Raw genomic sequence first — 54,567 nt, forward strand, 5'->3', positions numbered from 1 at the left:
CCGCTTCAGCGCCGCGTCGAGCAGCAGGCCGTAGGCCGGCAGGAAGAACAGCATGCAGATCAGTACCTTGAAGCTGTAATCCACCAGCGCAATTTCGACCCAGTGGCTGGCCATAAACGGATCGGTACTGCGATAAAAGGCGATGAAAAAGAAGGCCAGCGTGTCGCTGATGTTGCCGAGGAACATCGCCGCTGCCGGTGCCATCCACCACTGCGGCCGCTGGCGCAGACGGTTAAATACGTGCACGTCGAGGATCTGGCCAAGCACGTAAGCCATAAAGCTGGCGCAGGCGATCCGCGCTACCACGATATTTACCTGCTGCATCGCCGCCCAGCCCTGCCAGGCGCCGTCGTAAAACAGTGAGGAGACCGTATAGGAGATAAACAGCGCCGGGGCCATCACCGCCAGAATAATACGGCGCGCCAGCGGGGCACCAAAAATCCGCACGGTTAAGTCGGTGGCGAGGAAAATAAACGGAAAGCTGAACGCCCCCCAGGTGGTATGAAAACCAAACAGGGTGATGGGCAGTTGCACCAGGTAGTTGCTGGAGGTGATCACCAGCAGATGAAACAGCGACAGCCAGAGCAGTGCCCGGGTCCGCTGACGCGGAGTAAAAGTAAGCATATTGAGCCTTTTTGCTGAATGGGGTGAGGGAACCCAGTAAGACGAATGTTGCCGTGCGAAAGCAGCGGCGGCGGCATATTACCAATTACCGCCGCCATTGCAATGGTGAATCTCTGCGCAATCGATTCCCCGGTCATTCGCTTGCGCCCGCTCTGCACCGCGGTAAAATAAGCGCCCGCTAACCCATGCTCGCCGGGAGAATCATGAGCGACCTGTTTACTTCCCCAACCCATACGCTGGATGCCCTTGGCCTGCGCTGCCCGGAGCCGGTGATGATGATAAGAAAAACCGTCCGTCAGATGCAGGAGGGAGAAACCCTGCTGGTGATTGCCGACGATCCGGCAACCACCCGCGATATTCCCGGCTTCTGCCGCTTTATGGAGCATACGCTGCTGGCGCAGCAGACGGACGCGCTGCCCTACCGCTTTTTACTGCGTAAAGGGCGCTAGCGCTGCCGCAACAGCCGCAGAGCGTTGGCCGTCACCAGCACCGTGGCGCCGGAATCGGCCAGCACTGCCAGCCACAGGCCGGTAAAGCCCGTCAGGGTGGTGACCAAAAACAGCGTTTTCAGGCCCAGTGCGATGGCCACATTCTGTCCGATCACCGCACGGGTACCGCGCGCCAGGCGCAGTAAACTGACCAGGCTGCCGAGATGATTGCGGGTCAGCGCGGCGTCGGCACTCTCCAGCGCCACGTCGCTGCCGCTGCCCATGGCAATGCCAATGCGGGCGGCTTTCATCGCCGGCGCATCATTGATACCGTCACCCACCATTGCCACCGGGGCCTGCTGATTCAGTGCGGTTATTGCCGCGACCTTATCCGCCGGCAGCAGGCCGGCCCGATAGTCTATTCCCAGTTCGCTGGCGATGGCCGCCGCCGCACGCGGATGATCGCCGGTGAGCATCACGCTGTGCAGGCCCTGCTTGCGCAGCGCAACCAGCACTTCACGCGCCTCGGGCCGCAGGGTATCGCGCAGCGCGTACAGCGCCAGCGGTCGCTCTGCGGCGCACTGAACGATCACTGTGCTGCCGCTGGCTTCGGCGCGAACGATGTCCTGCCGCTGCGCCGCGCTCAGCGAACCGACCGCCAGCGCCGACGGCGCGCTCAGGCGGATCTGTTCTCCGGCGATTTCGCCGCTGATGCCGCGTCCGGCAACGGTACGCACCCCCCGCGCGGTGGCGGGGGCTACGCCCCGATCGCCGGCGTAGCGGACGATAGCCTGCGCCAGCGGGTGGTGACTGCCCTGCTCAAGGGCGCTGGCCTGCGCTAACAGCGTCTCCTCCGGCATGGCCGAACACCAGCGCGTAAGCTGTATCACCTGCGGCGAACCGGCGGTCAGCGTGCCGGTTTTATCGAAGGCCAGCGTACGAATACGCGCCAAATCCTCTAGCGCGGCACCTCCCTTAATCAGCGCCCCGTGCCGTGCCGCCGCCGCCAGTCCGCAGGCAATGGCGGCGGGGGTGGAAATCACCAGCGCGCAGGGGCAGCCAATCAGCAGCAGGGTCAACGCCTTGTAGATCCACGGCTGCCAGTCGGCAGCGGTGAGCAGCGGCGGCAGCAGCGCCACTGCCAGCGCGAGCAGCATAATCGCCGGCGTATACAGGCGGCTGAAGCGGTCAATCAGGCGGGCGATGGGCGCGCGCGTTGCTTCAGCCTCTTCGATCAACTGCAAAATGCGATCGATTGCGCTGTCGCCGGGTTCGGAGAGCACGTCCAGCGTCACTCGCCGGTCAAGGCACAGGCTGCCGGCGGCCAGGCGCTCGCCCGGCTGGCGATCGACCGGCAGGGATTCGCCGGTGAGGGCGCTTTCGTCAAAGCTGGCGGGCTCGTCGCGCAGGCGTGCGTCGGCGGGCAGACGATCCCCGGCGGAGATTTCGATCAGGTCGCCGGGGCGTAATGCCGCCACCGCCACCGTCTCGCGGCGGCCCGCGCGCAGCCGCACGGCGTGCTCCGGTTTCAGGGCCATCAGCGCAGTGATCCCCTGGCGGGCACGCGCGGCGGCAAACCCCTCCAGCCGCTCGCCGAGCAGAAACAGCAGCAGGACGACCGCGGCCTCATCGGTGGCACCGATCGCCAGCGCACCGAGAGCGGCGACGCTCATCAGCGTGTCGATAGCGAACGGATTGCCGTGGCGAATGGCCTGCCAGCTGGCGCGTAACACAGGCATCAGGGCGATAGTGGTAGTGATAGTGAATGCTAACTTACTGTAGGCCGGATCGGTCAGTTTAAGCAGACTACTGATGGCCACCAGCAGGGCAATAAGCAGTAAAAAACGCCAGCGCCGCCCGGCGCCGGCGGGGGAAGCCGGCGGGGAGCTGCCGCCGGCGATCAGGTCGAATCCGGCGGCGGAAACCGCCCGTGAGACCTCCTCCGTGACGTCGCGATCGGCGCTGATGCACAGTTTTTGCGAGGCAAACAGCACCTGAGCACGGTGTACGCCAGGGAGCGGTTCCACGGCCTGCTCAATACGGCGCGCACAGCCGGCGCAGTCCATCCCACGCACGCCGTAGCGGCGTGAAAATGCGGCGGTGTCCCCGGGGTCGGCGGTGGGGCGATGGGACCCGCGGGGCGGCAGCAGTACGGCAGACGAGGCGGTGGTCAGCGGCAAGAGTCGCTGAATCTGCGGTTGGATAGCGCGGCGATCGGTATGTGCGGCGGCCGACTGGACGCCGCAGGATGAGAACCATGACATAGAGACTCCTGAATCACTTTGGGGCCATTGCCCAAGATGCAGAGCTTACACTCTGGAGTCGACTCCAGAGTCAAGCCTCTGTTGTCATGTCAGCGTCTTGTCGATTCAGTAAAACAGCGTGCGTACGACCATAAAGTGGCCGATAAAGTACCCGGCGGCGATGATTGCGCGGTCGGCGGTGAAGCGTCGGCGAAAGTGCGAAATCAGCCAGAGAATGTGCGCGACAAGCAGCAGCGTCGTGCCCACCATCAGGGCGAAGCTAAAATCGTTCGGCAGGGTCAGGTAGCGTTCAAACGCCAGCCAGGCCATGACCACCAGCATCACGACAAAGGCGGCCACCGCCCATTTCAGCGTCTCCAGACGCGTCCAGATGATGGCCAGTACCAGCCCCGCGACGATGGCCAGTGCAATCGCCACCGGCCAGTGCGGCGCGAAGGGAGCCCCGCCGACGAAGTAGGCGGTATACAACAGACTGGAGAGAAAAAATGCGCCAATCGCCCAAAGCGTGCGCGTCGGTGACAGCAGCAGCAGCGCGTCACCCAGCAGCGTCGCCACCAGACCGGCGACAACCAGCCAGCCCATCAGGCTAAACATCGGCGCCTGCCAGGCCAGCCCGAGCAGCAGCAGCAGGGTCAGCGGTTTAAACAGCCAGCGTTGCCACTGGGGGCCACGATACGCGGCATCAACATACAGCCAGCCGGAAAACACGACGGCCAGAAAAGACCACAACATAATGCACTCCCTGATTAACGGATTTCTTCAATGAGTGGGCGCGCCGGCGCGGTAGCGTGCTCCGCCCAAAACGAAAAAGTCAGTGAGGGGACCGCACGATTGCGCGCCGCCGCCGCGGCGTGGAACTCTGGCAAGTGTAGGTGAAGGCGCGTTGGAGTGACAATCAGCCTGTTCCGGCTCCGCGTGAGGGACGGCGGCAAGCGGTCCCTCACGCACCCGATGGCGGTCGGCGTTAAGCGCCTCAGGCTTGCAGCAAAAACGCCATAAAGTTAGCCGGTGGAGGGGCAGTAATGAATGTGAGTATTCACTTACTTTCTTTTGATCGGCGGCTGCTTTTTCTGCCACGCCAGCAGCTCAAATACGCCAAACAGGAAGATTTTGGTCTGATCCGCGCCGCTCAGCGTCGGCCCCTCTTTCGGCTGAGTGGCTTTAAGCAGGGTCAGCTGTAATCCGTGCATCACCACCATAAAAAACAGCGCAACGTGCAGGAAATATTTCAGCGGCGCCGGCCACGGATGGATCACATTAACAACCAAAAACCCCCAGACGCAGAGCATCAGCAGACGACCGAGATTAAGCAACATGAGCAGACTCCTGTTCGGATTGGGGATGGCGCAAATAGAGGCGACAGGCGACCTGCCCGGCAATTTTTTCCCGGTGCAATCGCCAATGGGCGGGCACCGGCGGAAGGCCGTTTTCGACCTCGCTTTCAACATAAATCAGGGCGTCTTCGCTCAGCCAGCCGCGCTGTTCCAGCCGCGCCAGCGTTTCGCCTAGCAGCCCCTGGCGGAAAGGGGGATCGACAAACACCACGTCGTACGGCTCACCGGCCTGGGCGAGGAAGGTCAGTGCGTCGGTTTGCAGCACGCGGGCCCCGCGGGCGCGCAGGGTCTCCAGATTACGTGACAGCTGCTGGGCCACCGGCCGCGCCAGTTCAAGCAGGGTCGTTGGGCCGGCGTAGCGCGACAGCGCTTCCAGACCCAGCGCACCGCTGCCGGCAAAACAGTCAAGGCAGCGGGCATCCTGTATCCAGGGGGCCAGCCAGTTAAACAGCGTCTCACGCACGCGGTCGGTGGTCGGACGCAGGCCGGCGCTGTCGGGCACCGGCAGTTTGCGGCCGCGCCACTGGCCGCCAATGATGCGGATCTCGCCGCTGCCGCCGCTGCGGTTTTTTTTCGTCATGATGCTCACAACTCGTCATAATTTGTTGCGTAGTTTAACGGGCGAAAGCGGCGCTGGAAACGGTAAAAAAGGGTGCTGTGATGCGCAACAGAGAAAGTGTTAGACTAATGTGCTTAATAATCGACGTGATTTTTCTTTAGGAACCGATTCGGTTCTCCCCGCGAGGAGTGGTGTTACGCAATGGCAAAAGATAAAAAACGGGGCTTTTTTTCCTGGCTTGGCTTTGGCAAAGGGGATCAGCCAGAAAAGCAGGAAGTGAGCAAGGAAACGATAGCGCCGCCGGAAGAGGCGCAGGATGCCCCAGACGATGCCGCCACGCCCGCCGGACACCCCTCGCCTGCCGGGGAGCCCGCCGTTGCCCGCGACGCCGGGCAGACTGACGCCGCGCTGCCGCATCAGCCGGAGACGCAAGCCGACGCTGCGCCGGTGGCGCCGTCGGTACCCGAATTGAATCTGCCGCCAGAGCCAGAGCCAGAGCCAGAGCCCGCTCCGGCGCCAACCCCGCAGCCGGAGCCCGTGCCAGAGTCCAGGCCGGCGCGCGCCCCTGAACCGACGCCAGAGCCCGTTCCGGCGCCAACGCCGCAGCCGGTCCCCGTGCCAGAGTCCAGGCCGGCGCGCGCGCCTGAACCGACGCCAGAGCCCGTTCCGGCGCCAATGCCGCAGCCGGTCCCCAAGCCAGAGCCCGTTCCGGCGCCAACCCTGCAGCCGGAGCCCGTGCCAGAGTCCAGGCCGGCGCGCCCCCCTGAACCGACGCCAGAGCCCGTTCCGGCGCCAATGCCGCAGCCGGTCCCCAAGCCAGAGCCCGTTCCGGCGCCAACCCTGCAGCCGGAGCCCGTGACAGAGTCCAGGCCGGCGCGCGCCCCTGAACCGACGCCAGAGCCCGTTCCAGCGGCAACGCCGCAACCGGAGCCCGTGCCAGAGCGAGAATCCGGGCAGGGACCGGCCCACGCTGCCGAAGCGGTAGCGCCGGCGCCGGTCACGCTGGCGGATCCCGCTCCGGAGCAGGAGGAGGTGGAAGCGGCGAGCGCCGATGACGCGCCGCCGGCGCGGGAGCAAACGCGCCCGACCAAAGAGGGGTTTTTCGCCCGTCTGAAGCGCAGCCTGGTGAAAACCCGGCAAAACCTCGGGTCCGGGTTTATCGGCCTGTTCCGCGGCAAGAAAATTGACGACGATCTGTTTGATGAGCTGGAAGAGCAGCTGCTGATCGCCGACGTTGGTGTAGAGACCACCCGTCGTATCATCACGCACCTGACCCAGCAGGCAAACCGCAAGCAGTTGCGCGATGCGGAAGCCCTGTATGGCCTGTTGAAAGCGGAGATGTCCGCCATTCTCGCGAAGGTGGATGCGCCGCTGGACGTGACCGCAAAAACGCCATTTGTGATTTTGATGGTGGGCGTCAACGGCGTGGGGAAAACGACCACCATCGGCAAACTGGCGCGGCAGTATCAGTCCGAAGGCAAGAGCGTGATGCTCGCTGCCGGCGACACCTTCCGCGCCGCGGCGGTTGAACAGCTGCAGGTATGGGGGCAGCGTAATCATATTCCGGTCGTCGCTCAGCACACCGGTGCGGACTCGGCCTCTGTGATTTACGATGCCCTGCAGGCTGCTCAGGCGCGCGGCGTTGACGTACTGATCGCCGATACCGCCGGACGTCTGCAGAATAAAGCGCATCTGATGGAAGAGCTGAAGAAAATCGTTCGCGTGATGAAGAAGATTGATGAGCATGCGCCGCATGAGGTGATGCTGACGCTGGATGCCAGCACCGGACAAAATGCCATCAGCCAGGCCAAACTGTTTAACGAAGCGGTCGGCCTGAGCGGCATTGCGCTGACCAAGCTGGACGGTACGGCGAAAGGCGGGGTGATCTTCTCGATTGCTGACCAGTTTGGCATTCCTATCCGCTACATCGGCGTGGGCGAAGGAATTGAGGATTTACGTCCGTTTAAAGCAGACGATTTCATTGAGGCACTTTTTGCCCGAGAGGATTAAAACAGGATGATTCGCTTTGAAGCAGTCAGTAAGGCCTATCTGGGCGGGCGTCAGGCGCTACAGGGGGTCGACTTTCATCTGCGCCCGGGAGAAATGGCGTTCCTGACCGGCCACTCCGGTGCCGGTAAAAGTACCCTGCTCAAGCTGATTTGCGGCATTGAGCGCCCCAGCGCCGGTAAAATTTCGTTTGGCGGGCACGATATCAGCCGGCTCAAAAACCGTGAGGTGCCGTTTCTGCGGCGCCAGATCGGGATGATTTTTCAGGATCACCACCTGCTGATGGATCGTTCGGTCTATGACAACGTGGCGATTCCGCTGATCATCTCCGGCGCCAGCGGTGAGGATATTCGCCGCCGGGTCTCGGCGGCGCTGGATAAAGTCGGTCTGCTGGACAAAGCGAAAAGCTTTCCCATCCAGCTGTCCGGCGGTGAGCAGCAGCGCGTGGGTATCGCCCGCGCAGTGGTCAATAAACCCGCGGTGCTGCTGGCGGATGAGCCAACGGGTAACCTGGATGATGCGCTGTCGCGCGATATTCTGCGGCTGTTTGAAGAATTCAACCGCGTCGGCGTCACCGTACTGATGGCGACTCACGACATGGCGCTGGTCACCAGTCGTCACTATCGCACCCTGACGCTGGCGCAGGGGCGGATGCACGGAGGGCAGCATGGCGAATAAGCGCAATCCGCGTCCGGCGGCAAAACAGAGCGTGCCGTCAAAGCGCAAGGCCCTGAAGGGCGGCTGGCAGGAACAGTGGCGCTATGCCTGGCGTGGCACCCTGTCCGATATGTGGCGGCAGCCGCTGGCTACCCTGCTGACGGTCATGGTGATCGCCATTTCCCTGACGCTGCCCAGCGTCTGCTACATGGTGTGGAAAAACGTCAGTCAGGCGGCCGATCAGTGGTATCCGGCGCCGCAGCTGACGGTGTATCTTTCCAAAACGCTGGATGACGGCGCGGCTGAAAATGCCGTGGCGCAGCTTAAGCAGCAGGACGGGGTGGATAAGGTCAATTACCTGTCGCGGGAAGAGGCGATGGGGGAGTTCCGTAACTGGTCAGGCTTTGGCGGCGCGCTGGATATGCTGGAGCAGAATCCGCTACCGGCGGTGGCGATCATCACGCCGAAGCTGAACTTTCAGAGCGCCGACACGCTGCAGAGCCTGCGCGATCGCGTGGCGAAGGTGCCGGGAGTCGACGAAGTGCGCATGGACGACAGCTGGTTTGCCCGGCTGGCGGCGCTAACCGGGCTGGTGGGGCAGGTGGCGGCAATGATTGGCGTGCTGATGGTGGTCGCCGTGTTCCTGGTGATTGGCAACAGCGTGCGGCTGAGCATCTTTGCCCGACGTGACACCATTAACGTCCAGAAGCTGATTGGTGCCACTGACGGCTTTATTCTGCGCCCGTTCCTGTACGGCGGGGCGCTGCTGGGTTTCGCCGGGGCGCTGTTGTCGCTGATCCTCTCTGAGGTGCTGGTGATGCGGCTGGAGTCGGTGGTGGCGCAGGTGGCTTCGGTATTTGGTACCACGTTCGCGCTGCACGGCCTCGGCTGGGACGAGTCCCTGCTGCTGCTGCTGCTGGCGGCAATGATTGGCTGGGTGGCGGCGTGGCTGGCGACCTCGCAACATTTACGTCGTTTTACGCCCCAGTAACCCCCGTACACGTTTTTTGTTATACTCTTCCTCTGCTGTCGGGTAACGCGCAGCAGGGGAAGTGCTCCCCGATCGACGTTCCCCCGGGTCACGCTTGTGCGCAAATTATTCACATAAAAAATGAACCTGTGGATAACTTTGCAGTCGAAGTAGCACGCATTGCTTCAATTATTCCGTGAATTCACGTAGTCTGGTTGGTTATGCGAAGGCGTCGTACAAGCAATAACGGCAAATTTGAGAGGAATTGAATGACTAACGAAATGCATGCTTTAGCTGTCGCTCCGGTTGGTAATCTGGATGCCTACATCCGTGCCGCCAACGCCCGCCCGGTTCTGTCGGCGGAAGAGGAGAAAGCACTGGCTGAACGGCTGCATTACCAGGGCGATCTGGATGCAGCAAAAACGCTGATCCTGTCTCACCTGCGCTTTGTTATTCACGTAGCGCGTAACTATTCCGGTTACGGGCTGCCGCAGGCGGATCTGATTCAGGAAGGCAACATTGGCCTGATGAAGGCGGTACGCCGCTTCAACCCGGAAGTCGGCGTGCGTCTGGTCTCGTTTGCCGTGCACTGGATCAAAGCGGAAATTCACGAATACGTGCTGCGCAACTGGCGTATCGTGAAGGTGGCGACCACCAAAGCGCAGCGTAAGCTGTTCTTTAATCTGCGTAAATCTAAGCAGCGTCTCGGCTGGTTCAATCAGGACGAGGTCGAGATGGTTGCGCGCGAGCTGGGCGTCACCAGCAAAGACGTGCGCGAGATGGAGTCACGCATGGCCGCCCAGGACATGACCTTCGATATGAATCCGGATGATGAAGCCGGTGAAGGTAAACCGATGGCGCCGGTGCTCTACCTGCAGGATAAAACGTCTGACTTTGCCGACGGCATTGAAGAGGATAACTGGGAGCATCACGCTGCGGACAAGCTCGGCGATGCCATGAAGTCGCTGGACGAGCGCAGCCAGCACATCATTCGTGCCCGCTGGTTGGATGATGACAACAAGACCACGCTGCAGGAGCTGGCCGATCAGTATGGCGTCTCCGCCGAACGCGTGCGCCAGCTGGAAAAGAACGCGATGAAAAAGCTGCGGGTGGCGATCGAAGCCTGATCCCCAGCCAGCGTCGTTCAGACCGCCACCCTGCGTGGCGGTTTTTTTTTGCTCTCCGGTCCTGCTTCGCCCGTTACTGCATACGCTGAAAATGCGCAATCCGGCGCGGATTCAGGGACAACAGTAATCCGAAAATTCCGCCGTCAGCTTGCTGCGCTATTTTCCGGTTAACCTCTTTTATCATCTTTAACACAGATGATTGTACGCTTGCTTACTCACATTATCGCTGCCCGGGCCGGTGGCTGAGGGCCCGGCGGCGGTGACGGTTCGAATACCGGTACCCCCACCATCACCACCAGCCGCTCGGGCCGCTGAGGCGCGTTAAGTCCGCATCACCAGACCGCACAGGGGAATACGCCGTTGCGCCACCTTCTTCTGTTGTCTGTGATGCGGCGATTGCTGGCCTGTACTCCAGGCGATGGGAGGGGCGTTAAAACTGGCGCTGCGGGTCCCGACGACGTGACGCTCAGCAGCGCGCAGATCGCGACCCTGCCCTGTGCCAGCATCTATCAGCGCCTTGATAATGGGCGGGGCATGTTTGGGGCGTCGGGTGGCCTTGTTGAATAAATCGAACTCTTGCTGAGTTGCAGGATCCGAGCACGCATCCCCTGACAACACAGGCAGACCCGTGGTCAGGCAGACGTTCAGAATCATCCTCCCGCGCACCTGTAGCACAGTCCTCATCAACCCAAACGGGTACGGTGCTGACATGAGTAAGCCAGTATACATTCTGCTATCGCTACGTAACGGGTTCAGGGCTGCGCCCCGAAACCCGCTAAGGTCAACCCCGCCGCGCAGGCCGTTTTTGGTGCTGCCATCCGCATGGCGGTACTGCAAAAACACATCCTGTCCCGTCAGTATTTATTTCGTGTGCACGGAGTTTTTTTATTCGACGTGAAAGGCAGGATTCGCGATCTGCTGGTAAATGGCACCGCGGATGCAGCGATGCAGGATAGGGCGAACGCCGCAAACTGACGTCATTTTCTGACGCGCTGCGCTTGTCCAACGCTTCGCGGCTACGCAATAAATTGGCCACCGGGTTACCGTTTTTCGCTGACGGAAATTCCGGGTTCGGAAACCGTACTCCGGGAGAAACAGGGCTTACGCGGTGACTTTTGCCTCAAACTGAGCGTCATGCACTCCGGTGCATAGTCATTGATGGCCTCAGAACTCATCTGCGTCGTTTTGCGGTTTTTTCGGGTGCAAGGTGGGGGGAGGGGGCATCGTCTTCGCGCTCAGAGCGTCCTGAGCGCGTTTCAGCGGGGCTGATAAGACCGGGTGTTATGGTGTAAATACAGCGAGAGTGCTATTTTACCGTATCGATAACGGACGCTAATAAATCGCCAAAAGTGGCGTGTGTCTCAATGACGTAATCAGTTGATGCTTTATCGCGGATCTGAAAACAGTCATCTTTGGGGCTGTACACGAACACGGACATGCCATCTTCACCAATCACCAGTTTGTTGGTGAGGTTTGGATCTACGTAGATATCGTTGTCGCGTGTATAAATGTTCCGAATGTAGATATTTGACCATGCTGGCTCGCCATTCTCCGTCTGCGTCATTCCGTACAGAGTGAGTCCATTGTATTCAAGCCCATCCATGATTTTGAGCATATTGACGTAATCCTGGCGTTTTAATACCAGGCGCTGAATATCCGCGAAAACGCCGCGTTTCGTTTTATCCCATTCTGTTGGCGCAGGCTTGCGCATTAAGTCTGCCATGGTGTCAGGTACTACAGGGCTGGCTATCGGATAGTTATCGGAAACCATCAGTGTCTTGAGGATGCCAATCATCTGATTTGTGTCGTTCATAGCGTGTTTACTTCCCTACTGGGTAAATTACGCCGTTCGGCGAAGGCCATAAAACTTTAGTGCTGGCGTTGTATGGGAGGTCTTTGGTGATTATCGCCTGTGTCTTTGATAGCGCGGAGTGATATGGCGAGTTTTGGATCAATATCAGATTATCCATGGCGTTTGTGCCACTGTCATCGAGGGGGATCTTGTGGTGAACCTGCCAGCCGGGCGGCACCTTACCATCAGCCAGACGCGGCAGGTTATTGGAATCAAACGTTGATAGTGCGTCTGGATGATCGGAAAGTGATTTGAGGAAGTTCGGGCGAACAGAACGGCTAAACTCTCCACGGAGTGCGGCATATCCAGCTCGGTCACAACGAACATAGTTCAGCTCCGATACATTCACATCGTCAAGCAGAACGTGCGCATTCTTGTATTTGCCCAGATAGCTTGTCAATTCCTCTGCCGCCATCGGGTTACGTGTAACCAGCAGTGAAGCTGCTGCTACCAGCATCCCGGATGTGGTTTCGTTAAGAACCCCGTCGTACCCCTTAATAGCATCACCGCCCAACTGCTCGGCAGTCTGCCGAAATCCTTCGATATTGCCATTGTAGATACCGCCAGCCGCCAGCAGTCTGCCTGCCGCTTTGCTGTTGATGGTTTTTGCCACCTGGGCATGTTGCACTGGCTCACCTGATGGGCGGAATTTCTCTGTGGCTACGGGTTTCCTGCCGTTCTGGTTATTGATAGCAAGCCTGTAAGCCCGCTGAAAATCACTGACCACCCAGCAAAACGGATCCACGCCGTCAAAAATCCGTTCGCCAGCGGCTTACGGTATCGTCCCAGTGTTCATCGCTATCCAGCCCTCCATCAGGTTGATTTCAAGGTCATCATAAACAGGATAGTACCCTGAGCGGATATAGGGCTTATCCTTCGGGTGTGGCAGCAGATTGGGGGCTTCATTGACCGGGCGTTATGTTTAATTGGTCTAAGTGAGGACGGACTTTTGCCAAATGGTTTTTAGGCTCAGAACCATCTCTAACAGGCCTTGATCATCAAGGTCCTCATCATCGATCAAGCTGGGGTCTGAGCAGTAAGCATCCACCGCAGAGAACACAGAGTCAAAGTAGCGCTGTGTGTCTTTATTCGGGGATTTTGAGTCGTCAGAGTCTCTGTGTTTTCGCCATGATATTGTGTATTGGTTCTCAAATTCTTGTGCGGTTATCGCGCCAGAAACAAATGAGTCAATCAGAGCCAAAAGAGATAGTTCGTTTGTATTAAAAGACATTGCCGCCACCTATTAAATCGGACATTTGAGTTTCAGACAGTTTCCATCCAGAAATGAAGTTACCATCTATCTTGGTCATTACATCAATATTAGTTTCAGGATTGTAGTAGTGATACACGTCCTGATTCCATCGGTACTTTCCTGTGATTTGCTGTGTTAGCGGATCATCAATGTGATCTTTTAGTGCTTGCTCGAAGGCATTTAGACCTTCTGGGTTTGAATTTCCTGGGACGTTGAAATCTACAGCGTGCTTGAATTTTTTCTGTAGTTGTTTGGTTTCGAAATGAACAAATTCAGAAGGCGATGATTTCGGTATTTTTGATAAGACTGAAAGTTCATCTATTTCACCGACAGAACCTAATCTGCCTAAGGTAAGTCCTGCCGCGACAGATACCCCTGCGATGAGCAATCCCTTGTTGTCCATGATTTGATCATAACCCGCTGGCGCATCGCCGCCGAGCTGCTGTGCGGTTTCATGAAATCCTTCGATATTGCCATTGTAGATACCGCCAGCCGCCAGCCGCCAGCAGTCTGCCTGCCGCTTTGCTGTTGATGGTTTTTGCCACCTGGGCATGTTGCACTGGCTCACCTGATGGGCGGAATTTCTCTGTGGCTGCGGGTTTCCTGCCGTTCTGGTTATTGATAGCAAGCCTGTAAGCCCGCTGAAAATCACTGACCACCCAGCAAAACGGATCCACGCCGTCAAAAATCCGTTCGCCAGCGGCTTACGGTATCGTCCCAGTGTTCATCGCTATCCAGCCCGATTATCCAGCCCTCCATCAGGTTGATTTCAAGGTCATCATAAACAGGATCGTACCCTGAGCGGATATAGGGCTTATCCTTCGGGTGTGGCAGCAGATTGGGGGCTTCATTGACCGGAGGTGAGGTGTAATTCCGGTAGTCCAGGTCATAAGTGAATGCGGCTTTTTCCAGTGCTACATCGGGGGTCAGTATGTGCTGGAATTCATCGGGAGGCAGCTCCCGCTCGAGTTCCCACAGCGTGTAGAGTCTGAGCATCAAACATCCTTTTTTTCATATCCTTCCTGTGGATTCTCGCGCGTATTTGTATACAAAGCAAACACACAGGCAATACTTGCTAATGCCCCCGTGGTGGGTACACCAGAAAACGGCAGCGGGACGACCAGCGTCTTTTGCCCGGATGGAGGGGCCGTTGCGCTATCCGGCCGGTACCAGCGTCTGTTAGCGGGCCAGGCCGGTTAATGCCAGTTTCAAAGCCGCCACCGGGACGGAATCGCGCATCGGATGATGAATTCCATCAGGCTAAAGGTTTTTGGTGAAGCGAATGGAACGTCAAAAAACACGGTAAAGAGCGTCGTCGTATCTGGCGCAAGCTGCCTCTTGCGGTTGATGGCAAAAACGCACGAGATCATCTGCGCAGGCCTGTCGCTGAGCCGCGTCACGGACGCCGTAGCTTTCCCGGTCTTATCCGGCATACCCACAGTAAAGTCAGGCCAGCCGCGGCGGAGGGGGCTGATGACATCCGGCGATGTCACGATGAGCGGCAGCATCAGAAAATCAGGGCCGCGTGCCTCCGCGAAAAGGCGTGGATTACCGGCCCGGAGAGTACGCCACCTGCGACCGTGCGGTGGCGAATCAGCGTTTGAGCGTGAGGCCTGCCCGGTGACAATGGCCAACGGAGGATAACCGCCGCTCGATAGCGGAAGCGGCGATGTACCGGGTAAAACCGTTGGTTGGTGGTTCACTGAGCTGCGGGATGACGATGGACAGGTTGCAGAAGCGTTGGCCCTGGTGCGTGCGCCGAATACCATGACGAAGGCAGGTATGCCAGACAGCGTGCGCATCGCCTGAAAACCCGGACAACGACAGAGACGCTCACGCTGAGTCCCGCTTGTTCAACAAAGCCACCCTTCTTGTTAAAAAAATGCATCGAATGATTTATGAGGGAAACGCTTTGGCAAGGAGCAGATGCTTTCGCCGTAGGAAAGGGCACCATCACTGGCATTACCAGACAATCCGTTAACACAACCCCGCGCCGGCGGAGATTTTTTTTGCCCGCGGGAAGGTGCCATATTGTGATCTGTATCACGCTGCAGCATAGTGTGATTGCCAGCAGCGCCTGGCATCACACGATGAGAAGAAGAGGAACGGATTATGACCGGCGTGCATATCGCAAGAGGACTGCAGTGGATTCTCAATGCAGGATTATTAATACTGGCCATCATTCTGGTGATGTTTCTCGGTAAAGAGACCCTGCACCTGGCGAACGTGATGCTCAACGGTGGGGAACCGGCGTCGTCCTACCTGCTGATTGAAGGCATTGTTATCTACTTTTTGTATTTTGAATTTATTGCGCTGATCGTGAAGTATTTTCAGTCCGGCTATCACTTTCCGCTGCGCTACTTTGTGTACATCGGGATCACCGCGATCATTCGGCTAATTATCGTCGATCATAAAGATCCGTTTGATACCCTGTGCTACTCCGGGGCGATCCTTATCCTGGTAATCACCCTGTGGCTGGCTAACAGCCAGCGGCTGAAGCGTGAGTAAAAAAAGCGGCCCGATGGGCCGCAAGCAACAGGAAAGCAGATAACAACAGCGGGTACACAGACACAGGCAAACCGATTTCGCTTATCCTTTCACTCCGCCGGCCGTCAGGCCGCTGACCAGCCAGCGCTGCGCCGGCAGAAATACCAGCGTCATTGGCAGGGCCGACAGCATCGCGACGGCGGCGAAGTCGCCCCACAGGTAATTTTGCAGATTGAGATACTGCTGTATTCCCACCGGCAGGGTATAGCTGTTGACGTCGCGCAGCAGCAGTGAAGCTACCGGCACTTCGGTTACCGCGACAATGAACGACAGAATAAAGACCACCGCCAGAACCGGCACCGGCACCGGCAGCAGGATCAGACGAAACGCCTGCCACAGCGTGGCGCCGGCCTCCAGCGAACCGTCAATGGTTTCAAAGTAGCCCTTAAGGGTCCAGACGTGCCGGGCGATGCCGCCGGGGTAGGCAAACACCAGCCCGGCGTGGGTATTCAGGCCAAGAAAAGGGACATACTGCCCCAGGCGATCAAACAGGGCATACTGCGCGACCAGCGACAGCACTGCCGGAAACATCTGGAAATCAGCATCCCCTTCAGCAGGCTGGCCTTACCGCGAAAGCGCAGGCGGGCAAAGGCGGAGGCGCAGGTTGTGGAGAGGGCGACGATACCCAGCGCGGTGATGGCCGCGACCTTTACCGAGTTCCACAGCCACAGCAGCACCGGGAACGGCGGCGGCGTGGCGCTGGCGTTTTCCTGCCCCACCGCAATGCCCGGCGGCAGCTTCCAGCGATCCCAGGAGAGGTTCTCCGGCAGCAGGCTGCCGATAGCGTAGTTGCCGGGGCGCAGCGAAATGGCGGTCACCATCAGCAGCGGGTACATAATCAGTGCGACAAAAGCCAGCAGTAGCTGGCTCAGCCGCCGCTGCCAGCGCTGCGATCTCGGTTTATCCCCGCCATATCGGCTCCTGCATCAAATTTCATCCGCGTGGCCTTCAGGTTCAGCACCGCCAGTCGACCCACCAGCAGGAAGATCAGCGTGGCGATCGCCGCCGGTTGTGGTCGGAAGCCGTCCCGACGGCGGCACCCGAGACGCCAGCGGCCGGCAGCGAGGCGATGCTCAGCGATACCGAACAGTTTTAACCGCGGCATCGGGCAGGCGGTTAAGCAGGGTGACATCGATAAAGCCCTGAAGCTGGTAAATGAGGCCGGGCGTCCGGGCTCAGCCTCCGCGCGCGATACCTGTATCCGCAGTGTGAAAGGCAAGGGATAACCCCGCACTGTCGATCTGCTCACGGGATGGGGCGTCGCCTTGACGCCCCCTTTTTCCCGCCTTTTCTGCCCCGCTGCGTGTTCTTGCCGGGGCTCTGCGCTACACTGTCGCTCCCTGAGAAGATTGCTGGAGAAACCGCATGTCGGATACGCGGCTGGCGCAACTGTATGCGCTGGCGTGGCTACCGGACTCCGCCCCGGCGCTCACGCCCCCGGTGCGAGACTGGTTGCTGGAGGAGGACTCCATGACCCAACGTTTTGAACGCTACTGCCGCGCCGTCACCGTGACGTCGCTGGCGGAAGGCTTTGTCAGTCCGGCGGCAGTGACGGCAGAAGCGGCGCTGCTGCCGCCGAGCGACCGCTACTGGTTACGGGAGATTCTGCTGTGCGGCGACGGTGAGCCCTGGCTGGTGGGGCGCACCGTGGTACCGGAATCGACCCTCAACGGCCCGGAAGCGATGCTGCAGCACCTGGGCAGCCGGCCGCTGGGACGTTATCTGTTTGCCTCTTCCTCCCTGACGCGGGATTTTATTGAACCGGGGCGCAGCGGATCGCTGTGGGGGCGGCGTTCGCGTTTGCGCCTGTCCGGTAAGCCGCTGCTGCTGACCGAGCTGTTTTTACCCCCTTCGCCGCTGTACGGCACTAAGGATGAATAACGTGGATTCGATCGCGCCCATGAGCAAATTCCAGGCCTGCTGCCGCCTGATGCGTATTGATAAACCGATTGGCACACTGCTGCTGCTGTGGCCCACTTACTGGGCGCTGTGGCTGGCCGCCGATGGCGTCCCGCCGCTGCAGCCGCTGTTAATATTTACCCTCGGGGTGTTTGTAATGCGCGCGGCCGGCTGTGTGATCAATGACTATGCCGATCGTAAGGTCGATGGCCACGTGAAGCGTACCCGGCTGCGGCCGTTGCCGAGCGGAGCAATCAGCCGCCGCGAGGCGAAAATGCTGTTTGCCGCGCTGGTGCTGGTGGCATTTGGCCTGGTGTTGACCCTGAACGGGCTGACGATTGCGCTGTCGTTTGTTGGCCTGGCGCTGGCCTGGAGTTATCCGTTTATGAAGCGCTACACCCACCTGCCGCAGGTGGTGCTGGGCGCGGCTTTCGGTTGGGCAATTCCGATGGGCTGGGCGGCGGTAAGCGGCGCGCTGCCGCTCAGCTGCTGGCTGCTGTTTCTGGCCAATATTTGCTGGACGGTAGCGTACGACACGCAGTATGCCATGGTGGATCGCGATGATGACCTGAAGATCGGCGTAAAATCGACGGCGATTCTGTTTGGTCGCTACGACAAGGCCATCATTGGCTTACTGCAGCTGGCGACGCTGCTGCTGCTGGTGGCGGTGGGGCGGATACATCAGCTGGGCGGCGTTTTCTACGCGGGGCTGCTGCTGGCGGGGGGGCTGTTTATTTATCAACAGTGGCTGATTGCCGGACGGGACCGCGACGCCTGCTTCCGCGCCTTTATGAATAACAACGCGGCCGGGCTGATTCTGTTTGCCGGCGTAGCCCTGTCGCTGCTGCAGTAGCCGGCGTGGATAACGGGGCCGGCAATGCCGGCCCCGTGGGCTTATAACACCACGGCATTCTCAATCGTCAGGCGCACTTCCTGGGTTATCAAATCGGCCAGCAGCTGATACACCTTCATCGTCTGCTCCACCGACGCATCGCCGCTGTCGCTGATATAACCTTCATCACGCAGCGTCAGCACCAGCGTGGAGAATACGGCCTTATCAAAGAACTCCGGCGCATTAATACCGTGCAGTACCGACAGGCGCTGGGCCAGCGTGCGACTCTCTTTCTCCAGCGTTCCGCGGTTAATCGCCGGGTTGGCGCTGAGGATCGCAAAGGTAATGGCGTAGCGCTGCAGGGTTTCACGCACGCCGGCCGCCAGCAGCTGCAGGGTACGAAAGCGTGATGGCACGGTGCTGATCTGCTGCGCATCGCTGACCAGCAGTCCCTGACGGGTCAGCTCGTCGATCAGCGCGTCCAGCACCGCCGGCAGTTCCGCCAGCGTCCAGCGCAGGAACAGCTCGCTTTGCAGCATCGGATAAAGCACGCTTATCTGACGCAGCAGCTCGGCGCGCGGCAGGGTGCGGTGCTGTTGCACCATCGCGGCAATCAGCGACGGCAGCAGCAGCATATGGTGAATATTGTTGCGGTAGTAGGTCATCAGCACCGCCTGCTCGCGCGGCAGAATGATTATCTCACCAATATTGTCCTGCTCGGTTTCGAACTTATTCATACTCAGCGCGTGCTGCAACAGCGCGTCGGCCGATTGCTCCGGAACGGTGGCATCGGGGGAGTAGGGCACGTTGCGCAGCAGCTGCTGATAGCACTCCAGCTGTTCGGTCAGCTGCTCGCGGGTGAGCGAGCGCTGGCGCGACGCCAGCAGCGCGGTGACGCACAGGTTCATCGCGTTGGCCGCGCCGGCGTTGTTAATGCGCACCATCAGCCGCTGGGCAATGTCATTCACCGTTGGGGTCAGCCACGCCGGACGCGAGGCCTCCAGCGGATCGATAGCATCGCGCCAGTCCGGCACGTGCTGGCTCAGGTAGTTGTTCAGCGACAGCGGCTCGCCAAAGTTAACGTAGCCCTGACCCAAATGACGCAGCTTGCTCAGACCGCGCACCATCTGCAGGAAGCTCTCTTTTTCCTTGGTCGCGCCGCGCAGCTCTTTGGCGTAAGTTCCCACTTCCATCACGTGCTCGTAGCCGATATAGATCGGCACGAGGGTGATCGGGCGGTTAACCCCGCGCAGCATAGCCTGCAGGGTCATCGACAGCGTGCCGGTTTTCGGATCAAGCAGGCGACCGGTGCGCGAACGCCCCCCTTCGACGAAGTACTCCACCGAATAGCCACGCACAAACAGTTCGCTCAGGTACTCGCGAAAGACCGTGGAATAGAGCTTATTCCCCTTAAAGGTGCGGCGAATAAAGAACGCGCCCAGCCGGCGAAAAATGGGTCCGGCGGGCCAGAAGTTTAAGTTGATCCCGGCGGCGATGTGCGGCGGCACCAGCCCCTGGTGATAGAGCACATAGGAGAGCAGCAGATAGTCCATGTGGCTGCGGTGGCAGGGAACATAGACAATTTCATGTCCGTCCTGCGCCAGCTGGCGCACGCGTTCGCCGCCGCTGACGTTAATGCCCTTATACAGCTTACTCCAGGTCCAGCCCATCACCCGATCGGTCAGGCGAATGGCCTCATAGGAGAAGTCGGCCGCCACTTCTTCCATCATCTCGATAGCGTTCTGCTGCGCTTTCTCATGAGAGATTTTCTTGCTGCGCGCTTCATCTTCTACCGCTTTGGCGATGGCGCGCGACTGCAGCAGGCGGGTAAACAGGTCCTGCCGCGCCGGCAGGCGCGGGCCGACTGCCGCCAGCCGCTGGCGGGCGAAGTGCATGCTGGCGACGCGAGCCAGCTTTTGCGCGATGGTTTTATCCGTGCCGTGTTCGGTGGCCATGCGGCGCAGCGAGACGGTTTGCGAAAAACGCACAAAGCTGTCGCGGCCGAGCCACAGCACCGCAAAAAATTTCTCGATGCCGTTCAGCAGACGCAGCTGCGGCGTCCCCTCTTCACCCTGTACTTCGCGTCCCGGCGCGCGGCCAAACATCACCGCCACCGGCACCATTTGCACATCCAGCTGCGGATTACTGCGGTGCAGATCCAGGTAGTCGTGGAACAGCTTCACGGACTCCAGCTTCGGTACGTAGTATGGGAAAACGCGCGGGCCATCGTGAATAAACACGTAGCGCGGCAGCATCGCGCCGTCGATCTCCAGCGGCACCAGCGGGTCCGGCAGATCGTGCTGTAAACACTGCGCGCGCAGCGCCAGCAGATCCGCTTTGGAATCGTAAGGCAGCACGTACATGATCGGGCGCGAGGAGTCGAGTCCCAGTTCGGAAATCGGTTCACCGGGAATGGATTTACTCCGCACTAAAAATTTCAGTGGGATGTTCAGTAATTTGTAATAAAATTTACGCCAACCTGACATAGACAGTATAAAGCCTCTTGTTAGCAAAGCGCCGCCAGCATAACAGAAAGTGCTGCGGATTTCTGTGGTGTCGCATGAAAGCGGCCACCGTGCATTGACGTCATTCACATCAAAGGGTTCCCTGATTATGGCAAATAACGCCACCGGCCTGACGCGCATTGTGAAAGCAGCGGGCTATTCGTGGAAAGGCGTGCGCGCCGCCTGGCGGCACGAAGCCGCCTTTCGTCAGGAGCTGATCGCCGTCGCGATTGCCATTCTGGTGGCCTGCTGGCTCGATATTGATACCCTCAGCCGGGTGCTGATGATTGGTTCGGTGGTGCTGGTGGTGGTGGTTGAGCTGCTGAACAGCGCAGTAGAAGCCGTGGTCGATCGCTTTGGCGGCGAGTGGCACGAACTCTCCGGGCGCGCCAAGGATATGGGCTCGGCGGCGGTGCTGATCACCCTGTTGCTGGCGGTGTACGTATGGGTAGCGCTGCTCTGGCCGTGGTAAATCGCGGGCAAACTGCTAATTTTTGGTCAATTTACGGTTTTCATCGCACAAATACCTGTATATACTCACAGGCATCTGTATAAACACCCAGGGGGCGGGATGAAAGCGTTAACGAGCAGGCAGCAACAGGTCTACGATCTGATTCGCGACCACATCACATCGACCGGTATGCCGCCAACGCGTGCCGAAATTGCCCAGCAGCTGGGCTTTCGTTCGCCTAACGCTGCGGAAGAACACCTGAAAGCACTGGCGCGCAAAGGGGTTATCGAGATCGTCTCCGGCGCTTCGCGCGGCATTCGTCTGATGATGGAAGAAGCCAACGACGGCGGGCTGCCGCTGATTGGGCGCGTGGCTGCCGGTGAACCGCTGCTGGCAGAACAACACATTGAAGGCCACTATCAGGTCGATGCTTCGCTGTTTAAACCCAGCGCCGACTTTCTGCTGCGCGTCAGCGGCATGTCGATGAAAGACATTGGCATCATGGATGGCGACCTGCTGGCAGTACACAAAACGCAGGACGTACGCAACGGTCAGGTGGTGGTGGCGCGCATCGATGATGAGGTGACCGTCAAGCGCCTGAAGCGTCAGGGCGACGTCGTCGAGCTGCTGCCGGAAAACGGCGAATTCTCCCCGATCGTGGTGGATCTCAACAGCCAGACGCTGACCATTGAAGGGCTGGCCGTGGGTGTTATCCGCAACGGCAACTGGCTGTAACCCCGCACCGTCCGCGGACGGCGTGGGGCGCCCCTCGCGCCGGCCCGATCGCGCGGGAGCCTCCGGCCCGGCGCGGGCGGCGGATGTGCGACCGACCCGCCGGACACCTCTTCGCCGATGGCGGCATCACCTGAGCTGGATACTGGAATGCGACGGCTAAACGCAACCGATATGTCCCTCTGGCGGCTGGCGCTGCCAATGATCCTGTCCAACATTACCGTTCCGCTGCTCGGCGTCGTGGATACGGCGGTGATTGGCCATCTCGACAGCCCGGTTTACCTTGGCGGCGTGGCGATTGGTACCACGGCGACCTCCTTTCTGTTTATGCTGCTGCTGTTTTTGCGTATGAGCACCACCGGGTTAACCGCCCAGGCATTTGGCGCCGGGGATCAGCCGGGGCTGGGACGGGCGTTTATCCAGCCGATGCTTCTGGCGCTGCTGGCCGGCGTGGTGATGGTACTGCTGCGCCAGCCATTAACCGAGCTGGCGCTGCAGATTACCGGCGGCAGCGAGGCGGTACAGGCCCAGGCGCGGCAGTTTATGCATCTCCGCTGGCTCGGCGCACCGGCCACGCTGATGAATCTGGTGCTGCTGGGCTGGCTGCTGGGCGTGCAGTACGCCAGGGCGCCGGTGATCCTGCTGGTGGTCGGTAACCTGGTGAATATCGTGCTGGATATCTGGCTGGTGATGGGCGTGGGGATGGGCGTGCGCGGTGCGGCACTGGCCACCATCAGCGCCGAGTACGTCACCCTCGCGTTGGGGCTCATCATGGTCTGGCGCGTCTGCCGGCGGCGCGGATTGTCGCTGGCGGTGATGCTCAGCGGCTGGCGCGGCGATCTGTCGCGCTTGCTGCGCCTGAATCGCGATATCCTGCTGCGCTCGCTGCTGCTGCAGCTTTGCTTCGCCTCACTCACCGTTCTGGGAGCGCGCCTTGGCAGCGAGGTCGTGGCCGCGAATGCCATTTTGCTGATGTTCATGACCTTCACTGCTTACGCGCTGGATGGATTTGCCTATGCGGTAGAAGCCTGCTCCGGCGAGGCGGTCGGCGCGCGCGACGCGCGGCGGTTGCGGGCGGTATGGCGGGCGGCGTGCCGCCAGGCGGGCGCCGTGGCGCTGGCCTTTTCACTGCTTTGGCTGATTGCCGGTACGCAGATCATTGCCATGCTGACCTCGCTGCCGGCGCTGCGCGAGCTGGCCGGCCACTATCTGATCTGGCAGGTGATCATCCCGCTGGCCGGCGTCTGGTGCTACTTGCTGGACGGCATGTTTATCGGCGCCACGCGCGGTGCCGATATGCGTAACAGTATGGCGGTGGCGGCGCTGGGCTTTTTCCTGACCTTGCTGACGCTGCCGCTGCTGGGAAATCACGCGCTGTGGCTGGCGGTCACGGTCTTTTTGCTGCTGCGCGGGATGGCGCTGGGCTGGATTTGGCACCGCCACCAGCAGCGCGGCAGCTGGTTCTCCGCCGCCTGAGGTTATACAGAATCGTCTTAGAATTCACTATTTTGGATTAACATTCTGTTCATGCCGGGAAAACTCAGGATTACCCGCTACAATTTAGGGTGAGTTCAGTAAATGAGGGCGGCAACAGGCTGCCTGACTCATCCCATCAATGGAACAGGAGTCCGGACATGAATAGCGATAAACTGGAAGGCAACTGGAAGCAATTCAAAGGGACTGTCAAAGAGAAATGGGGCAAGCTGACCGATGACGATGTCACGGTGATTGAAGGGAAGCGCGATCAGCTGGTCGGTAAAATTCAGGAACGCTACGGCTACGCTAAAGATGAAGCCGAGCGCGAGGTGAAACACTGGGAAGAGAGTAACAAAGACTTCCGCTGGTAACCCGCGCTAACCGATGGCACAGGGATGTGCGCACGGCCTCTCCACACCACGACCTTTCCCCAGAATCTATATGCGGCATGCTGCCCGCCACGCCGGTCACCTTCGTCTTTGATGCGCTTCCCTGCACCGTTTCGTCAGGACAGCGATCAGCGCCCCCGCTTTTTACCGGATGACAGCTGATGGTCGTGCGCGCAGTGCTCCCGGTCATCACAGGCCTCAACCTTTTCACAGCCACTGCACAGGCCGTGGGCTTCAATCACGCTGTGACGCAGGCTAAAGCGGCTGTTGCGCGCGACCCGCTGTAAGATCTCCTCAGCGCCATCCGCCTGCTGCTCCGTTACGCCGCCGCAGCGATCGCAAATCAGCATCACCGACGTGTGCATTGGCTCCTGGAAATGGTGGCAGACGACATAGCTGTTAGTGGACTCGACGCGGTGAATAAAGCCCTGCTCCAGCAGAAAATCGAGCGCGCGATAGATCGTTGGCGGCTTAGCCTGCGGCTCGCTGACGCGAAGCAAATCCAGCAGGTCATAGGCGCTGATGGCGCCGGGTTGCAGCGTCATCAGGCGCAGCACTTCCAGCCGCTGCGGCGTTAAACGCACGCTGCGCTGCTGGCAAATCGCTTCCGCCTGGCTGAGCAGGGATTCAGAGGTAGGGGTTGGCATCACGCATCGCTTCCGGTTGGCTGAATACACAGGTTGTAATGTTATCACACCTTGTACCAAAACGCCGTTTGCGGTTTTTTTCGCCGCAACCGACGCTTTAGTGCCCGTCGCGCGCGTTTTTTATCACTTTCCCCACCGTCAAACCTGGCCAAATTGATAAGAGTACCTTTTGTTTTTGCTTCGAAATCGTTAATAGAGTGTGTTATCTGTTGCACTCTTTGTCAGTGCTGGCTATGGTTTGCAGGGGAGCGCATTCTGCTCTCGCATATTGACGAGTCAGGAAGACTGAACAATCGCCGGGTCATACGCGAACTTAAAATAACAATTCATTGATTACCCTCATTAATTTGTCTTAATTCACAGCAATGAGTGACCGCCTGGATGTTAACAATAGCGGTCAAATTGTCGCAGTTCTCTGTGAAAACACTTTAACGATGGGCGTTGGCATATGACAGTCAAAATCAAGCAGAAGGCGGGCGCGTGGTTGGCCCCGACGTTACTGATCCTGCCGGTAAGCGCGTTGGCGGCGGGCAGCTACGTTGAGGCGCGGAACGACGCCATGGGCGGTACCGGCGTGGCCTCATCGCACTACGGTGCCGCGGCGCTGGCAAACCCAGCCTTAATGACCCGCGCCGAACCGGAAGATCGTATCAGCATGATACTGCCGGCGGCAGGGATTCGGATCAGCGACCAAGATCACCTCACCGACCGCGTCGACGATATCAGTAACAGCGTGGACGGCTATCGCGGTCTGGCCAACGGCTTCACCTTTGCTGACTATCCTAAACTGCAGGCCGCCGCCGGGGATCTGGCGCAGCAGCTGCGCAACCTTCGCGGCAACACCGCCCGCGGCAGCGCCGGCGCTTCGCTGGTGATAACCGTCCCCACTGAACAGCTGGATGTTGCCTTTGTAAGCCGCGCGTCGGGCACCGCGAGCCTCGCGACCACCATCTCCCAGGGAGACATTGATTATCTGCAGGGCGTTGCGGACGGTACGGTGTTTCCGTTTCCGGGAGACCAAAATCGCCTGACTTCGCAGGGCCGGGTCCGTGCGGCGCTGGTGACCGATTACGGCGTCGCGATGGCGAAAGAGGTGGCAATCGCCGGCCACCCGATATCCTTTGGCCTGACCCCCAAGCTGCAAAAAACCTGGCTTTGGAACTACAACGTGTCGGTCTACAACTATGATAAGTCTGACGTCACCGATGGCCGCAACCGCACCAGCGATACTGGCTTTAACCTTGATGCCGGCGCGGCGACCGACGTGGGTGAACACTGGACGCTGGGGCTAAGCGCACAGAATCTGGTGCCGCGCGATATCGATACCAAAGAGGTAGGCGGGGTGAAAGATACCTGGCGGATGCGTCCGCTGGTCACCAGCGGTGTGGCCTGGCATACCGATCGTCTGACGACGGCGCTGGATGTCGATCTGACGCCGACGAAAGGGTTTCGCTCGCTGAGCGACAGCCAGTATGCCGGTGCCGGGATCGAGTACCGGCTGGCGGAGTGGCTGCAGCTGCGGGCCGGCTACCGCGCGGATATGAAAGGGACGGACGCGAACGTTGCGACCGCGGGGGTGGGCTTCTCTCCCTTCCAGCGCGTGCATCTCGACCTGACCGGCCTCGCCGGTGAAGATCGCACCTGGGGTGCGGTTGCCCAGCTGGGATTCACGTTCTGATCTCCTGCTGGATTCAGCCTGCGCCGCGGTGGCGCAGGCGCTGATCCACTTTGCACAGCAGCGCAGAGGTCTCACTGAAGCGATCGTGCAATTGCCCAACCAGCGGCGAATTCAAACGCTGCAGCGCCGGGGCGATATTCTCCTGCCAGGCTTGCAAAATTTCCGTGAAGTGTTCGGTGGCAATCGCCACGTAATAGGCGCTTTCTTCATCGCAATGCGGCGGAGCGTCGCCGGCGCAGTAGCGCGGAAAATAGCCTGATAGCACCTGAAAACACTCCTCCTGCCAGAGCCGTACGGTGGGGCGCAGCCCGGGGCGCAGGCGCTGCGGATTCAGACTGAATAACCAGCCATTAAGCTTGCGCAGCGGGATACAGAGGCTGCGTCGTTGGCGTTCCCCCCCGCCCGGCGCCAGCGCCGCGAGCGCGACGGTGCCGAACTTGTCCCGCTGGCGCATCAGCTTTTGTCGCTGGGGAGGCCACGTCATACCGAGGGAGTCGACAATCTGTCGCATCGGGACATAGACGTCTCCGCGGTGTGGGATCACGGTGAGGGTATGCTGACGGAAAACAATCTTAATGGCTGCAGCGTCCGGCGTCATGAGCCGTTTCTCCTGTAAGCAAAGCGAGCGAACATCCCCGCGCTACGCCCGCGGGCGAGCGTATCGGCAGCACCGATACGACTTAAAATACTGTATATTTAAACAGCATAAGTATTTCTACTGTTTGACAAGTTTTTCCGCTCATAATCAGGCCAGACGCTTATTGCTAACCGTTTGTCTTAGCAATACTTTTGCCATGATAAAAAACTGATCTTCGTCATTTTCATCAATGGTCCACTCCTTATAAAGCGGATTGTCTGAGAGCACCAGCAGCGCATTTTTGCGCATCTGTAGCCGCTTCACGTGCAGGGTTTTGCCAAACACGAACACATAGATACCGTCGCCGTCGAAACGGTTGACGTTCATGTCCAGAAAAATATGGTCGCCCGGATCCAGCGTGCCGGCCATGGAGTCACCGCGCACGGTGATCACCTTGACGGTGTCGCAGGGGCGCTGGCCAAACAGCGCTCGCGCCTGTTCAGGGGCATATTCAATCGCCCGCAGCGTGTCGACGACGTCGGAGACCATCAGACAGCCCGGTCCGGCGCTGGCCTGCACGTCCAGCAGCTCTACGCGATAGGCCGCGGGGCGCCGATTTTCGCCTGACGGCAGGCGCGGTGCCGCTCGCTCCTCCTCACCGTAGCCCAGCAGCCAGTCTCCTGGGGCCTCCACCAGCGCGGCCAGCGCCTGCAGTTTGGCCCGGCGCGGCATGGCTTCACCGTTAAACCATTTGCTCACGGCCTTTGGCGTGACGCCCAGCGCCGCGGCCAGCGTCGCCTGACGACCGTGCGGTTCAATGCCGGCTCTGTCGCAGGCCAGCGTCAGTCGGCGGATGAATATGTTACGTGCCTGATCTTCTGCAACCATGTTGTCAATCCTGGTGGGGTTGTAAGAACGGAAAGTTCTGGTGTAACCTGAACTAAAAGTACACCATTACTGTACTTAAAGTTCAATTATAGCCGGAGTCAGTCAAGATGAACAGCGTTGAGTTAGTGATCGATTTTATTGCCCGCCACCCGGGGGCCAGCGCCAAAAGCATTATGCACGGTACCGGGCTGGGACCTTATGCGCTGCGGCACGTGCTGGCCGGGCTGGCCGCGCGGGATCTGATTCGCCAGACGCGGTCAACATCCCGGCCGCTGTGCTGGTGGCCCTGCCACACCGCAGCGGAGCGGGAAGGGGAACACGCCGCCTGGTATCAGCTGCGCGAAAAGGCGCAGGCGCTGGAGCGTAAAGGATTTTGGCACCGCGCGGCCGGCGTATGGCTGCAGGCGCTGGATGCCACCGCTGAGGAGACGCTGCGCCATCGCGCCGCGCGCCATCGTAGCCGCTGTCTGCAGCGGGCCGCACGCCGCGGTGAGCCGTATGACGGCATCGCCATTGCCGCGGTCGAAGGCATCGATACCTGGGGGCTGTAATCGTATGACGCAGGAGAGAGGGGAGCCGTTACCGGTTCAGCTGGTACTTGAGCGGTGGGGAGACTGGTCGCGTGCAAGGCTCACCATGGCGCGCCCGCGGATGAGGGCCGCGGGAGCCGCGGACGGGTGCAGCGATAGCGATGGATACCGTATTGAGCGCTGTATTGATCAGCTCCGGCACTATCGTGCGCAAGAAGCTGCCTTATTGCAGCAGCATTACATTGAAGGCATCCCTAAACGCGCGCTGGCGCGAAAAATAAAATTATCCGAAGGGATGGTGAGAATGAAGCTGCAAACCGCGGAGGGGTTTATCGCCGGGTGTTTGGCCGCGCAAGAAACACCGCTGGAGATGGCGGGATTATTCCCGATTGAATAGCGTCAGCGTTTTTGGGGCGGTCATGCGTTACGCGTTTTCCAGGTTACTGTCATCAAACGGGTTCCGCAATCAGCCACACACCCGGTAATAGGATGAATGCCATGGATGCGTACCTGCCGTTGACGAAAAGAGGTGAGCAATCATGGCCTTCGAAACGATCGATAATGAAACCCTGCTGGCCGCAGGCGGCGCGATTTCTGTCGCCATTAATGGCTGGATGGCACTCAATCGTTATTGGAACGCTATGCGGGCAAGGAATGCGAATGATAGTCAGCACGTGGATATGCTGGAACGTCAGCAGCACTACATTGCCCGCCTGGAAAGTACCAATCAGCAGCTGCGTGAAGACATTGCCCTCCGCGACGGGGCGTTACGCGATGACTGGAAAACCCTGAGCGCACTGCAGGCCAGACTGCGTCTGATTGACAATGCGCACACCTGTTGGGACACACACCATGAAGGGAGTCGGCAGCAGATCGCCGATCTGACCGCCGCGCACCGGCGACTGGTAGAGGAGGTTGCCCAGCTGCGCGACGCGCTGGCGGCAGGGCGAAATTTCACAGCACCTTTGGAGGGGCACGATGACACTCAGTAACAAGCAGCAGCAATTTAGCCTGATGGTGGCGAGGCTGATTCTCCATGCCGATCGGCAGGGTTATGGCCTGACGCTGGGGGAAGCCTGGCGACCGCCCGAGCAGGCGCTGCGCAACCAGCGCGCCGGCAACGGCATTGCGAACAGTTTGCATACGCTAAGGCTGGCCATCGATTTGAATTTGTTTATCGCCGGAGAGTATCAGTCGCGCTCCGAGGCCTGGGCGCCGCTTGGTGCGTACTGGGAATCGCTGGGCGGAAGCTGGGGCGGACGATTTAAGCCGCGGGCAGACGGTAATCATTTCAGTCTTGAGCATCAGGGGATCCGTTAAGGCAACTGCCGGGATAGTCGACACTGCGCAGCAGCCCTGCGCGATCGTGTATTTGAGCCGTTAACACTGACCAAGGAGTGATGATGTTTTCTTATCTCTGTAACTTTGAACATACCATCAAAAATAAACTGAACCAGTCACTGTCTGATTGCCAAACGGCATCACAGCTGGCGCCTTTTATTAATGACTGCATCTTCGAGCGGTATCCGGTGACCCTCGCTCCGCGTGAGGCCAGCGTGATTATTGGGCTGGCTTTCGGTAACCGGGAAAACCGTTCAGGCAATCCGAACGAGCTGGCGGAGCCGGGACCGATGAACGAAGCGCTGGCCCACTGCTGCGCCACCGTTTATCGTCAGAAAAAAATGCCGCTGTATTTGCAGTGGGAAATCGCGCGCTTTTTTCAGGCGGGGGGCTTTCCGGATATTCCGCTGCGCGATGTGTATTCCATTGAGCCAGACTGGGATGCGCAACATAACCTCGTGTATCTCAGTACCGATGGCGTGGTAAAAGCCATTATCGACGATCACTTTGACGGCGAGGCCAGCGCCGTCGGTAAGGCCGTGGTCATTGGCCACCGTGACCACGTTAAGCGCTGTGTAAAAACCTGCCGGGCGCGCGGAATTGCCGCGTATGCCTCGCGCGGTATCACGCTGCCGGTGTGGTACGACCCGCACTCCTGGCAGGCGTGGACGCGTCGGCGTGATCTTTACGTGCTGCAGGATATGGCCGCGCAAATGATGGCTCAGGCGCAAAGCAACGTTGAACAGGCTGCTGCATCGCAGTAATACCGGCGGCAGACGAAGGCGGGCGGGCGCTGCGGCACCCGCCCGCTGAACAAGCGCAGGAGGAACCATGAAGAAGAGTCGACTGGTCAAGGACTGGCGGTGTGGCTGGCGCTGGCACTCCACGCGAGCGCTGCTGGCGCTGGGATTGCTGCCCACGCTGTGGGCTGAGCTTCCGGCGGAGTGGCGGGCAGAATTTCCCGCCAGCGGGCTGCGGTTGATGGCGCTGTTGGTGATGCTGGCTGGGCTGATCGGGCGGGTGGTGCAACAGCCGCCGGCGGGTAAGACGCGGTGATGCCGTTCGCGCCTGCACGGCCGGGGGCTGATGCAGGCACCCCCGGCGTCGCTTCACGCTGCGACGATGGCGGGATAAACCGCGTGTGGAAGGGCCCTCCCCGCCGGGGCCGGGCGGCAGACGCGGCATTTTGTCGCGTCCTGTGTTATCCTTGCGCACATTATCATCACGCTTAACCCCGGATCCCTGCGTTTCATGAGTCAGCCATTACCTTCCCTGCGTTTTTCCGTTGCCCCGATGCTCGACTGGACCGATCGTCACTGTCGCTATTTCCACCGTCAGCTAACCCGCCAGGCGCTGCTGTATACCGAGATGGTCACCACAGGTGCCATCATTCACGGTAAAGGGGATTATCTGCACTACAGCGAGGCGGAGCAGCCGGTGGCGCTGCAGCTGGGCGGAAGCGATCCGGCGGCGCTGGCGCAGTGTGCCAGGCTGGCGGAGGCGCGCGGCTATAATGAGGTGAATCTCAACGTCGGCTGCCCCTCCGATCGCGTGCAGAACGGGCGCTTTGGCGCCTGCCTGATGGGGGAGGCCGCGCTGGTGGCGGACTGCGTGAAGGCGATGCGCGACGCCGTATCGATCCCGGTGACGGTAAAAACCCGCATCGGCATTGATGAGCAGGACAGCTATGCCTTTCTGGTGGATTTTGTCGGGACGGTCGCCGAGCGCGGCGGCTGCGAGACCTTTATCATTCATGCGCGTAAAGCGTGGCTCTCCGGCCTGAGTCCAAAAGAGAATCGTGAGATCCCGCCGCTGGACTACCCACGCGTCTGGCAGCTGAAAAAAGCGTTTCCGCAGCTCACCATGGCCATCAACGGCGGAATTAAAACGCTGGCCGAGGCGCGTCAGCATCTGGAACACGTGGACGGCGTGATGGTTGGGCGCGAGGCCTACCAAAATCCCAGCCTGCTGCTGGGCGTGGATCGCGAGATCTTCGGCGTCGCCGCCGCCGCCGTGAGTGCGGTCGACGCGGTGCGCGCCATGTATCCGTATATCGAAGCCGAGCTGCAGCAGGGGACCTATCTCGGTCACGTTACCCGGCACATGCTCGGTCTGTTCCAGGGGATCCCCGGTGCGCGTCAGTGGCGCCGCTACCTGAGCGAAAATGCCCACAAACCGGGGGCCGATCTGCGTGTGGTCGAGCATGCGCTGTCGCTGGTGGCAGAGCGCGCGATCGCCTGATCGGCGAGCCTGGTCATTTTTACGCCTCGAGGCGGTGAAATTGACCAGTAATTCCCGCCTCTTTCGAGCCAGTTTCAAGCTATTCAGTGGGTTATCCCGCGGTATTCGTTGGCACGCTTCTTGAAAGGTTTGCCTGAATCCGTTAATGATCGTGCTGGAGTCGCGCCATGGAACTGTTATTTGTGCTGGGATTTTTCGTCATGCTGATGCTGACCGGCGTATCGCTATTGGGCGTACTGGCGGCGCTGGCGGTGGCCACGGTGGTGATGGTGGTCGGTGGGTTGCTGATGCTGGTGATTCACGTCCTGCCGTGGCTGCTGCTGGCGGTGGCCGCGGTGTGGCTATGGCGGCGTTGGCAGGGGGGGCGCCATCTCCCCCGCCGCTGGCGGCAGCAGGGCTGAGTGGAATGTGGTGCAGATCACATCCTCGGCTTTTGCCTGCGCGTTACGCCGTGATAACATATTTTTTACTTATGTTTTCTGTCACACTGGTTCCACCAAAGTGAACTGAATTCACTGCCGCTGACCCTACAAGCAGCGAACAAAAATAATAAACCCCCTCAGGGCTTCCTTACGGAAGCCCTTTTTTCATTCAGGGGATCAGCAGGCTGGAGCCTTGGGTGCGGCGGCCCTGCAGCGCTTCGTGGGCGCGCGACGCGTCGCGCAGGGCAAACTGCTGTGATGCCGGCACCGCGACGTCAATTGCCCCGCTGGCCAGCAGGGAAAAGAGCGCGTTACTGGCAATGCGCAGCGTCTCGCGATCGCGAATATAGCCGTTGAGCGAGGGGCGGGTGACGTAGAGGGAGCCTTTCTGGTTAAGGATAGCCAGATCCACGCCGGTGACCGGACCGGAGGCGTTGCCGAAGCTGACCATCAGCCCGCGCGGCCGCAGGCAGTCAAGCGAGGCTTCCCAGGTGGCTTTGCCCACCGAGTCATATACCACCGCTACCTTGTTACCGTCGGTCAGTTCGCTGAGCCGGGCGGCAATTGGCTCCTGATTGTAGTTGATGGTCGCCCAGGCCCCGGCCGCCTTCGCCCGTGCGGCTTTTTCAGCCGAACCGACGGTGCCTATCAGATGGGCGCCCAGCGCTTTTGCCCACTGGCAGGCGATCAGCCCGACGCCGCCAGCGGCGGCGTGAAACAGAAAAGTGTCGCCTGGCTTGATGTGCCAGGTTTGCCGCAGCAGATAGTAGACGGTTAATCCTTTCAGAAATGAGGCGGCGGCCTGCGCAAAGGTGATGCCGTCCGGCAGCCGCGCCAGTTTATCCTGATCGACGCAGTGGTATTCGCTGTAGGCACCGGGCGAGGACTGGGCATAAACCACCCGATCGCCCGGCTGCAGGCCGGTCACGTCGGCCCCGACCTTTTTCACCACGCCGGCGGCTTCGGTCCCGAGACCCGACGGCAGCGACGGCGCCGGGTAGAGGCCGCTGCGTACGTAGGTATCGATATAGTTAACGCCGATCGCCTTGTTCTCTACCAGCACCTGCTGCGGGCCGGGATCGCTGACCTCGACGTCGACCCAGCGCAGCACTTCCGGTCCACCGTACTGCTGGAATTCAATCCGCTTTGCCATGCTCTCTCCTTTTCTCCGGTTGGGTTGCACACGCCGGGACGGTATACTGGCGCGTCCTCAACTGAATTCGGTAACGCACCCACTATGGCAGGAAAACAACCCGGCAACAAATCCACTGAACCGCGCGATCGTCAGGTCGAAGGCCTGAAGCTGCCGCCCCATTCGCTGGAGGCCGAGCAGTCGGTTCTCGGCGGATTAATGCTGGATAACGAACGCTGGGATAACGTTGCTGAGCGCGTGGTGGCAAAAGACTTTTTCAGCCGCCCGCATCGGCTGATCTTTACCGAGATGCAGAAGCTGCTGGAGGCCAGCAAGCCGATCGATTTGATCACCCTCTCTGAATCGCTGGAGACCAAAGGTGAACTGGAGATGGTTGGCGGCTTCGCCTACCTGGCCGAGCTGTCAAAAAACACCCCCAGCGCAGCGAACATCAGCGCCTATGCCGATATCGTGCGCGAGCGGGCGGTGGTGCGCGAGATGATTGCCGTCGCCAATGAAATCGCCGACGCCGGCTACGATCCGCAGGGGCGCAGCAGTGAAGACCTGCTGGACCTGGCGGAGTCACGGGTATTTCAGATTGCGGAAAATCGCGCCAACAAAGATGAAGGCCCGAAGGGGGTGGATGCCATCCTCGAGGCGACCATCTCGCGCATCGAATCACTCTACCAGATGCCCCACGATGGGGTGACTGGCGTCGATACCGGCTACAACGATCTGAATAAAAAAACCGCCGGCCTGCAGGGATCGGATCTGATCATCGTTGCGGCGCGTCCCTCGATGGGGAAAACCACCTTCGCCATGAACCTGTGTGAAAACGCCGCGATGACCCAGGAAAAACCGGTGCTGATTTTCAGCCTCGAGATGCCCGGTGAGCAGCTGATGATGCGTATGCTGGCGTCGCTGTCGCGCGTTGACCAGACGCGGATCCGTACCGGCCAGCTCGACGATGAAGACTGGGCTCGTATCTCCAGCACCATGGGGATCCTGATTGAAAAGAAAAACATGTATATCGATGACTCCTCCGGCCTGACGCCGACCGAAGTGCGCTCCCGCGCGCGTCGCGTCTACCGCGAGAACGGTGGTCTGAGCATGATAATGATCGACTACCTGCAGCTGATGCGCGTGCCGTCGCTGTCGGATAACCGTACGCTGGAGATTGCCGAAATCTCCCGCTCGCTGAAGGCGCTGGCGAAAGAGCTGAACGTGCCGGTGGTGGCCCTGTCGCAGCTGAATCGCTCGCTGGAGCAGCGCGCTGATAAGCGCCCGGTAAACTCGGACCTGCGTGAGTCCGGCTCTATTGAGCAGGATGCCGACCTGATCATGTTTATTTATCGCGATGAGGTCTATCACGAGAACAGCGATTTGAAAGGCATCGCCGAAATCATTATCGGTAAGCAGCGTAATGGCCCGATAGGCAGCGTACGCCTCACCTTTAATGGTCAGTGGTCACGTTTCGATAACTACGCCGGGCCGGCCTACGACGACGAATACTGATCCCGCGCGGGGCAGTGTCCGGATGCACACTTTGTGCATCCGCAGCGCGTCATCACCCAATCGTGTTGGACAGCCCGGCTACGCATGCGCTTAGCTGATGGCGACTGACGGTGAAGACCGCCCCATCATGACCTGTACCCTGGATGATTACGATCTGTCCCTGCTCTCTTTGCTGGAAGCCAATGGCCGGCTGACTAATCACGAGCTGAGCGAACGGATTGGCCTGTCCGCCTCGCAGTGCTCGCGCCGGCGGATTTGCCTTGAGTCAAGCGGCGCTATCCTGGGCTATCACGCCAGGCCAGCGCATCACCGGCCAGATCGAGGTGTGGTTGATAAGCCATACCGACGATCACGTCGCCAGTTTTCACCGGATGGTGGCGGAGGGGAGCGCCATGGTGGACGCCTGGAAGACCACCGGCGACGCTGACTACCTGCTAAAGGTCGCGGTGCGTGATTTAGCCGGCCTGAGCGTCCTGTTCAGCCAGCTGGCGGCCGGCCTCCGCAGCGTGTCCCACGTGAAGACCTCGGGGGTGCTGAGCCGGTTGAAAGAAAACGGCCTGATGCATCTGCCGCCGGAGCCGGTATAGCGCCCCACGATGGGGCATTGCCGCACCCGCAGGGGGCACGCTTGCCCCGCCGGGCGCGATATGTGTAACGCACCGCCTGTTAGTGCACGTTATGCGCAGCCTCTGCCGCCAGTGCGCACCAATGTGAGCATTTAAAGCGTAAATTATTCAATGGGTTAATCATTATCACCGTCCGGTGAGAGACGTCTACCGCCGGATTGGTGTGCTTTTTGCTGTCTCACGGTATCCTGACTGTGAGAGCCCCGTAATGGAAAATTTACTGCGTCCGACCCGTATTCCCCACTCCCTGACCGAAGATGCCCTGGCGCTGCTGTTTGGCACGCTGATGGTGTCATTTGGCGTGGTGCTGCTGCGCCAGGCCGGGGCGCTGACCGGCGGCACCGCCGGGCTGGCATTTTTAATTCACTACGCCAGCGGACTCTCCTTTGGCGGCGCATTTTTTCTGCTGAATGTGCCTTTTTACTGGCTGGCGCTGAAGCGGATGGGGCGGGCGTTTACCCTGAAAACCTTTTGCGCCGTGGCGCTGGTCTCACTGTTTAGCGATCTGCACGGGCGGTTGATGCATTTTGATGCGCTGAATCCCTGGTATGCGACGCTGTTGGGTAGCGTGATCATGGGAATAGGGTTTATTGTGTTGTTTCGCCATCAGGCCAGCCTGGGCGGCGTCAATATTCTGGCGCTGTGGCTGCAGGACAACGTTGGCCTGCGCGCCGGTAAGCTGCAGATGGCGGTAGACTGCGTCGTGGTGCTGGCCTCGCTGTGGTTGGTCTCGCTGCCGATGCTGCTGGCGTCGGTCGCCGGTGCGGCAATCATGAACCTGATTATTGCCATGAATCACCGCCCCGGCCGCTACGATGCCGCATCGCGCGGCTGATTATTGTCCCGTCAGGGACGGTCTGACATTTTTGGAGAGTGACACTGTGTTTCAAAACGTTGATGCCTATGCGGGCGACCCGATCCTGTCGTTAATGGAAGCCTTTAAGCAGGATGGGCGTAGCCATAAAGTCAACCTGAGTATCGGGCTGTACTATGACGAGCAGGGCATCATTCCGCAGCTCGACGCCGTGAGCCAGGCGCGTGCGCGTCTGAACGCGCTGCCGGCGGAAGCCTCGCTCTACCTGCCGATGGAAGGGCTGGCGCCCTATCGCCAGGCGATCGGTCCGCTGCTGTTTGGTGCCGATCATCCGGCGCTGCAGAGCGGTCGCATCGCGACCATTCAAACCCTCGGTGGCTCCGGCGCGCTGAAGGTCGGCGCGGATTTCCTGAAGCGCTACTTCCCGGACTCCCAAGTGTGGGTCAGCGATCCGACCTGGGAAAACCACGTGGCGATTTTTAACGGCGCCGGCTTCACCGTCAATACTTATCCGTGGTACGACAGCGAGACGCACGGCGTGAAGTTTGCGGCCTTTATTGCCGCGCTGGAGGCACTGCCGGCGCGGAGCATCGTACTGCTGCATCCGTGCTGCCATAACCCGACCGGTGCGGATCTGACGCCGGCGCAGTGGGATGTGGTTACCGGGGTGCTGAAAGCGCGTGAGCTGATCCCGTTTCTCGATATTGCTTATCAGGGTTTTGGCAGCGGCATGGACGAGGATGCTTACGCGATGCGGGTGATTGCGGCCGCGGGCATTCCGGCGCTGGTCAGCAACTCGTTTTCTAAAATCTTCTCACTTTACGGCGAGCGCGTCGGCGGGCTGTCGGTCATTTGCGAAGACGCAGAGGCCGCCTCGCGCGTGCTCGGTCAGCTGAAAGCCACGGTGCGGCGCAACTACTCCAGCCCGGCCAACTTCGGCGCGCAGCTGGTCTCCTGCGTGCTCAACGATCCGGCGCTGAAGGCCAACTGGCTGGCGGAAGTCGACAGAATGCGCCTGCACATCCTCGATATGCGTCAGGCACTGGTGCAGGTGTTGAGCGAAGCGCTGCCGGGCAGGAACGTAGACTACCTGCTCACTCAGCGTGGGATGTTCAGCTACACCGGGCTGACCCCGGCGCAGGTCGATCGGCTGCGCGAAGAGTATGCGATTTACCTGGTCGGCAGCGGGCGGATGTGCGTGGCCGGCCTCAACAGCCGCAACGTACATCAGGTGGCGGAAGCCTTTGCCGCCGTGCTGACGCACTAAACCTCCTCGCCCCGCCCGCGCGGGGCACTTTTTTTAAGCCCCTTTCCGACGCATCGGGTTGTCCTTTCCACCGAATGCGGCACACTGAAGAGCATATCGTTGCGAACGGAGCCTGACCTATGTGGTATCAGCAAGCGTTAACCTTGCGTCCTAAAGCGCGCGGCTTTCATCTGGTGACCGAGGAGATTGTCCGACAGCTCCCGGCGCTGGGTGATGTCAATACCGGCCTGCTGCACCTGCTGCTGCAGCACACGTCGGCCTCGATTACCCTGAATGAAAACTGCGATCCCGACGTGCGCACGGATATGGAGCACTATTTTCTGCGCCACGTCCCGGAAAATGCGCCGTGGAAGCACGATGATGAGGGGCCGGACGATATGCCGGCGCACGTGAAATCTTCGCTGCTGGGGGTGTCGCTGATGCTGCCGGTGCAGCGCGGACGTCTGCTCCTGGGCACCTGGCAGGGCATCTGGTTGGGAGAGCACCGTATCGATGGCGGGCCGCGTCGGCTGCTGGCGACATTACAGGGGGAAGCGAAATGACCACATCCGATTTTCTGGCTTACTGCATGGCCAAAGAGGGCGCTGAGCAAAGCGTACACGGCGACTGGAAAGCCACGCAGATTAAAACGCACGGCGTGCTGTTCGCGCTGGTGCACGATGTGAAGCCTGGCGGTCAGGCCGTTTCGCTGAAGACCAGTGAGGCGCTGGCGCGCGATCTGCGCGATAAGCATAAGACCATCGTCCCCAGCGAGCATCTGAATCCGGTGCACTGGAGTACGCTGTGGCTGGAGGGCTCACTGAAAGATTCGGAAATTTACTGGCTGGTGGATGCCTCATACCAGCTGGCACGCGGCTAAGCGGGGCCGACACGGCCCCGCGGCGTTACGCTATCAGGCACCGGCTTCCTGACGCAGGGAGTCGATGTCGATCACGAAGCGATATTTCACGTCGCTTTTTAGCATACGCTCATAGGCGTCGTTGATCTGATTCATGTTGATCAGCTCAATGTCAGACACCAGGTTGTGCTTACCGCAAAAATCCAGCATCTCCTGAGTCTCTTGAATGCCGCCAATCAGCGAGCCGGCAATGGCGCGGCGCTTAAAGATCAGGTTAAACACCTGCGGAGAGGGGTGATCGTGCTCCGGCGCCCCGACCAGCACCAGCGTCCCTTCACGCTTTAGCAGAGTAATAAACGGATTCAGATCGTGCTGAGCCGCTACGGTATTGACGATCAGGTCAAAGCTGTTGGCCTGGGCGGCCATCTGCTCTGCATCTTTGGAGATCACCACCTGGTCAGCGCCCAGGCGTTTACCGTCGGCAATTTTAGACTCGGAGGTGGTGAACAGCACCACTTCAGCCCCCATGGCGTGCGCAATCTTCACGCCCATGTGGCCGAGGCCACCGAGGCCAACAATACCGACTTTTTTACCCGGACCGGCGCCCCAGTGGCTGAGCGGAGAGTACGTGGTGATCCCGGCGCACAGCAGCGGCGCGGCACCGGCCGGATCGAGATTTTCCGGTACCTTCAGCACGAAGTCTTCGTGGACGACCACGTTGGTGGCGTAGCCGCCGTAGGTGATGGCGCCGGTTTCACGATCTTCCCCGTTGTAGGTGCCGGTAAAGCCGTTTTCGCAATACTGTTCCAGACCCTCATCGCAGCTGGGACAGGTGCGGCAGGAGTCGACCATGCAGCCCACGCCAACCAGATCGCCCACCCGGTATTTGCTGGCGTGATCGCCGACGGCCAGCACGCGACCGACAATCTCATGCCCCGGTACCACCGGGAAAAGGGTGTTCTTCCACTCGTTACGCGCCTGGTGCAGGTCGGAGTGGCAGACGCCACAGTATAAAATCTCAATTTCTACATCGTGATGACGCAGCGCACGCGGTTGATAGTCAAACGGCGCCAGCGGCGATGCCGCATCCTGAGCCGCATAGGCGTGGGTGATTTTCATGGTATCTCCGGTTGATCCCGTGTTGGGTTCGCTGAGTGGGAAACGGCATGATAACGGGCGCGCTTCCCCGGTAAAGGTCGCGGCAACAGGCCGCAAAATATTGTCGAGCCCGATTAGAATAGTCGCTGAGAGCGGTGGCCGATATGCCGGAACCTGTCAAAATCTTGCCTGTTTCTGCTACTGCTACGGCGATTGAGCAGGGTGAACGGGGGCGATAGGGCCCCCGGTGTGGCGGAAAGCGGTTAGCGTGCGAGCAGCGGTTTCAGAAAGCGTGCGGTGTGCGATGTGGCGCAGTCGGCGACGGTTTCCGGCGTGCCGGAAACGAGAATTTCGCCGCCGCCGCTGCCGCCTTCCGGACCAAGATCGACAATCCAGTCGGCGGTTTTAATCACATCCAGATTGTGCTCAATCACCACGATGGTATTCCCCTGATCGCGCAGCTGGTGCAGTACCTCCAGCAGCTGGGCGATGTCAGCAAAGTGCAGGCCGGTGGTTGGCTCATCAAGAATATAGAGCGTCTGACCGGTGCCGCGCTTGGAGAGTTCGCGCGCCAGCTTCACGCGCTGCGCCTCACCGCCCGACAGGGTGGTGGCTGACTGGCCAAGGCGGATGTAGGAGAGCCCGACATCCATCAGCGTTTGCAGCTTGCGCGCCAGCGCCGGCACCGCGTCAAAAAATTCGCGCGCCTCTTCGATGGTCATCTCCAGCACTTCGTGGATATTCTTGCCTTTGTACTTCACCTCCAGCGTTTCGCGGTTATAGCGCTGACCTTTGCACTGGTCGCAGGGGACGTAAATGTCCGGCAGGAAGTGCATCTCCACCTTCAGCACGCCGTCGCCCTGACAGGCTTCGCAGCGGCCACCGCGAACGTTAAAGCTGAAGCGCCCCGGCGTATAGCCGCGCGAGCGCGCCTCCGGTACGCCGGCAAACAGCTCGCGCACCGGCGTAAACACCCCGGTATAGGTCGCCGGATTAGAGCGCGGCGTGCGGCCAATCGGACTTTGATCGATGTCTATGACCTTATCAAAGTGCTCCAGGCCGGTAATCTCGCGAAACGGTGCCGGTTCGGCAATGGTCGCGCCGTTCAGCTGGCGCTGCGCAACCGGAAACAGCGTATCATTGATTAACGTCGATTTTCCGGAACCGGAGACGCCGGTGATGCAGGTAAACAGTCCGACCGGCAGGGTCAGGGTGACGTCTTTCAGATTATTGCCGCGCGCGCCGGCGAGCTTCAGCACTTTCGTTGGATCGGCCGACACGCGCTGCGCTGGCACGGCGATTTGCTTCTCGCCGCTGAGATACTGGCCGGTCAGCGAGCGGGGTTCGGCCATGATCTGATCGACGCTGCCTTCCGCCACCACCTGTCCGCCGTGCACGCCGGCGCCGGGGCCGATATCGATCACGTGATCGGCCGCGCGGATCGCATCTTCGTCGTGCTCGACCACGATCACCGTGTTGCCGAGGTTGCGCAGGTGGATCAGCGTCTCCAGCAGCCGCTCATTATCGCGCTGGTGCAGGCCTATAGAGGGCTCATCCAGTACGTACATCACCCCGACCAGGCCGGCACCGATCTGGCTGGCGAGGCGAATACGCTGCGCTTCGCCGCCGGACAGCGTCTCCGCCGAGCGGGACATCGACAGGTAGTTCAGGCCGACGTTGACCAGAAAGCGCAGGCGATCGCCAATCTCTTTCAGCACTTTTTCGGCGATTTTCGCCCGCTGGCCGCTGAGCTGGATGTTCTGGAAAAACGTCATCGCGTGGCCGATGCTCATGTCGGAAATGGCCGGCAGGGTGGTATTTTCAATAAAGACGTGGCGCGCCTCGCGGCGCAGGCGGGTACCGTGACAGCTGGCGCAGGAGCGGTTACTGATGTATTTCGCCAGCTCCTCGCGCACCGCGCTGGATTCGGTCTCTTTATAGCGGCGCTCCATATTATGCAGCACCCCCTCAAAGGTATGGCGGCGCACCGAGGTATCACCGCGGTCATTCACGTACTTAAATTCAATGCTCTCGTTGCCCGATCCGTAGAGGATCACTTTCTGCACCGAGGCTTTCAGGCTGCTGAAGGGCGCTTCGATATCAAACGCATAGTGCTCCGCCAGCGAGCGCAGCATCTGGAAATAATAGAAATTACGGCGGTCCCAGCCGCGAATCGCTCCGCCGGCCAGCGAAATATCGGGGTTCTGCACCACGCGATCCGGATCGAAAAACTGCTGCACGCCGAGGCCGTCGCAGGTGGGGCAGGCGCCCGCCGGGTTGTTAAACGAGAACAGGCGCGGCTCCAGCTCGCTCATGCTGTAGCCGCAGATCGGACAGGCAAAATTCGCCGAGAACAGCAGCTCCTCCGCCGTCTCATCATCCATATCGGCGACAATCGCCGAGCCACCGGAGAGTTCCAGCGCGGTTTCAAATGATTCTGCCAGCCGCTGCTTCAGATCTTCACGCACCTTAAAGCGATCGATGACCACCTCGATGGTGTGCTTCTTCTGCAGCTCCAGCTTCGGCGGATCGGAAAGATCGCACACGTCACCGTCAATTCGCGCACGGATATAGCCCTGGGCGGCGAGGTTTTCCAGCGTTTTACTGTGCTCACCCTTGCGATCCTGGACGATCGGCGCCAGCAGCATCAGCCGTTTTCCTTCCGGCTGGGCCAGCACGTTATCCACCATCTGACTGACGGTCTGTGCCGCCAGCGGGACGTCATGATCCGGACAGCGCGGCTCGCCGACGCGGGCAAACAGCAGGCGCAGATAGTCGTGAATTTCGGTGATGGTGCCGACGGTGGATCGCGGGTTATGCGAGGTGGATTTCTGCTCAATCGAAATGGCGGGTGACAGCCCCTCAATGTGATCGACATCCGGTTTTTCCATCAGCGACAGAAACTGGCGGGCGTAGGCGGAGAGTGATTCAACATAGCGACGCTGCCCTTCCGCATACAGGGTATCAAACGCCAGCGAGGATTTTCCCGAACCGGAGAGGCCGGTTACCACGATCAGTTTGTCGCGAGGGATGATCAGATTAATGTTTTTGAGATTGTGGGTGCGGGCACCCCTGACTTCGATCTTATCCATTCACCATTTCCCGGATTAACGCAGACCTTAGCGTGCCCTTGCCTGACACCGCCAGTACGACCCCGATGGCGTTCGTCGGCAGACAAGACTGCCCGTGGCCCGAACGCATACGGGCAAAGAACAGGCAATTATGGCACAAAAAAACCTGAATGAATATCCAGTAGATGCTGCAAAACTCACCAGGGTTGCGGTAACCCCTCGGCTTGCCTCGCAATTCTGTTCTCAGACCGCGGCGTGAGCCGAACATCGCGGCGACAAAGTAGGATTCGGCCCGCGCTCATGTTAGAATTTTGCGCATTGTGTTATCCAGACAACCTCATCGGGAGAGAGCAACATGGCCAGCAGAGGCGTAAATAAAGTAATTCTTGTCGGAAATCTGGGGCAGGACCCGGAAGTCCGCTATATGCCGAATGGTGGTGCGGTAGCGAACATGACGCTGGCGACTTCCGAAAGCTGGCGTGACAAGCAAACCGGCGAAAACAAAGAGATAACCGAATGGCACCGCGTGGTGCTGTTTGGCAAGCTGGCCGAAGTGGCCGGTGAATACCTGCGTAAAGGGTCTCAGGTCTACATTGAGGGTCAGCTGCGCACGCGTAAGTGGCAGGACCAGGGCGGCCAGGATCGCTACACCACCGAGGTGGTCGTAAACGTGGGCGGCACCATGCAGATGCTGGGCGGCCGTCAGGGCGGCGCTGGCGCACCGGCTAACGGCGGAAACGGCGGTGGCAATAACAACGGCTGGGGCCAGCCGCAGCAGCCGCAGGGCAACAACAACCAGTTCAGCGGCGGCGGCGCGGCCGCACCGGCCCGCCCGCAGCAGAACAGCGCGCCGCAGAGCAATGAGCCGCCGATGGACTTCGACGACGACATCCCGTTCTGATCGGTGCGCCGCGGCGCCAGGCCCTGGGCCTGACGCCGCACGCGCGGCGTAAAAAAACGCTCACGGTACCCGTTACGGGCCGTGAGCGTTTTGCGTTCTGCGTGGGAACCGGTGCCGACGCGCTATTTTGCCAGCAGCTCCTGACGCACGATGGCGGCGCCGGCGCTTAAGGCTTCCAGCTTGCCCTGGGCGACGCGACGCGGCAGCGGGATCATACCGCAGTTGGTGCACGGATAGAGCTTATCGGCGTCCACATACTGCAGCGCTTTACGCAGCGTGGCGGCCACCGCTTCCGGCGTCTCCACCTCGTGGGTGGCCACGTCGATGGCGCCCACCATCACTTTTTTCCCGCGGATCAGTGCCAGCAGCTCAATCGGTACCCGCGAGTTTTGACACTCCAGCGAGATGATGTCGATATTGGAGCGCTGCAGCTTCGGAAAAATTTCTTCATACTGGCGCCACTCTGACCCCAGCGTTTTCTTCCAGTCGGTATTGGCCTTAATGCCGTAGCCGTAGCAGATGTGCACCGCGGTTTCACAGGTCAGTCCTTCAATGGCCCGCTCGAGGGCGGCGATTCCCCAGTCGTTCACGTCATCAAAGAACACGTTAAACGCGGGTTCATCAAACTGAATAATATCCACGCCCGCCGCCTCCAGCTCCCTGGCTTCCTCGTTGAGGATTTTGGCAAATTCCCAGGCCAGTTTTTCGCGGCTTTTATAGTGGTTATCATACAGCGTATCAATCATGGTCATCGGGCCGGGCAGGGCCCATTTAATCGGACGATCGGTCTGCTGACGCAGGAATTTTGCATCCTCAACAAATACCGGGCGGGGGCGGCTGACCGGGCCCACCACGGTGGGGACGCTCGCTTCATAGCGATTACGGATTTTCACCGTCTCACGCTGGGTAAAGTCGACCCCGTCGAGGTGCTCGATAAACGTGGTGACGAAGTGTTGGCGCGTCTGTTCCCCGTCGCTGACGATATCAATGCCGGCCTGCTGCTGATCGTTGAGGCAGAGCCGCAGTGCGTCTTGTTTGCCGTCGACCAGAACCTGATCCTGCAATTTCCACGGCGACCACAGCGTCTCCGGCTGGGCCAGCCAGGAGGGTTTCGGTAAGCTGCCCGCGGTGGAGGTCGGTAATAACTTTTTCATTGTACAGTATCCTGTTTATGGAGACGTTAAAGAACGCGTTCAGCAGACCATTCCGCCAGGAGTGTCCGCCAGGGATTGATGAAGTGCTCTTCGGTGTACTTCCCCTGTTCAATGGCTAACTGACTGCGCTCTTCCCGGTCATACACCACCCGGGTTAACGAATAGTTTTGCTGATTCAGGCTGGGCTGATAGATCTTGCCGGCTGCCGCATTGGCATTATAAATTTCTGGCCGGTAAATCTTCTGGAATGTCTCCATGGTGCTGATGGTGCCGATTAACTCCAGGTTGCTGTAGTCATTCAGCAGATCGCCCTTAAAGTAAAAGGCCAGCGGTGCCACGCTATCAGGCGGCATAAAGAAGCGCACCTGCAGACCCATTTTGTGAAAGTATTCGTCGGTCAGAGATAAATCGTCCTGCTGATACTCGACCCCCAGCACCGGATGCACATTGTCGGTGCGGCAGTAGGTATTTTTGCTGGACACGCTCAGGCAGATCACCGGCTGTTTCCTGAAATGGGTTTTATACACCTCCGCGTTGACGAACTGCTGGAAGATATGGCCATGCAAATTGCCAAACCCTTCCGGCAGGCTGAAGTGTGCCGCATTTTTATTGTGCGCCGGCAGTACGATGCTGAAGTCATAATCCCGCACGTATGACGAGAAGTTATTTCCGACGATCCCCTCAATACGCTGATGGCTGTGCCGGTCAAGAATGTGGTTGTGTAAAACCTCAATCACCGGAAAGGGGGCGCTGTTACCGCGAATATGCATATCAACGGAGATAATGTCCAGTTCGAGCGCGTAGCGATCGCCCTGAGGGTTATCCCAGCGGGCTAAGGCGTTAAAGCGCGTATTCATCATCACCAGCGCGTTACGCAAATTCTGCTGGCGGTTCTTTCCCCTGGCCAGATTGGCAAAATTTGTGGTCGTACGCGTATTTTCTGCGGGATTATAATTTTCGTCGAAAAGCGTGCGCTTGAGCGTAAAAGTGACGTCGTTATTCATAATGACCCTGCATCCTGTTTCGGTGATGATGACGGCTTGACGCACCGCGGGTAACGAGATAATGAACGTGCTTCTCTGGCCGGCGTCAGGCGATAAACAAGTAACTTGTGAAGTCTTTATGCCAGACGCACAGGGCAATGGAAAGCGAGTTAAATTCACCGCCACGTGAGTCCTGTTCATGTTCCGCACGGCGCCGGAATGCTGCCGGAAAAAGTGCCGCTCAGCGCTGGTCTTCCGCCGTTTTTTCCACCGCATTTGCGGCGCGTTGAACTATAGTTCAGCCAGCCTCAGGCAAATACTGTTCACCCGCATGATGACAACAGCCCGACGCAGGTCGGCAGGGGAGTAGGAAAGCGTAATGACACCGAGAATGGGAAGCGTAAAGCAGCGTCTGCTGGCGTGTTTGCTGATATTGCCGCTGAGTGCGGCGATGGCCGCCGGGCAGGGACAGAAGATAAGTCAGGCGCGGCTGGATCCGGCGTTGGGATTGCAGGAGGCAGCCAGCGCGTACCGTCTGGAATACCGTTCTCAGGATGGGGTACAGGGCCACGGCCTGCGCACCGATACGGCGGCGGTATTTCTACCTTTTGGCCCGACGCCGGCGGGCGGCTGGCCGGTCGTGGTGTGGATGCACGGTACCGTGGGCATTGCCCGCGACTGCGCGCCGTCGCAGCATCCGCGTACCGCTCGCGACAGCCAGTACCTCAATACCTGGCTGTCGCTGGGCTATGCGATCGTCGCGCCGGATTATCCCGGACTGGGCTCTGACGGGCTGCATCACTACCTGAATGCCCGCGCCGAAGCGTGGAGCATACTCGACAGCATTCGGGCCGCGCTGGCCGCTTTTCCGCTGAAAAATCAGCTGGTGCTGGTCGGGCAGTCGCAGGGGGCGCACGCCGCGTTCGCCGCCGCCGGCTATCAGCCTGAATATGCCCCGGAGCTGAACATTATCGGCACGGTACTGACCGGTACACCGTACTTCACTGCCGACAGCCAGGTGTCCAGCCTGTTCACCCGCGCGGCGCCGCGGCAGCCAACGCCTGGCGATCCAAAAATACCCTATGTGTTTTACATTTTTCACTCTGCGGCCGATAGCGATCCGACGCTGAAGGCCACGGACTTTTTCCAACCGGCCGCCCGGGCGGCGCTTGAAGAGGCTAAAAGCCAGTGCATCTCGCCGCTAACCGAGATCGTGATGCAGCAGCAGCTGACCATGGAAAACAGCCTGACGCCGGCGGTCCAGCAGCTGCTGAACACCGCCGTTGGCACGCTGGCTTACCCCACGCTACGCCTCAATCATCCGGTGTTTATTGGCATCGGCGGAGATGACGTGAATGTACCGACCGCGATGCAGCAGCAATTCTCCCGGGACGTGCAGGCCGCCGGTACCCGGGTGAGCGAGCATCTCTATCCCGGACTGGATCACGGCGGCGCGGTGAATCCGTCGCTGCGGGATTCTATTCCTTTTGTGCTGGGGCTGAGCGACGGACGCGCCGGCACTCCCCGTTAACGGCCGTGCCGCGGCTGCCGGCATTCAGCCGGCGGCAAACACGCCGCGTCCGGCCAGCAGGTCGTCAATCACGTCCAGCACCGCTTCTGCGTTGTGATCGCCCGCGCGAAAGCGGGCGAGGTCGGCAACGTCCGGGCGGGCATTGGCCATCGCGAAACTGTAGCCGGCCTGACGCAGCATCTCAGCGTCATTACCGCTGTCACCAAAGGCCAGCACCTCTTCATCGTTAATCTGCCACTGCTGCTGCAGACGGCGCAGCCCGCTGGCCTTGTGCAGGCCGGGAATAATCAGGTCGACAAAACCGAAGCCGCTGGCCACCGGCGTGACGATCCCGTCCAGGCGGTGGCCCAGCGCCGCACGCAGTCGGGCGCTCTGCGCCTCCGGCAGGGTCAGCGCGACTTTAAACAGCCGATCCTCCACCTGGCGCAGATCCGCTACCGGAGTCAGTCGGTGATAGTGGCGGGCAAGCGTAGCGACGGCGCTGGCCGGGGCATCTTCCGGTAGCCAGGCGCTCTGCTTGCCGCACAGGACGGTGGTCACGTCGCTCAGCGGCAGCAGCTCATCCAGCACCGCCAGCACCTGCTGGCGGCTGAATTCGCCGCAAAACAGGGTTTCCCCGCGGTCCACCACCCAGGCGCCATTTTCGGCGACAAAGGCAATGTCGTCGCGGATTTCCGGAAAGAAACTGATTAACTGGTAATACTGGTTACCACTGGCAACGACAAAGCGGATGCCGCGGGCGGTCAGCTCGGCGTACTGGGCCAGGAAGCGGGCTTTATTGTAGGTTTTGCATTCATTCAGAAACGTGCCGTCCATATCGACGGCGACCAGTTTGACAGTCATAGCGGTAGCTACCTCAGCGTGCGTGTCGGCCAGATGCCGTACGGAATGTCGCTCAGTGTACGCGATATGGCGCGGAGAAAAAGCGATGGCGGCATCCGCCGCGGTGTCGGTTTGGATGATATTATATTCATGAACGATTGTTCATAAAAAGTTGAACATACGTTCATCAATAGTCATAATGACGTTTTTTGACCAACGGGACCGCCAGCGTGCACTACCTGAAGCGCGACGATCGCAGTGATTTACTGCTCACGACCACCATTTCTATCATGCGCAATCTGGGGTTTGCCGCCACCACCGCCCGCCGCATCGCCGCGGAGAGCCAAAGCGCCGTAGGGAACATTAACCGCGTGTTTGGCTCCCTACAGGCGCTGAAGCAGCAGGCATTTATTGCCATCACGCATCAGGTGGCGTCAGACTGCTGCCAGCGGGTCAGCACACTGCCGCCCTGCGACGCGCTGCTCAGCCTGCTTGGCGACCCGACGGAAGAGGCGCAGGATATTCAGGTCCATTTGTGGCGCGAAGTGGCCGTTCTGGCAGAGCAGGATGACGCGCTGCAGCCGGTCTACCGCGAAGCGCTGGATGTCTGGCATCGCGTGCTGTGCGAGGTTATCGAGCGCGGCGAAGCGCAGGGTTCCCTGCGCAGCGCTGATTCCCCCAGCCAGACTGCCTGGCGGCTGATGGCCAGCGCGCTGGGTATGGATACGCTGGTGCGGTTCAGTTCGCTTCACTCCGCCGCTGAGCAGGCCCGCGCCGCCATGGCCCGCTTGATTGCGCTGGAGCTGTTCGCGACGGCAGCGGCGTGAGGGCGGTGGGCATCTCGCCGCTGACCAGCAACAAGAGGAGAGGGACATGTTTAGCCATCAGGTCATCAACGATTTGATTCTCTGGATTGCATCCCACCGCGACAGCCGCCTGTCGGTGGATGATTGCGCCCGTAAAGCGGGATATTCAAAGTGGTATCTGCAGCGGCTGTTTCGCGACGTCACCGGCCGGTCGCTGGCGGCCTACTGCCGCGAGCAGCGGCTGCACGCCGCGGCGGACATGCTGCGTCAGCCGGACGTGACCGTGCAGCAGGTGGCGCTACAGCACGGCTTTGATTCCCAGGTGACTTTCCATAAAACGTTTAAGAAACACTACGGCCTGACGCCGGGCGAGTTCCGCCGCCGCGCTTAGATGTTTAACTCGGTGCGAATCACCAGCTGGCCGCGCCGGGCTTCAACGATCACCGGATGCCCGGTGTCAAAACCAAACTTCTCCAGCCAGCGCCCGCTAATGATCAGCCGCGGCGAAGGGTTACCGCGATAGCCATTGGGCGTATAGCCGACGGTGTAGTGGTGCAGTTCCTGTTGATCCTCATGCGGTACAGACATTGTTCTCCTCCTGTGACAGGCAGGGAAAACACCATTATGCCAAACGCCCGGGGCTGCGGGCAGCGACGGCGGCCACCTCGCTGATAAAATGGAACCTGCCTCACGACGCTGGCTGCACGATTGCCGTCGCAAAACGTGAAGACGGGAGCGGGGCCGTGCTATGGTGAGGCCTCCGCCTTCGCTACCGCCGTTTCGGCGGCCAGCGGTGTCCCGTTTATTGATTAACAGGTACCAGGATGCTATCTGGAGTCCTTTTTGCCCTCGTCGCGGGGCTGATGTGGGGGCTGATTTTCGTCGGCCCGGTCGTGATCCCCGATTATCCGGCTGCGCTTCAGTCCGCGGGTCGCTACGTGGCGTTTGGGCTGATTGCCCTGCCGCTGGCCTGGTTCGATCGCCGTCGCCTGCGTACCTTGGTACGCGCCGACTGGGTGGAAGCGGTCAAACAGACACTGATTGGCAATCTGCTGTACTACTTTTTTCTGGCCAGCGCTATTCAGCGGACCGGCGCACCGGTCTCGACGATGATTATCGGCACGCTGCCGGTGGTGATGTCGGTCAGTGCCAATCTGTTATACGGGCGCGAAGAGGGACGGCTGCGCTGGAGCAAGCTGATTCCGTCACTGCTGCTGATCCTCATCGGGCTGGCGTGTGTCAATCTGGCCGAGTGGCAAGTGATACCGGATCGCGATCCGCAGCGCTATGCTGGCGGGATCCTGCTGGCCTGTGCGGCCGTGGTATGCTGGACGTGGTTCCCGCTGCGCAATGCGCGCTGGCTGCGTCGTCATCCTACGACCCGTCCGCAAACCTGGGCGACGGCCCAGGGGCTGGTCACCCTGCCGCTGGCGCTGCTGATGTATCTGCTGGTCTGCGGGCAGCTATACGGGCAGTCCGCCGCTTTTCCCCTGCCGTTTGGGCCGCGTCCGGCCGTATTTATCGGCCTGATGCTGCTGATCGGTCTTTGCTGCTCCTGGCTGGGGGCGCTGTGCTGGAATGAGGCCAGTCAACGGTTGCCGACGGTTCTGGTGGGGCCGCTGATTGTCTTTGAGATCCTCGCCGGTCTGGCTTATACCTTTTTGCTGCGCCAGGCCTGGCCGCCGCTGCTCACCCTCGCGGGCATCGTGTGTCTGCTGACCGGGGTCGTGGTGGCGATGCGCCTTCGCCCGGAGCCGGTCACCGTGGCGGTGAGCTCGTCGGGCTGAGCAGGCCGCAGTGGAAGCGAGTATCAGCATCCCTCCATGGTGAAAAAGCCAGCGGCGCGTCGAGTCGCCAGCTTGGCCTGCACGTGTTACCCCTTCCGCTCATTAGCGCGGCGAATGCCAGGGGGTATCGCCGCCCGCCACCGGCGGAGCGGGACCCACAAGGACCACGCCTGGCCAGGATCGCAGATCTGCGCATTGCCGTTATGTCCGCGGCACTGCCACAGTATCCGCCCGGGCACCATAGGAAAACTCGCTAATCCCGCTGCTGACCTTTTGGCGTATCCTGCAGTCCGGCTGGAGAGTGAGCGTGTCAGAAGAGACGTGGGCCGGGCGAATGGCTGCGCCAGCCGCCACGACAGGGCGGGCAGGATGATGAATTTACCGCGCGGGCGCCGCCGGCCGCAAAGATTAGCACCGCAGCCATGGCAGACGCGGTGCTGACCGGTAATCAGCCGCAAAATCGACCGATTCGTTAGAACGGATAATCAATGCCCGCGGTCGCGCGGGCGGATTGCATTGGGCATGACGCAGGGCGCGGCGGACTCCGTCACCGGCGGGGGCGGGAGCTATCGTAATGGCGCTGCGCCCGCGACGGAGTGAGCTGGAAGCCGCGCGCCGGCCATCGGCGACGTGGACGATAGCACAGAGTGCCAGCCTGTTGATTGAGGGATAACATTGTATTTATCCGATGATTAGGTGTGGCCACCCCCTTGTGGATAGTGGTAGACGCTGCGGCTGATATCGAGCAGACGACAGCTGCGGCGAGTGCCAATCTCATAGGTATTTTGCAGGTAGTTGACCGCCCGGCGCTTATCGCTGGTGGTAAAGAAGTTTTTAACGACGCTTTGCAACATCTCTTTATCCGCCGTGAGTTGCTGTAGCTCGCGCGCCATGGCGTGAAGCTGATCCTCTAACGCCTTGATCTTTCTTCCTTCCTCCGAGGACAGGCCCCCAAACTTTTTCTTCCAGCTATAGAAGGTGGCTTCTGAGATGCTCAGCTCGTCGCAGATAAGCTTAACCTTCTTGCCATGTTCAGACGCTTTAATCACGCTGGTGATTTGCTCTTCCGTATATCGTGACTTTCTCATAAAGCTTTTACCTTTCTTAACTGTTAGGGAGTGGGAGACGCTGAATTAATAAATGGATCGGTTAGGGGTATTTATTTATGCAGCGACATTGTTAACGTACGACGAAAATACATGGTTAACTTAAAGGAATATTAATGAATATCATCATGGGATTTATCTTATTTTAATGGCTTTGCGTTTTGCTCGCTTCCTGCCGTCCTGGTTTTACTATAAGTTTATTCCATGTTTAGTCGGTCGTGTAGCGAAGCAGAAATGGCCCATCTGCCCATCGCTGCTTAATAGCGTAGCCAGCTAACGAAATAAGTTATTTGTCATAATTAATTATTTAACTTACTCAGATACGATCGGGTCACGGGGAAGACATGACTGACTGATGGCTTGCCCTGACTGGCATATTGCTGAACCGGTGACGGTCGGCATGCTGCTGTTTGCCCCATCACTGCACCGTACCCGGTGTGACTTATCCGTATCGGGTAGACCATCGGCAGGCGTTAGCTCACAGGGTGGTGAGAATAGATAAGCAATCGTTTTTCAGAAGGATATGTAGATGAAATTCAGCATTATGTCTAACGCGGCCTGGATGATGTCGGAGAAAGTGGTTTCCGTATTTGGCGTTATATTTGTCACCTCCTACGTGGCAAAGTCATTTGGTCCTTCCGTCTTCGGTCAAATGGCCTTTTCTACTTCGCTGTTTTCCGTGGTGCAGACCATTGCGATTTTCGGTACCGAGACGCTGTTATTTAAGCATGTCAGCCGTAATGTGCAAAAAGGCAAAAGGCTGATGGCAATCGCCCGTCAGTTGCGTCTGGCGCTGCTACTGCTGGTGTCGGTGCCGGTGCTACTCTACGTCTGGCTGGCGATGGCGGAAAATTTTAGGGTGTTTACCCTGGCCGCGTTTTGGGCAGCCTTATTTTTCACACAGGATATATTCAGCGTATATAACAACGCGCGACTGGCTTCCCGATTAAATACGCTGGCAAACTCGCTGGGCATGCTGGCCAGTTTTGCCATCAGTTTTAGCGTCGCGTGGTGGCAACTCAGTCCGGTTTTTCTGGCGTTCTCAATTATCGTGGTGTCGCTGATTCCGTTTATGATTAAGCGCTACCTTTTTTTTAAAGCGCAGGTGCTGAGCAGCCCGCCGCTGGCGAAACGGAAACGTTATCTGCGCTATCTGCTGTGCGCCGGCTTGCCGCTGGCGATATCCAGCATTCTGATTTCGGTGCAGGTGAAAACCGCGCAGTTTTTTCTGGTCGGCGTGAGCTCTGCTAAAGAGCTGGGCCTGTTTGCCGCGGCGAATACCCTCTCCGCCTCGTGGATTTTTATTCCGGTGGCCATCATTACATCGTGCTTCACTGAAATTTTCAGGGAGCGTGCTGATGTCGCGGTCAGGCTGACCGCCCGTCTGTATGGCTATGTGATGGCGGTTTCGCTGCTGATGCTGATCGTCGTTTCGCTGGTGGGCGAGCGGCTGATTATGGCTCTGTATGGAGCAGACTACGCACGTTCGGGCACTCTTCTTATTCTGCTTGCCCTGGCCACCAGCTGTTCGGCGATGGGCACCGTAGCCTACCGTTTTATGGTGAAAGAGGGCGGCTATCACTACCTGTTAAAAAAAATTGCCTGCCTGCTGTGCATCAGTATTCCGCTGAGCTGGGTGCTGATCCACTGGCTGGGACTGCGCGGTGCCGCATGGAGCGTTTTTTTAACAGAGTTACTGTCGCTCACCGTAATGAATTACTTCTTTAAGCACGGCGTCATTTTCGATATTCAACGCTCCTCACTGAATTACAAAACGTACAAATGAGGTCACGAGATGAAAAGCATGAAGTACCTGAAGCGCGGTATTAAACACACGCTGCGCTATCTGGTCAACAAAATGCCGTGGACCACGGTTGACAGCATTCACTATTTTCATAAGTTTCACCGCTTGCCCAACATCCGTGAACCGAAGTTATTCAATGAGAAGGTGTTGAACCGCAAGTTTATCAACGGCGATCATGCCCGCTACGCGCGGCTGTCCGATAAGCTGTGCGTACGCGAATACATCGCCAGCAAGATCGGCGAAGCGTACCTCGTCCCGCTGATTTATGAAACCGACGATCCGGCCACTTTGTTAAGCCTGCCGTCGCTGCGACACACCGTAATTAAGCCTAACCACGGATCGGGAATGGTGGACATTCTGCTGGAAGAGCCGGATGCGCAGCGTAAACAGCAGCTTATCGCCCGCTGTAAAGCGTGGCTGGCGGTGGATTTCTCGTTCACCTATCGCGAAATCCACTATCGCTTCATTAAACCGCGCATTCTGGTCGAACAATATATCGGTGAAGGGGGGAGAGCCGCCGTGGATTACAAATTCCATATGTTCAATAAACGTGATGGTAATTTTGAATACGTGCTGCAGGTTATCTACAACCGCGGAGCGCCGCGACTGTCGATGAACTTTTACGTTAATAATCTGCGCGACGCCTTTCACAAAATTCGCGATACCGGGTTAGATATCCGTCAGGATGAGGCCATGCTGACGCAGGCTCTGCTGCTGTCGCGCGAGCTGGCGAGTGAGTTTGATTACGTGCGGGTTGACTGGTATCTGCAGGGAGAGCAGCTCTATTTTGGCGAGTTGACCTTCACCCCCGGAGCCGGATTAGTGACCGGCCTCGACGGCGGCCTGAATCAGCTGATGGGCGATATGTGGATTCAGGACCGCAAAGCGGACACGGCCCGGGAAGACGATCGAACGCTGCCGGTGGTGCTAAAAAAGATATAACGTGCTGAGCGGCAGACGCGCCGGTCGCTCAGGGTAACGGCCAGTCGGTCGGCGCGCGACTTAGCGTATCCAGAAAGCTGCCTTTCAGGGTATTCCACAGGGCGTACAGCTGATCGCTGCTCAGTGAGATGCCCAACAGGCC

At 59.4% G+C, this 54,567-nt stretch carries 57 protein-coding genes and 5 pseudogenes (2 of these 62 running past the window's edge); 36 read left to right on the top strand and 26 right to left on the bottom strand.

Going from position 1 to position 54,567, the window contains the following annotated elements; all coding sequences use genetic code 11:
• Positions 1-624, bottom strand: the 5' portion of a protein-coding gene (locus tag BS626_RS13205) for a 7-cyano-7-deazaguanine/7-aminomethyl-7-deazaguanine transporter (RefSeq protein WP_075182866.1). Its footprint begins 42 nt before the window's first position; the window shows 624 of its 666 coding nt (coding positions 1-624); it begins with the start codon at positions 622-624; its stop codon lies beyond the left edge, outside the window.
• 203 nt (positions 625-827) lie between these two features.
• Here BS626_RS13205 and tusA point away from each other — a divergent pair, with 203 nt between their 5' ends.
• Positions 828-1,073, top strand: coding sequence for a sulfurtransferase TusA (gene tusA, locus BS626_RS13210; protein ID WP_075182867.1), 246 nt, complete (start codon positions 828-830; stop codon positions 1,071-1,073).
• Here the strand turns inward: tusA and BS626_RS13215 are convergent.
• The 4 genes from BS626_RS13215 to rsmD form a co-directional block, all read right to left on the bottom strand.
• Positions 1,070-3,316 (bottom strand): zinc/cadmium/mercury/lead-transporting ATPase, encoded by a 2,247-nt coding sequence (locus BS626_RS13215; protein ID WP_083615969.1) that lies wholly within the window; start codon positions 3,314-3,316, stop codon positions 1,070-1,072. The genes tusA and BS626_RS13215 overlap by 4 nt on opposite strands.
• A 105-nt stretch (positions 3,317-3,421) precedes the next feature.
• Positions 3,422-4,048 (bottom strand): lysoplasmalogenase, encoded by a 627-nt coding sequence (locus BS626_RS13220; protein WP_075182868.1) that lies wholly within the window; start codon positions 4,046-4,048, stop codon positions 3,422-3,424.
• Between the two features lie 308 nt (positions 4,049-4,356).
• Positions 4,357-4,632, bottom strand: coding sequence for a DUF1145 family protein (locus tag BS626_RS13225; RefSeq protein ID WP_075182869.1), 276 nt, complete (start codon positions 4,630-4,632; stop codon positions 4,357-4,359).
• Positions 4,622-5,230, bottom strand: coding sequence for a 16S rRNA (guanine(966)-N(2))-methyltransferase (rsmD, locus tag BS626_RS13230; RefSeq protein ID WP_075182870.1), 609 nt, complete (start codon positions 5,228-5,230; stop codon positions 4,622-4,624). The genes BS626_RS13225 and rsmD overlap by 11 nt, the downstream gene beginning before the upstream one ends.
• A gap of 180 nt (positions 5,231-5,410) precedes the next feature.
• On the opposite strand from rsmD, the gene ftsY reads away from it, so the two are divergent.
• The 4 genes from ftsY to rpoH all read left to right on the top strand — a co-directional run bounded on the left by ftsY (position 5,411) and on the right by rpoH (position 9,970).
• Positions 5,411-7,219, top strand: a complete 1,809-nt coding sequence (gene ftsY / locus BS626_RS13235; protein WP_075182871.1) for a signal recognition particle-docking protein FtsY — start codon at positions 5,411-5,413, stop codon at positions 7,217-7,219.
• Positions 7,220-7,225: 6 nt separating this feature from the next.
• A complete protein-coding gene (ftsE, locus tag BS626_RS13240; RefSeq protein WP_075182872.1) occupies positions 7,226-7,894 on the top strand; it encodes a cell division ATP-binding protein FtsE in 669 nt (222 codons plus the stop codon).
• A complete protein-coding gene (gene ftsX / locus BS626_RS13245) occupies positions 7,884-8,864 on the top strand; it encodes a permease-like cell division protein FtsX (protein ID WP_075182873.1) in 981 nt (326 codons plus the stop codon). The genes ftsE and ftsX overlap by 11 nt, the downstream gene beginning before the upstream one ends.
• 248 nt (positions 8,865-9,112) lie before the next feature.
• The gene (gene rpoH, locus BS626_RS13250; protein ID WP_075182874.1) at positions 9,113-9,970 is read left to right on the top strand and encodes an RNA polymerase sigma factor RpoH; all 858 of its coding nucleotides are present in this window, start codon (positions 9,113-9,115) and stop codon (positions 9,968-9,970) included.
• 321 nt (positions 9,971-10,291) lie between these two features.
• Here the strand turns inward: rpoH and BS626_RS18390 are convergent, their stop codons facing one another.
• The 6 genes from BS626_RS18390 to BS626_RS13285 form a co-directional block, all read right to left on the bottom strand.
• Complete coding sequence (locus BS626_RS18390; RefSeq protein WP_139308833.1) at positions 10,292-10,624, bottom strand: hypothetical protein; 333 nt, start codon at positions 10,622-10,624, stop codon at positions 10,292-10,294.
• A 652-nt stretch (positions 10,625-11,276) separates the two neighbouring features.
• Positions 11,277-11,783 carry a YrhA family protein gene (locus BS626_RS13260; RefSeq protein WP_075182876.1) on the bottom strand — a complete coding sequence of 169 codons (507 nt, stop codon included), beginning with the start codon at positions 11,781-11,783 and terminating at the stop codon, positions 11,277-11,279.
• Between the two features lie 7 nt (positions 11,784-11,790).
• Positions 11,791-12,567 (bottom strand): HNH endonuclease signature motif containing protein, encoded by a 777-nt coding sequence (locus tag BS626_RS13265; protein WP_240494313.1) that lies wholly within the window; start codon positions 12,565-12,567, stop codon positions 11,791-11,793.
• 186 nt (positions 12,568-12,753) lie between these two features.
• Entirely contained in the window at positions 12,754-13,053 is a 300-nt protein-coding gene (locus BS626_RS19080; protein WP_139308834.1) for a colicin immunity domain-containing protein, read from the bottom strand.
• Entirely contained in the window at positions 13,043-13,759 is a 717-nt protein-coding gene (locus BS626_RS19085) for a colicin D domain-containing protein (protein ID WP_371328502.1), read from the bottom strand. The genes BS626_RS19080 and BS626_RS19085 overlap by 11 nt, the downstream gene beginning before the upstream one ends.
• Positions 13,756-14,070 carry a hypothetical protein gene (locus BS626_RS13285; RefSeq protein WP_075182879.1) on the bottom strand — a complete coding sequence of 105 codons (315 nt, stop codon included), beginning with the start codon at positions 14,068-14,070 and terminating at the stop codon, positions 13,756-13,758. The genes BS626_RS19085 and BS626_RS13285 overlap by 4 nt, the downstream gene beginning before the upstream one ends.
• Positions 14,071-14,203: 133 nt before the next feature.
• Here BS626_RS13285 and BS626_RS18875 point away from each other — a divergent pair.
• A pseudogene (locus BS626_RS18875) lies at positions 14,204-14,883 on the top strand (transposase); the annotation flags it as partial.
• A 303-nt stretch (positions 14,884-15,186) separates the two neighbouring features.
• The gene (psiE, locus tag BS626_RS13295; RefSeq protein ID WP_075182880.1) at positions 15,187-15,582 is read left to right on the top strand and encodes a phosphate-starvation-inducible protein PsiE; all 396 of its coding nucleotides are present in this window, start codon (positions 15,187-15,189) and stop codon (positions 15,580-15,582) included.
• Between the two features lie 81 nt (positions 15,583-15,663).
• On the opposite strand, the pseudogene malG reads toward psiE, so the two are convergent.
• A pseudogene (gene malG / locus BS626_RS18685) lies at positions 15,664-16,457 on the bottom strand (maltose ABC transporter permease MalG).
• Positions 16,458-16,489: 32 nt separating this feature from the next.
• A pseudogene (locus BS626_RS18880) lies at positions 16,490-16,627 on the bottom strand (hypothetical protein); the annotation flags it as partial.
• Positions 16,628-16,642: 15 nt separating this feature from the next.
• Between BS626_RS18880 and BS626_RS18885 the strand changes: the two are divergent.
• The 3 genes and pseudogenes from BS626_RS18885 to ubiA form a co-directional block, all read left to right on the top strand.
• Positions 16,643-16,847, top strand: a pseudogene (locus tag BS626_RS18885) (maltose operon protein MalM); the annotation flags it as partial.
• A 139-nt stretch (positions 16,848-16,986) separates the two neighbouring features.
• Positions 16,987-17,502 carry a chorismate lyase gene (gene ubiC, locus BS626_RS13310; RefSeq protein WP_075182881.1) on the top strand — a complete coding sequence of 172 codons (516 nt, stop codon included), beginning with the start codon at positions 16,987-16,989 and terminating at the stop codon, positions 17,500-17,502.
• 19 nt (positions 17,503-17,521) lie between these two features.
• Positions 17,522-18,373, top strand: a complete 852-nt coding sequence (gene ubiA, locus BS626_RS13315; protein ID WP_240494317.1) for a 4-hydroxybenzoate octaprenyltransferase — start codon at positions 17,522-17,524, stop codon at positions 18,371-18,373.
• A 41-nt stretch (positions 18,374-18,414) separates the two neighbouring features.
• Here the strand turns inward: ubiA and plsB are convergent, their stop codons facing one another.
• The gene (plsB, locus tag BS626_RS13320; RefSeq protein ID WP_075182883.1) at positions 18,415-20,838 is read right to left on the bottom strand and encodes a glycerol-3-phosphate 1-O-acyltransferase PlsB; all 2,424 of its coding nucleotides are present in this window, start codon (positions 20,836-20,838) and stop codon (positions 18,415-18,417) included.
• Between the two features lie 127 nt (positions 20,839-20,965).
• On the opposite strand from plsB, the gene BS626_RS13325 reads away from it, so the two are divergent.
• The 4 genes from BS626_RS13325 to BS626_RS13340 all read left to right on the top strand — a co-directional run bounded on the left by BS626_RS13325 (position 20,966) and on the right by BS626_RS13340 (position 23,886).
• Complete coding sequence (locus BS626_RS13325; RefSeq protein WP_075182884.1) at positions 20,966-21,328, top strand: diacylglycerol kinase; 363 nt, start codon at positions 20,966-20,968, stop codon at positions 21,326-21,328.
• 99 nt (positions 21,329-21,427) lie between these two features.
• Positions 21,428-22,042 carry a transcriptional repressor LexA gene (lexA, locus tag BS626_RS13330; protein WP_075182885.1) on the top strand — a complete coding sequence of 205 codons (615 nt, stop codon included), beginning with the start codon at positions 21,428-21,430 and terminating at the stop codon, positions 22,040-22,042.
• A 147-nt stretch (positions 22,043-22,189) separates the two neighbouring features.
• Positions 22,190-23,515, top strand: a complete 1,326-nt coding sequence (gene dinF / locus BS626_RS13335) for an MATE family efflux transporter DinF (RefSeq protein ID WP_075182886.1) — start codon at positions 22,190-22,192, stop codon at positions 23,513-23,515.
• A 158-nt stretch (positions 23,516-23,673) separates the two neighbouring features.
• Positions 23,674-23,886 carry a CsbD family protein gene (locus BS626_RS13340; protein ID WP_075182887.1) on the top strand — a complete coding sequence of 71 codons (213 nt, stop codon included), beginning with the start codon at positions 23,674-23,676 and terminating at the stop codon, positions 23,884-23,886.
• A 146-nt stretch (positions 23,887-24,032) separates the two neighbouring features.
• On the opposite strand, the gene zur is transcribed toward BS626_RS13340, so the two are convergent.
• Positions 24,033-24,551, bottom strand: a complete 519-nt coding sequence (gene zur / locus BS626_RS13345) for a zinc uptake transcriptional repressor Zur (RefSeq protein WP_075182888.1) — start codon at positions 24,549-24,551, stop codon at positions 24,033-24,035.
• A 448-nt stretch (positions 24,552-24,999) separates the two neighbouring features.
• Here zur and traF point away from each other — a divergent pair, with 448 nt between their 5' ends.
• Positions 25,000-26,229, top strand: coding sequence for a conjugal transfer protein TraF (gene traF, locus BS626_RS13350; protein ID WP_075182889.1), 1,230 nt, complete (start codon positions 25,000-25,002; stop codon positions 26,227-26,229).
• 13 nt (positions 26,230-26,242) lie between these two features.
• On the opposite strand, the gene BS626_RS13355 is transcribed toward traF, so the two are convergent.
• A complete protein-coding gene (locus tag BS626_RS13355) occupies positions 26,243-26,827 on the bottom strand; it encodes a phage antirepressor N-terminal domain-containing protein (RefSeq protein ID WP_075182890.1) in 585 nt (194 codons plus the stop codon).
• 147 nt (positions 26,828-26,974) lie between these two features.
• Positions 26,975-27,694: a helix-turn-helix transcriptional regulator gene (locus BS626_RS13360; RefSeq protein ID WP_075182891.1), complete on the bottom strand. Its 720-nt coding sequence runs from the start codon at positions 27,692-27,694 to the stop codon at positions 26,975-26,977.
• Positions 27,695-27,801: 107 nt separating this feature from the next.
• On the opposite strand from BS626_RS13360, the gene BS626_RS13365 reads away from it, so the two are divergent.
• From BS626_RS13365 to pspG, 8 genes are all read left to right on the top strand, one after another.
• On the top strand, positions 27,802-28,245 hold the full coding sequence (locus BS626_RS13365) for a PerC family transcriptional regulator (RefSeq protein ID WP_075182892.1): 444 nt from the start codon (positions 27,802-27,804) through the stop codon (positions 28,243-28,245).
• A gap of 4 nt (positions 28,246-28,249) precedes the next feature.
• Entirely contained in the window at positions 28,250-28,621 is a 372-nt protein-coding gene (locus tag BS626_RS13370; protein ID WP_075182893.1) for an antiterminator Q family protein, read from the top strand.
• 142 nt (positions 28,622-28,763) lie between these two features.
• On the top strand, positions 28,764-29,216 hold the full coding sequence (locus tag BS626_RS13375) for a hypothetical protein (RefSeq protein WP_075182894.1): 453 nt from the start codon (positions 28,764-28,766) through the stop codon (positions 29,214-29,216).
• Positions 29,203-29,544 carry a M15 family metallopeptidase gene (locus tag BS626_RS13380; protein WP_075182895.1) on the top strand — a complete coding sequence of 114 codons (342 nt, stop codon included), beginning with the start codon at positions 29,203-29,205 and terminating at the stop codon, positions 29,542-29,544. Before BS626_RS13375 ends, BS626_RS13380 begins: the two co-directional genes overlap by 14 nt.
• 83 nt (positions 29,545-29,627) lie before the next feature.
• Positions 29,628-30,329 carry a hypothetical protein gene (locus BS626_RS13385; protein WP_240494314.1) on the top strand — a complete coding sequence of 234 codons (702 nt, stop codon included), beginning with the start codon at positions 29,628-29,630 and terminating at the stop codon, positions 30,327-30,329.
• A 67-nt stretch (positions 30,330-30,396) separates the two neighbouring features.
• Positions 30,397-30,621, top strand: a complete 225-nt coding sequence (locus BS626_RS13390; protein WP_075182897.1) for a hypothetical protein — start codon at positions 30,397-30,399, stop codon at positions 30,619-30,621.
• Positions 30,622-30,816: 195 nt separating this feature from the next.
• Positions 30,817-31,806 (top strand): tRNA dihydrouridine(20/20a) synthase DusA, encoded by a 990-nt coding sequence (gene dusA / locus BS626_RS13395; RefSeq protein ID WP_075182898.1) that lies wholly within the window; start codon positions 30,817-30,819, stop codon positions 31,804-31,806.
• A gap of 167 nt (positions 31,807-31,973) precedes the next feature.
• Entirely contained in the window at positions 31,974-32,207 is a 234-nt protein-coding gene (gene pspG, locus BS626_RS13400; RefSeq protein WP_075182899.1) for an envelope stress response protein PspG, read from the top strand.
• 190 nt (positions 32,208-32,397) lie between these two features.
• Here pspG and BS626_RS13405 read toward each other — a convergent pair whose 3' ends face one another.
• Complete coding sequence (locus BS626_RS13405; protein ID WP_075182900.1) at positions 32,398-33,381, bottom strand: NADPH:quinone reductase; 984 nt, start codon at positions 33,379-33,381, stop codon at positions 32,398-32,400.
• A gap of 84 nt (positions 33,382-33,465) precedes the next feature.
• Between BS626_RS13405 and dnaB the strand changes: the two genes are divergently transcribed.
• The 6 genes and pseudogenes from dnaB (at position 33,466) to BS626_RS13435 (ending at position 38,441) form a co-directional block, all read left to right on the top strand.
• A complete protein-coding gene (gene dnaB, locus BS626_RS13410; protein WP_075182901.1) occupies positions 33,466-34,875 on the top strand; it encodes a replicative DNA helicase in 1,410 nt (469 codons plus the stop codon).
• A gap of 127 nt (positions 34,876-35,002) precedes the next feature.
• Positions 35,003-35,462: pseudogene (locus BS626_RS13415) on the top strand (Lrp/AsnC family transcriptional regulator).
• A 247-nt stretch (positions 35,463-35,709) separates the two neighbouring features.
• Positions 35,710-36,336 (top strand): YitT family protein, encoded by a 627-nt coding sequence (locus BS626_RS13420; protein WP_075182902.1) that lies wholly within the window; start codon positions 35,710-35,712, stop codon positions 36,334-36,336.
• Between the two features lie 46 nt (positions 36,337-36,382).
• Positions 36,383-37,582, top strand: a complete 1,200-nt coding sequence (locus BS626_RS13425; RefSeq protein WP_139308835.1) for an amino acid aminotransferase — start codon at positions 36,383-36,385, stop codon at positions 37,580-37,582.
• A 119-nt stretch (positions 37,583-37,701) separates the two neighbouring features.
• The gene (locus BS626_RS13430; RefSeq protein ID WP_075182903.1) at positions 37,702-38,124 is read left to right on the top strand and encodes a secondary thiamine-phosphate synthase enzyme YjbQ; all 423 of its coding nucleotides are present in this window, start codon (positions 37,702-37,704) and stop codon (positions 38,122-38,124) included.
• Positions 38,121-38,441: an MmcQ/YjbR family DNA-binding protein gene (locus tag BS626_RS13435; protein WP_075182904.1), complete on the top strand. Its 321-nt coding sequence runs from the start codon at positions 38,121-38,123 to the stop codon at positions 38,439-38,441. The genes BS626_RS13430 and BS626_RS13435 overlap by 4 nt, the downstream gene beginning before the upstream one ends.
• A 33-nt stretch (positions 38,442-38,474) precedes the next feature.
• Here BS626_RS13435 and BS626_RS13440 read toward each other — a convergent pair whose 3' ends face one another.
• Positions 38,475-39,539 carry an NAD(P)-dependent alcohol dehydrogenase gene (locus BS626_RS13440; protein ID WP_075182905.1) on the bottom strand — a complete coding sequence of 355 codons (1,065 nt, stop codon included), beginning with the start codon at positions 39,537-39,539 and terminating at the stop codon, positions 38,475-38,477.
• Between the two features lie 242 nt (positions 39,540-39,781).
• Positions 39,782-42,610, bottom strand: coding sequence for an excinuclease ABC subunit UvrA (uvrA, locus tag BS626_RS13445; protein ID WP_075182906.1), 2,829 nt, complete (start codon positions 42,608-42,610; stop codon positions 39,782-39,784).
• Between the two features lie 334 nt (positions 42,611-42,944).
• On the opposite strand from uvrA, the gene BS626_RS13450 reads away from it, so the two are divergent.
• Positions 42,945-43,490, top strand: coding sequence for a single-stranded DNA-binding protein (locus BS626_RS13450; RefSeq protein WP_075182907.1), 546 nt, complete (start codon positions 42,945-42,947; stop codon positions 43,488-43,490).
• A gap of 122 nt (positions 43,491-43,612) precedes the next feature.
• On the opposite strand, the gene BS626_RS13455 is transcribed toward BS626_RS13450, so the two are convergent.
• On the bottom strand, positions 43,613-44,644 hold the full coding sequence (locus BS626_RS13455) for a methionine synthase (RefSeq protein ID WP_075182908.1): 1,032 nt from the start codon (positions 44,642-44,644) through the stop codon (positions 43,613-43,615).
• 26 nt (positions 44,645-44,670) lie between these two features.
• On the bottom strand, positions 44,671-45,648 hold the full coding sequence (locus tag BS626_RS13460) for a DUF1852 domain-containing protein (RefSeq protein WP_075182909.1): 978 nt from the start codon (positions 45,646-45,648) through the stop codon (positions 44,671-44,673).
• A 370-nt stretch (positions 45,649-46,018) separates the two neighbouring features.
• Between BS626_RS13460 and BS626_RS13465 the strand changes: the two genes are divergently transcribed.
• Positions 46,019-47,158 carry an alpha/beta fold hydrolase gene (locus BS626_RS13465; protein ID WP_371328503.1) on the top strand — a complete coding sequence of 380 codons (1,140 nt, stop codon included), beginning with the start codon at positions 46,019-46,021 and terminating at the stop codon, positions 47,156-47,158.
• A gap of 24 nt (positions 47,159-47,182) precedes the next feature.
• Here the strand turns inward: BS626_RS13465 and BS626_RS13470 are convergent, their stop codons facing one another.
• A complete protein-coding gene (locus tag BS626_RS13470) occupies positions 47,183-48,001 on the bottom strand; it encodes a Cof-type HAD-IIB family hydrolase (RefSeq protein WP_075182911.1) in 819 nt (272 codons plus the stop codon).
• Between the two features lie 188 nt (positions 48,002-48,189).
• Here BS626_RS13470 and BS626_RS13475 point away from each other — a divergent pair, with 188 nt between their 5' ends.
• Positions 48,190-48,807, top strand: coding sequence for a TetR family transcriptional regulator C-terminal domain-containing protein (locus tag BS626_RS13475; protein WP_075182912.1), 618 nt, complete (start codon positions 48,190-48,192; stop codon positions 48,805-48,807).
• Between the two features lie 46 nt (positions 48,808-48,853).
• Positions 48,854-49,177, top strand: a complete 324-nt coding sequence (locus tag BS626_RS13480) for a helix-turn-helix domain-containing protein (protein WP_075182913.1) — start codon at positions 48,854-48,856, stop codon at positions 49,175-49,177.
• Here the strand turns inward: BS626_RS13480 and BS626_RS13485 are convergent.
• Positions 49,174-49,374: a SymE family type I addiction module toxin gene (locus tag BS626_RS13485; protein ID WP_075182914.1), complete on the bottom strand. Its 201-nt coding sequence runs from the start codon at positions 49,372-49,374 to the stop codon at positions 49,174-49,176. The two genes, BS626_RS13480 and BS626_RS13485, sit on opposite strands and share 4 nt — an antisense overlap.
• Positions 49,375-49,610: 236 nt before the next feature.
• Between BS626_RS13485 and BS626_RS13490 the strand changes: the two genes are divergently transcribed.
• The gene (locus tag BS626_RS13490) at positions 49,611-50,573 is read left to right on the top strand and encodes a DMT family transporter (protein WP_075182915.1); all 963 of its coding nucleotides are present in this window, start codon (positions 49,611-49,613) and stop codon (positions 50,571-50,573) included.
• Between the two features lie 692 nt (positions 50,574-51,265).
• Here BS626_RS13490 and BS626_RS13495 read toward each other — a convergent pair.
• The gene (locus tag BS626_RS13495; protein ID WP_075182916.1) at positions 51,266-51,661 is read right to left on the bottom strand and encodes a transposase; all 396 of its coding nucleotides are present in this window, start codon (positions 51,659-51,661) and stop codon (positions 51,266-51,268) included.
• 547 nt (positions 51,662-52,208) lie between these two features.
• Here BS626_RS13495 and BS626_RS13500 point away from each other — a divergent pair.
• On the top strand, positions 52,209-53,465 hold the full coding sequence (locus tag BS626_RS13500) for an oligosaccharide flippase family protein (RefSeq protein WP_075182917.1): 1,257 nt from the start codon (positions 52,209-52,211) through the stop codon (positions 53,463-53,465).
• Positions 53,466-53,483: 18 nt separating this feature from the next.
• On the top strand, positions 53,484-54,425 hold the full coding sequence (locus tag BS626_RS13505; RefSeq protein ID WP_075183034.1) for an ATP-grasp fold amidoligase family protein: 942 nt from the start codon (positions 53,484-53,486) through the stop codon (positions 54,423-54,425).
• Positions 54,426-54,453: 28 nt separating this feature from the next.
• Here BS626_RS13505 and BS626_RS13510 read toward each other — a convergent pair whose 3' ends face one another.
• Positions 54,454-54,567, bottom strand: the 3' end of a protein-coding gene (locus BS626_RS13510) for a YjcB family protein (RefSeq protein ID WP_075182918.1). It continues 168 nt past the right edge of the window; 114 of the gene's 282 nt are visible here — the last part of the coding sequence; its start codon lies off the right edge, out of view; it ends in the stop codon at positions 54,454-54,456.

The organism is Pantoea sp. 1.19 (assembly GCF_001922585.1).
Lineage (GTDB): Bacteria > Pseudomonadota > Gammaproteobacteria > Enterobacterales > Enterobacteriaceae > 1-19.

What these genes read in the sequence shown, in the direction of transcription:
- BS626_RS13485 (WP_075182914.1), bottom strand. Translation starts at nt 49,374, where the DNA reads ATGTCTGTACCGCATGAGGATCAACAGGAACTGCACCACTACACCGTC.
- BS626_RS13325 (WP_075182884.1), top strand. Translation starts at nt 20,966, where the DNA reads ATGGCAAATAACGCCACCGGCCTGACGCGCATTGTGAAAGCAGCGGGC.
- tusA (WP_075182867.1), top strand. Translation starts at nt 828, where the DNA reads ATGAGCGACCTGTTTACTTCCCCAACCCATACGCTGGATGCCCTTGGC.
- plsB (WP_075182883.1), bottom strand. Translation starts at nt 20,838, where the DNA reads ATGTCAGGTTGGCGTAAATTTTATTACAAATTACTGAACATCCCACTG.
- dusA (WP_075182898.1), top strand. Translation starts at nt 30,817, where the DNA reads ATGAGTCAGCCATTACCTTCCCTGCGTTTTTCCGTTGCCCCGATGCTC.
- BS626_RS13215 (WP_083615969.1), bottom strand. Translation starts at nt 3,316, where the DNA reads ATGTCATGGTTCTCATCCTGCGGCGTCCAGTCGGCCGCCGCACATACC.
- BS626_RS13480 (WP_075182913.1), top strand. Translation starts at nt 48,854, where the DNA reads ATGTTTAGCCATCAGGTCATCAACGATTTGATTCTCTGGATTGCATCC.
- ubiA (WP_240494317.1), top strand. Translation starts at nt 17,522, where the DNA reads ATGAGCAAATTCCAGGCCTGCTGCCGCCTGATGCGTATTGATAAACCG.
- BS626_RS13470 (WP_075182911.1), bottom strand. Translation starts at nt 48,001, where the DNA reads ATGACTGTCAAACTGGTCGCCGTCGATATGGACGGCACGTTTCTGAAT.
- BS626_RS13440 (WP_075182905.1), bottom strand. Translation starts at nt 39,539, where the DNA reads ATGAAAATCACCCACGCCTATGCGGCTCAGGATGCGGCATCGCCGCTG.
- BS626_RS13405 (WP_075182900.1), bottom strand. Translation starts at nt 33,381, where the DNA reads ATGGCAAAGCGGATTGAATTCCAGCAGTACGGTGGACCGGAAGTGCTG.
- ftsX (WP_075182873.1), top strand. Translation starts at nt 7,884, where the DNA reads ATGGCGAATAAGCGCAATCCGCGTCCGGCGGCAAAACAGAGCGTGCCG.
- BS626_RS13365 (WP_075182892.1), top strand. Translation starts at nt 27,802, where the DNA reads ATGAACAGCGTTGAGTTAGTGATCGATTTTATTGCCCGCCACCCGGGG.
- rpoH (WP_075182874.1), top strand. Translation starts at nt 9,113, where the DNA reads ATGACTAACGAAATGCATGCTTTAGCTGTCGCTCCGGTTGGTAATCTG.
- traF (WP_075182889.1), top strand. Translation starts at nt 25,000, where the DNA reads ATGACAGTCAAAATCAAGCAGAAGGCGGGCGCGTGGTTGGCCCCGACG.
- ubiC (WP_075182881.1), top strand. Translation starts at nt 16,987, where the DNA reads ATGTCGGATACGCGGCTGGCGCAACTGTATGCGCTGGCGTGGCTACCG.
- BS626_RS13370 (WP_075182893.1), top strand. Translation starts at nt 28,250, where the DNA reads ATGACGCAGGAGAGAGGGGAGCCGTTACCGGTTCAGCTGGTACTTGAG.
- BS626_RS13385 (WP_240494314.1), top strand. Translation starts at nt 29,628, where the DNA reads ATGTTTTCTTATCTCTGTAACTTTGAACATACCATCAAAAATAAACTG.
- BS626_RS13340 (WP_075182887.1), top strand. Translation starts at nt 23,674, where the DNA reads ATGAATAGCGATAAACTGGAAGGCAACTGGAAGCAATTCAAAGGGACT.
- BS626_RS13495 (WP_075182916.1), bottom strand. Translation starts at nt 51,661, where the DNA reads ATGAGAAAGTCACGATATACGGAAGAGCAAATCACCAGCGTGATTAAA.
- ftsE (WP_075182872.1), top strand. Translation starts at nt 7,226, where the DNA reads ATGATTCGCTTTGAAGCAGTCAGTAAGGCCTATCTGGGCGGGCGTCAG.
- BS626_RS13380 (WP_075182895.1), top strand. Translation starts at nt 29,203, where the DNA reads ATGACACTCAGTAACAAGCAGCAGCAATTTAGCCTGATGGTGGCGAGG.
- BS626_RS13390 (WP_075182897.1), top strand. Translation starts at nt 30,397, where the DNA reads ATGAAGAAGAGTCGACTGGTCAAGGACTGGCGGTGTGGCTGGCGCTGG.
- BS626_RS13465 (WP_371328503.1), top strand. Translation starts at nt 46,019, where the DNA reads ATGGGAAGCGTAAAGCAGCGTCTGCTGGCGTGTTTGCTGATATTGCCG.
- BS626_RS13460 (WP_075182909.1), bottom strand. Translation starts at nt 45,648, where the DNA reads ATGAATAACGACGTCACTTTTACGCTCAAGCGCACGCTTTTCGACGAA.
- BS626_RS19080 (WP_139308834.1), bottom strand. Translation starts at nt 13,053, where the DNA reads ATGTCTTTTAATACAAACGAACTATCTCTTTTGGCTCTGATTGACTCA.
- BS626_RS13430 (WP_075182903.1), top strand. Translation starts at nt 37,702, where the DNA reads ATGTGGTATCAGCAAGCGTTAACCTTGCGTCCTAAAGCGCGCGGCTTT.
- dinF (WP_075182886.1), top strand. Translation starts at nt 22,190, where the DNA reads ATGCGACGGCTAAACGCAACCGATATGTCCCTCTGGCGGCTGGCGCTG.
- BS626_RS13220 (WP_075182868.1), bottom strand. Translation starts at nt 4,048, where the DNA reads ATGTTGTGGTCTTTTCTGGCCGTCGTGTTTTCCGGCTGGCTGTATGTT.
- ftsY (WP_075182871.1), top strand. Translation starts at nt 5,411, where the DNA reads ATGGCAAAAGATAAAAAACGGGGCTTTTTTTCCTGGCTTGGCTTTGGC.
- BS626_RS13225 (WP_075182869.1), bottom strand. Translation starts at nt 4,632, where the DNA reads ATGTTGCTTAATCTCGGTCGTCTGCTGATGCTCTGCGTCTGGGGGTTT.
- BS626_RS13500 (WP_075182917.1), top strand. Translation starts at nt 52,209, where the DNA reads ATGAAATTCAGCATTATGTCTAACGCGGCCTGGATGATGTCGGAGAAA.
- BS626_RS13355 (WP_075182890.1), bottom strand. Translation starts at nt 26,827, where the DNA reads ATGACGCCGGACGCTGCAGCCATTAAGATTGTTTTCCGTCAGCATACC.
- BS626_RS13490 (WP_075182915.1), top strand. Translation starts at nt 49,611, where the DNA reads ATGCTATCTGGAGTCCTTTTTGCCCTCGTCGCGGGGCTGATGTGGGGG.
- BS626_RS13450 (WP_075182907.1), top strand. Translation starts at nt 42,945, where the DNA reads ATGGCCAGCAGAGGCGTAAATAAAGTAATTCTTGTCGGAAATCTGGGG.
- uvrA (WP_075182906.1), bottom strand. Translation starts at nt 42,610, where the DNA reads ATGGATAAGATCGAAGTCAGGGGTGCCCGCACCCACAATCTCAAAAAC.
- dnaB (WP_075182901.1), top strand. Translation starts at nt 33,466, where the DNA reads ATGGCAGGAAAACAACCCGGCAACAAATCCACTGAACCGCGCGATCGT.
- pspG (WP_075182899.1), top strand. Translation starts at nt 31,974, where the DNA reads ATGGAACTGTTATTTGTGCTGGGATTTTTCGTCATGCTGATGCTGACC.
- BS626_RS13435 (WP_075182904.1), top strand. Translation starts at nt 38,121, where the DNA reads ATGACCACATCCGATTTTCTGGCTTACTGCATGGCCAAAGAGGGCGCT.
- lexA (WP_075182885.1), top strand. Translation starts at nt 21,428, where the DNA reads ATGAAAGCGTTAACGAGCAGGCAGCAACAGGTCTACGATCTGATTCGC.
- BS626_RS18390 (WP_139308833.1), bottom strand. Translation starts at nt 10,624, where the DNA reads ATGATTCTGAACGTCTGCCTGACCACGGGTCTGCCTGTGTTGTCAGGG.
- BS626_RS13455 (WP_075182908.1), bottom strand. Translation starts at nt 44,644, where the DNA reads ATGAAAAAGTTATTACCGACCTCCACCGCGGGCAGCTTACCGAAACCC.
- zur (WP_075182888.1), bottom strand. Translation starts at nt 24,551, where the DNA reads ATGCCAACCCCTACCTCTGAATCCCTGCTCAGCCAGGCGGAAGCGATT.
- BS626_RS13375 (WP_075182894.1), top strand. Translation starts at nt 28,764, where the DNA reads ATGGCCTTCGAAACGATCGATAATGAAACCCTGCTGGCCGCAGGCGGC.
- rsmD (WP_075182870.1), bottom strand. Translation starts at nt 5,230, where the DNA reads ATGACGAAAAAAAACCGCAGCGGCGGCAGCGGCGAGATCCGCATCATT.
- BS626_RS13260 (WP_075182876.1), bottom strand. Translation starts at nt 11,783, where the DNA reads ATGAACGACACAAATCAGATGATTGGCATCCTCAAGACACTGATGGTT.
- BS626_RS13360 (WP_075182891.1), bottom strand. Translation starts at nt 27,694, where the DNA reads ATGGTTGCAGAAGATCAGGCACGTAACATATTCATCCGCCGACTGACG.
- psiE (WP_075182880.1), top strand. Translation starts at nt 15,187, where the DNA reads ATGACCGGCGTGCATATCGCAAGAGGACTGCAGTGGATTCTCAATGCA.
- BS626_RS13285 (WP_075182879.1), bottom strand. Translation starts at nt 14,070, where the DNA reads ATGCTCAGACTCTACACGCTGTGGGAACTCGAGCGGGAGCTGCCTCCC.
- BS626_RS13505 (WP_075183034.1), top strand. Translation starts at nt 53,484, where the DNA reads ATGAAGTACCTGAAGCGCGGTATTAAACACACGCTGCGCTATCTGGTC.
- BS626_RS13420 (WP_075182902.1), top strand. Translation starts at nt 35,710, where the DNA reads ATGGAAAATTTACTGCGTCCGACCCGTATTCCCCACTCCCTGACCGAA.